The sequence below is a fragment of the Variovorax beijingensis genome (assembly GCF_007828835.1).
Classification (GTDB): Bacteria; Pseudomonadota; Gammaproteobacteria; order Burkholderiales; family Burkholderiaceae_C; genus Variovorax; species Variovorax beijingensis_A.
Window position 1 is genome coordinate 1 of record NZ_VIVL01000011.1, and the last position, 54990, is coordinate 54990.

Here is a 54990-nt window from a genome sequence, read left to right on the forward strand (position 1 = left end):
GCAAGATCATGCGGCGCCTGCTGCGCAGCATCGCCAAGGGCGAGGCCATCACGCAGGACATCTCGACGCTGGAAAATCCGGCGATTCTGGAACAGTTGTCACAGACCAACTGATTCGATCTGTAGGACATGGCCGTTAGTGGGAAGCAGGGGCTTTTGCGGCCCGCGGCCTGAGGTAAAACCGGCGCAGTTGCCATGCACCTCGACGTGCATGGCGAGTTCACTGTGTTCGATCTTTACGAAGGAGGCCCCCATGGGCGTGAGATCTGCTTTCCTGTTCGTCATCCTGCTGCTGATCGCGGCGCTCGCCGCGCTCAACTGGGGCACGCTCTCGTCACCGGTGCCGGTGTCGCTGGGCTTCATGACCGTGTCCGCGCCGCTGGGCCTCATGATGCTGGGGCTGACGGTGGCCCTCGGCGTGTTCTTCCTGGTCTATGTTCTGTACCTGCACAGCTCTGTGCTGCTCGACGCCAAGCGCCACAACAGGGAAATGCAGGTGCAGCGCGACCTGGCCGACAAGGCCGAGGCTTCGCGCTTCACCGAACTGCGCAATTTCCTCGAGGCGCAGGAAACCAAGCACATGGCGCAGAACGCCGACCGGCATGCCGCACTGCTGACGCGGCTGGGGCAGGTCGAGAGCGTGATCCGTCAGCGCTCGGAGCAGTCCGACAACACCGTGGCCGCGCACATCGGCCAGCTCGAAGATCGCATCGAGCGCAAGCCGCTGCCCACGGACATCGATCCGCGGATCTGAAGAGCCGCGTCAGCGCGCCAGCAGCACCCAGGCCGCCAGCTTCTTGGCGTCGGCTTCGCTGACCTGGGTGTTGGCCGGCATCGCCAACGGCCCCCACACGCCCGAGCCGCCCTTGATGATCTTTGCCGCCAGCATGTCGACGGCACCGGCGTTGCCCTTGTACTTGGCGGCCACGTCCTTGAAGGCGGGGCCGAGCACCTTGCGGTCCACCGCATGGCAGCTCATGCAGTTCTTCGACGTCGCCAGCGCCAGGTCGGCAAGGGCGGGCGCCGCCAGGCCGAGGCCGAGAACCGCGAATGACAGGAGTCTTTTCATGGGGCTTTGTTCGTAATGGCTGGGTTACATTCGATGCAACGCGATTGTAGGTAGCGCCGTGGACCGGCGTCCGGAAGCGTTGCCAACAAAAACCCGGAAGGATTCGCGATGCTTTTTCTGCTGTTGGGCCTGCTCGGCGTGGGCCTCAAGTACTTCGAGGTGGGCATGGTGGCCGGCTGGAGCTGGTGGATCGTGCTGTCGCCTTTTGCCATGGCCGTGGCGTGGTGGGCCTGGGCCGATTCGTCGGGCTACACCAAGCGCAAGGTCATCGAGCGCGAGGAAGCGCGCAAGCAGGCGCGCATCGACCGCCAGCGCAGCAACATGGGCCTGCCCGGCAGCAAGGGCCAACGCCCCAAGCGCTGACCGGCAGGCCCTGATCGCCCGTCGGCCTCAGAACTTGTCGAGCACCGCGCCCGAGCTGGCGCTCGAGGCATTGAACGCGAACTTGGCCTGCACGCCGCGCGTGTAGCGCGGCGCCGGCGGCATCCAGCCTTCGCGGCGCTTGGCCAGCTCGGCTTCGGGCACGTTGAGCTCGAGCACCAGCTTGTGCGCGTCGATGGTGATCGAGTCGCCCTCGTTCACGAAGGCGATGGTGCCGCCCGCCGCCGCTTCGGGCGCGACGTGGCCCACCACCATGCCCCAGGTGCCGCCCGAGAAGCGGCCGTCGGTGATCAGGCCCACGCTTTCGCCGAGGCCCGCACCGATCAGCGCGCCCGTGGGCGCCAGCATCTCGGGCATGCCCGGGCCGCCCTTGGGGCCGAGGTAGCGCAGCACCATCACGTCGCCGGCCTTGATCTTGCCGTCGAGGATGGCCTTGAGCGCCGACTGCTCGTCGTCGAACACGCGCGCCGGTCCGGTGATGACCGGGTTCTTGAGGCCGGTGATCTTGGCGACCGCGCCTTCGGGCGACAGGTTGCCCTTGAGGATGGCCAGGTGGCCTTCTTCGTACATCGGCTTGTCGATCGGGCGGATCACGTCCTGGTCGGCACGCGGCACGTCGGGCACGTCCTTCAGCACTTCGGCGATCGTCTGGCCGGTGATGGTGATGCAGTCGCCGTGCAGCAGGCCCGCGTTCAGCAGCACCTTCATGACCTGCGGGATGCCGCCGGCCTGGTGCAGGTCGACCGCGAGGTACTTGCCCGAGGGCTTCAGGTCGCAGATCACCGGCACCTTCTTGCGCATGCGCTCGAAATCGTCGATGGACCACTCGACCCCGGCCGCGTGCGCAATGGCCAGGAAGTGCAGCACCGCGTTGGTGGAGCCGCCCGTGGCCATGATCACGGCCACCGCGTTCTCGATGGCCTTCCTGGTCACGATGTCGCGCGGCTTGATGTCTTTCTTGATGGCCTCGATCAGCACCTTGGCCGATTCCTTGGCCGAGTTGGCCTTCTCGTCGTGCGGGTTCGCCATGGTCGACGAGTAGGGCAGCGAGATGCCGAGCGCCTCGAAGGCGCTGGACATGGTGTTGGCCGTGTACATGCCGCCGCAGGAGCCGGTGCCGGGAATCGCGCGCTTCTCGATCTCGTGCAGGTCTTCGTCGCTCATGTTGCCGGCGGCATTCTGGCCCACGGCCTCGAACACGCTCACGATGTTGAGGTCCTGTCCCTTGTAGCGGCCCGGCAGGATGGTGCCGCCGTAGACGTAGATGGCCGGCACGTTGGCGCGCAGCATGCCCATGAGGCCGCCCGGCATGTTCTTGTCGCAGCCGCCGACCACCAGCACGCCGTCCATCCACTGGCCGCCCACGCAGGTCTCGATGCAGTCGGAGATGACCTCGCGGCTCACCAGCGAGTACTTCATGCCTTCGGTGCCCATGGCCATGCCGTCGGAGATGGTGGGGGTGCCGAACACCTGCGCGTTGCCGCCGGCTTCCTCGATGCCCGCGATGGCCGCGTCGGCCAGCTTCTGCAGGCCCGAGTTGCAGGGCGTGATGGTGCTGTGACCATTGGCGACGCCGACCATCGGCTTCTTGAAGTCGGCCTCTTCGTAACCCATGGCGTAGAACATCGAACGGTTGGGCGCGCGGCTCTTGCCTTCGACGATGTTGGCGCTGCGGCGGTTGATCTGGATGGGTTTGGTGTCCATGGTGTCTCTTGTGTCGTGGGGGAGATCGAGGGGAATTCCAAGTATCGGACTTCTCATTGATTCATTCCAATCCATTTTTTCGCGCCGATTGATATGCTTGGCATATGAAAGATGCCTTGATCGACCTGCGCGCATGGCGCCAGTTCGTGGCCGTGGCCGAGGAGCTGCACTTCGGCCGCGCCGCGCTGCGGCTGCACATGACCCAGCCGCCGGTGACGCAGGCCATCGCCCAGCTCGAGAAAACGCTGGGCGTCGTGCTGTTCGACCGCACGCGCCGGCGCGTCGCGCTCACGCCGGCCGCGGAGGCGCTGCTGCCCGACGTGCGCGAGCTGCTGGCGCGCGCCCAGGCGCTGCCGGCGCGGGCCCGCGCGGCGGCAGCGGGGCAGGTGGGGCGCGTGCGCATCGCCTTCGTCTCGACCGTCGGTTTCGAGCAGCTGCCGGCCTGGGTGCGCGAATTCCGCGTGCGCTGCCCGGAAGTGGCGCTCGAACTGGTCGAAGCCACGGGCGACGTGCAGCTCGAGGCCCTTGCGCGCGGGGAGATCGACGCCGGCCTGATGCTGCATTCGCCGGGCGCCGCGCCGCCCGGTCTGGCGCGCCTGCCGGTGGAGGAGGAGGCGCTGGTGCTGGCGCTGCCGTCGCAGCACCGGCTCGCGCGTGCGCGGCCCGTGCCGCTGGCCGAGGTGCTGGACGAACCGCTCGTGATCTTTCCGCGCCGCATCGTGCCGTCGCTGCACGATGCGGTCTTCGACCTCTATCACGCGGCGGGGCGCACGCCGCAGGTGGCGCAGGAGGCGATCCAGATGCAGACCATCGTCAACCTGGTGTCGGGCGGCATCGGCGTGGCCTGGGTGCCGCACAGCGTGATGCAGTTCCGGCGCGCCGGGGTGGTCTATCGGGAGGCCGGCGAGTTCAAGGGCGCGGGCCGGCGCCGCGTGGCGCTGCCGGCCTGCGAAACCAGCCTCGTGTGGCCTGCGCAGGCCGCGCATCCGGCGCTGGCGCGCTTCGTGGAATTCGTGCGCGAGCGCACGGGGCGGGCGCGGGCGGCGTAGGGCCGGCCCGGCTTACCTGCGCGGCGTTCGTGCGCCGGCCGGCCGCGGTGCTTCGGGCGCATCGAGCGACGCGGCGAGCAGCGTCTCGAGCCAGCCCGCGAAGGCCTGCATGCGGCGCGAGAGGTTGCGCCGGTGCGGATAGACCAGGTGCACCGGCAGCGGCTGGGCGCGCGCCTCGGGCAGTACCTCGGCCAGCTCGCCGGCCGCGAGGTGTTCGCGCACGTCGTAGGCCGGGATCTGGATCAGCCCCAGCCCCGCCAGCGCGCAGGCGATGTAGGTCTCGGCGTTGTTTGCGCTCACCTGGCTGCGCATGCGCAGCGCCGCGGTCTCGCCGTCGCGCTGCCACTCCCACGGCGCCGCGCGGCCGCTGGTCGGCGAGGCGTAGTTGACCGCGGTGTGCTCCGGCAGGTCCGCCGGCGTGCGCGGCGTGCCATGGCGCGCAAGGTAGGCCGGGCTCGCGCAATTGATCAGCGTGAAATGCCCCAGCGGCCGTGCCACCAGGCTGCTGCTCGCCAACGGGCCCACGCGCAGCGCGCAGTCGACACCTTCGAGCACCAGGTCCACGGCACGGTCGCTGGAGCCGAGTTCGAGTTCGATCGCCGGGTAGCGCTCGAAGAAATCCGGCAGCGCCGGCGCAATGAGCCGCCGCGCGATGCGGCTCGGCACGTCGACCTTAAGCCGTCCGCTCACCTGGCTGCGCGACGGCAGGAACTGCTGCTCGATGTCTTCCATGTCGGCCACCAGCGTGCGGGCCCGTTCCAGCAGCACTTCGCCGTCGGGTGTGAGGCCGACGCGCCGCGTGGTCCGGTGCAGGAGGCGCGAGCCCAGCTTCGCCTCGAGCTGCTGCACCGCCGTGGAGATGGTGGCGCGCGGCAGTGCGAGCCGATCGGCCGCACGCGTGAAGCTGCCGGTTTCGGCCACGCGCAGGAACACCTTGAGAAGGTCGATGCGGTCCATGCGTGCTGTCTGTATTGTTTGTGATTATCAGAACAGTCTAGCGACGGATTGTTGATTTATTCAGGAACTTGCCATCAATAGACTGAAGCTTCCCGATTCACATCAACGCTCTTCAGCAGGAGGTCATTCCATGTCCGCACGCACTCTCAAGAACAAGGTCGCCGTCGTCGCCGGCGGTGGCAAGAACCTCGGCGCGCTCATCGGCCATCAACTGGTCGACGGCGGTGCCCGCGGCATCGCGATCCACTACAACAGCGACGCCTCGCGCAAGGAGGCCGAGAAGACCGCCGCCGAACTCGAGGCCAAGGGCGCCGGCACGCTGCTGGTGCAGGGCGACCTTGCCGTGGTGGAGAACAACGCGAGGCTGTTCGACCAGGCCGTGCAGCACTTCGGGCAGGTCGACATCGCCATCAACACCGCGGGCGTGGTGATCAAGAAGCCGATCCTCGATGTCACCGAAGCCGACTACGACCGCAGCTTCGACGCCAACGCCAAGGCCGCGTTCTTCTTCATCCAGCAGGCCGGCCGCACGCTGGCCGACGGCGGCAGCATCGTGTCGCTGGTGAGCTCGCTGCTCGCGGCCTACACGCCGTTCTACGCGATCTATCCGGCCTCGAAGGCGGCGGTGGAGCACTACACGCGCGCAGCTTCCAAGGAGTTCGGCGAGCGCGGCATCTCGGTCAATGCCATCGGCCCCGGACCGATGGACACGCCGTTCTTCTACGGCCAGGAAAGCAAAGAGGCCGTCGAGTACCACAGCAGCGCGGCGGCGCTCAGCAAGTTCTCCAGGAAGGGCCTGACCGACATCGAGGACATCGCACCCATCGTGCGCTTCCTGGTCACCGAAGGCTGGTGGATCACCGGCCAGACGATCTTTGCCAACGGTGGCTACACCACGCGGTGACGTGGATCTGCCCCAAGCTTCGCGCACTTTCGCGTCGCCTCGCGAAACCCCGCGCCGGCCGCGACATTTGGGCCGGGCACAATCTGCGCCATGCTCATGTATCCGCAGATCAATCCCGTCGCCCTGCAGCTCGGGCCCGTGGCCATCCACTGGTACGGCCTGACCTATCTGGCCGCGTTCGCGCTGTTCTATTTTCTCGGCACGCGCCGGCTGCACCACGAACCGTACCGCTCGCTGGTCGGCCAGGGCGCCTGGCAGCGCAAGGACATCGAGGACATTCTCTTTCTGGGCGTGATGGGCGTCATCGTGGGCGGGCGGCTCGGCTATTGCCTTTTCTACAAGCCCGAGTTCTACCTCTCGCATCCGCTCGAGATCCTCTATGTATGGCAGGGCGGCATGAGCTTCCATGGCGGCCTCCTCGGCGTGATCGGCGCGATGGTCTGGTTCGCGCATTCGCGCGCGCGGCCGTTCTGGCAGGTGATGGACTTCGTGGCGCCCTGCGTGCCCACGGGCCTGGCGGCGGGCCGTGTCGGCAACTTCATCAACGGCGAGCTCTGGGGGCGCTTCAGCAGCCCCGACCTGCCCTGGGGCATGGTGTTTCCGCAGAGCGGCTCGATGCTGCCGCGCCATCCTTCGCAGGTGTACCAGTTCCTGCTCGAGGGGCTTCTGCTGTTCGTCATCATGTGGCTCTACGCCCGCAAGGAACGCAGGCAGGGGCAGGTGGCCGCGGTGTTCCTGATCGGCTACGGCGTGCTGCGCTTCGTTGCCGAGTACTTCCGCGAGCCCGACGATTTCCTGGGCCTGCGCGCGCTGAACCTGAGCCAGGGGCAGTGGCTCAGCGTGCCGATGGTGGTCTTCGGCATCGGCCTGTGGATCTGGGCCGCGCAGCGCCGCCAGCCGGCGAGCGCCTGAGCATCGGGCCCTCAGGGTAAGCACGGGCCGCGCATGGGGTGCGCGACCCTTGCGGCTCCCGTAAGGGCGCCTCACAATTACGCGTAATTACAGAAAATTACGCCAGCCGATTTTTCCTTCAGCCGCCATGCGCCTGGTCCCCAACTCCCTGCACGACGAAGTCGCTGCCACGCTGCGCGAGCAGATCTTCGCGGGCGCGCTGGTGCCGGGCAGTTTCCTGGACGAGGCCGCGCTGTGCGAGCGGCTGTCGATTTCGCGCACACCCTTGCGCGAGGCGCTCAAGGTGCTCACGGCCGAAGGCCTGCTGCGCCACGAGCCGCGGCGCGGCTGCTTCGTGCGCGAGGTGACGGAGCGCGATCTGGACGAGATATTCCCGGTCATCGCGCTGCTGGAAGGCCGCTGCGCCTACGAGGCGGCCCGCAACGCCAGCGATGCGGAGCTGAGCGAACTCGACGTGCTGCACGAACGGCTGGTGCGCCACGCCAAGGCCAAGCGCATCAACGACTACTACGCCACCAACCACCTGATCCACGAGGCCATCATCCAGCTGGCCGATAACAAGTGGCTGGCACAGGTGATTGGCGATCTGCGCAAAATTCTCAAGCTGGCGCGGCTTCAGCAACTGCATGCGCCGGGCCGGCTCGAGCAGAGCCTGTCGGAGCACCTGGCGGTGTTCGCGGCGCTCAAGGCGCGCGACAGCGAGGGCGCGGACGCGGCCATGCGCACGCACCTGACACGGCAGCGCGAGGCGCTGCGCGCGGTGGCGCGGCAACAGAAATCCAGGGTGATGTCGTGAACGGCCTGAAAGAAGAAGGCATCCCCGCAGCACACAGCATTGGAGTTTGTCGATGAGTGCGACCGAGTGGTTCCAGGCGCGATTGCGCTCTGGCGAGAAGTCCGGCGAAAAGGCCGCCGCCAAGGTGCCCGTGGCATCCGATGGCGCGGCCCGCGGCGCACCCAGGACGGCCGCAAAACCCAGCATGCGCTCGACCGCCGAGCGGCTGCAGGCCACGCTGCGCAAGGCCGACGAAGCCTTGTCGCCGCGCGCGCTGCGCCGCGTGCTCACGGCCCTGCAGGCCGTGATCGATCCGCGCGTGAGCGAGGTCGAGGGCGGACGCCGGGCCCATGCCATTGCACGCGAATATGCCGCCGCCACGCCCGAGGAGCGGCGCGACTACTGGGCGCTCATGAGCGAGCATTTCGCTGCCGACCCGCACAAGCTCAAGTCCGCGCGCGACCAGCACCAGGCCGCCGTCGGAACACCCGACGAAGGCCAGGCCGAGCTGCGGCTGCGGCGCGCGCTGGTGTCGCCGCGCATGCGCCTGCTGCAGCGCTTTGCGGTGGAGCCCGAGGGGATGCGCTTCCTCGTCGATCTGCGCGCCGAACTGCTGCCTTTCCTCAAGTCGGACAAGCGGCTGATCGCGCTCGACGCCGAGCTGGAGCATCTGTTCTCCACCTGGTTCGACGTCGCGTTCCTCGAACTGCGCCGCATCGACTGGCATTCGCCGGCCTCGCTGATCGAGAAGCTGATCCGCTACGAGGCCGTGCACGACATCAAGAGCTGGACCGACGTGAAGAACCGGCTCGACGACAGCGACCGGCGCTGCTACGGCTTCTTCCATCCGCGCCTGCCCAACGAGCCGCTGATCTTCGTCGAGGTGGCGCTGGTCGACCGCATCAGCGACGGCATCACGCCGCTGCTCGATGAAGCCGCCGTGCCGATCCAGCCGGCCAAGGCCACCACGGCCATCTTCTATTCGATCAGCAACACCCAGAACGGGCTGCGCGGCGTGAGCTTTGGCGATTCGCTCATCAAGCGCGTGGTCGAGACGCTGCAGGAAGAGCTGCCGCGCCTGAAGACCTTTGCCACGCTGTCGCCGATCCCGGGGTTTCGCGCCTGGCTTGCCAGGAATGCCGCCGAGCTGCTGCCGCGGCTGGACGAAAAGCGCGAGGCCGAGCTCGGCCGCCTCGTCGGCTCGCTGCCGCCGACCGCCGAGCGGCTGCTTGCCGCGGTGGAGGCGCCGGCCACGCTCGATGCCAGGTCGCCTTTGCGCCAGTGGCTCCTGCAGGCCGCGGCCGAATACCTGGGCCGCACGCTGATCGACGGCACGCCGGCCGATCCCGTGGCGCGCTTTCACCTGGGCAACGGGGCGCGCGTGGAGCGCCTCAACTGGGCCGGCGACCCGTCGCCCAAGGGCCTGAAGCAGTCCTACGGCCTGATGGTCAACTACCTCTACGATCTCAAGCGCCTCGACAAGCATCGCGCATGGATCTCCGAGGGCAAGGTGGCGGTTTCGGGGGATGTGGAAAGCCTGTTCTTCAAAAAAGGCTGAGTTCTGCAAAGAAGTCCGGCGCCTGATGCGCCGGCCCGCATGGTGCGGCAATCTACAACGACAGGAGATGACAGATGACTCAGAGTTTTCAGCGACGCGAGGTGCTGCGCCTGGCAGCAGCCGGTGCAGCCGTTCTGTGCGGCGGGGCAGGGGCGCAGGGAGGTAATTGGCCGACGCGGCCGGTCAACATGGTCGTGCCGTTCCCGGCCGGCGGCGGCACCGACGCCTTTGCGCGCCCGCTGTCGGCCCAGTTCGCCAAGGTCACGGGCCAGACGCTGGTCATCGACAACCGCGGCGGCGCGGGCGGCACCGTGGGGGCCAGCATCGCCGCCAAGGCCCAGCCCGATGGCTACACGCTCTTCATGGGCGCCGTGCACCACGCGATCGCGCCGTCGATCTACCCCAAGCTCGACTACGACCTCGAGAAAGACTTCGTGCCGCTGATGCTGCTGGCCAACGTGCCGCAGGTGGTGGTGGTCAATCCGCGCCGCGTCACGGCCAATACGCTGCAGGAACTGGTTGCCGCCGCCAAGCGCAGCCCCGGCAAGCTCAACTACGGCTCGGCCGGCGCGGGCACCTCGCACCACCTGGCGGGCGAGCTGTTCAAGCTGCAGACCGGCACCTTCATCACGCACATTCCCTACCGCGGCGCGGGACCGGCGCTGTCCGACCTGATCGCCGGCAACGTCGACCTGATGTTCGACGGCCTCGGCTCTTCGGCCCAGCACATCAAGGGCGGGCGCATCAAGGCGCTGATGGTTGCCGGCAGCAAGCGCAACCCCGCGTTCCCCGACGTGCCCTGCGCGGCAGAGGTCGGCCTGCCCGACTACACCGTCACCACCTGGTACGGCCTGTGGGCGCCCAAGGGCACGCCGGCCGACCTGCAGGCACGCATCGTCGACAGCATGAAGAAGGCCCTGGCGAGCGATGAGCTCAAGGCCATCTGGACCCAGAATGGCTCCGAGATCCCGAACCTCACCATGGCCCCGTACGGCGGCTTCGTGAATTCCGAGATCAAGCGCTGGGCCGCGGTGGTGAAGGCCTCGGGCGCCAAGCTGGAGTAACGCGCCGCCGCAAGCTTGCACGCCCAGCGCACACCGAATTTCCGAAGTACCTGCCAGATGAAGACGAAAGCCAATTCCAACCTGTTTGCCGCCCTGCGCGCGGCCTTTCCCGCCGACCTCGGCCGCACGGCCGTGGAAACCGACAACGGCCTGTTCTATTCGTGGCAAGACCTCGACCGCGCCAGCGCAATGATGGCCAACCTGTTCGGCGCGCTGGGACTGGAGGAGGGCGCCCGCATCGCGGTGCAGGTCGAGAAATCGGTCGAGGCAATGATCCTCTACCTCGCCACGCTGCGCGCCGGTTACGTCTTCTTGCCGCTCAACACCGCCTACCAGAGCGCCGAGATCGAATACTTCATCGGCAACGCGGAGCCGGCCGTGGTGGTGTGCACCAGCCGCAATGCCGCGTGGGTCGGACCCATCGCGAGTGCGGCGGGCACCCGGCACGTGTTCACGCTGGACGACGACCGCACCGGCACGCTGCTGGAGCTTGCCGCGCAATGCAGCGATCGGCATGAGATGGCGCGCAAGAACGCAAACGACCTGGCCGCCATCCTCTACACCAGCGGCACCACCGGCCGCAGCAAGGGCGCGATGCTCACGCATGGCAACCTGCTGTCGAACGCCGGGGTGCTCAAGGACTACTGGGGCTGGACGGAGGGCGACGTACTGATCCATGCGCTGCCGATCTTCCACGTGCACGGCCTCTTCGTTGCGCTCCATGGTGCGCTGCTCAACGGCAGCAAGATGATCTGGTTTTCCAGGTTCGACCCGAAGCGCGTGGTCGAGAAGCTGCCCGAGGCCACCGTGTTCATGGGCGTGCCCACGCTCTACGTGCGCTTGCTGGCCGAGCCCGGCCTCACGCGCGAGGCGGTTCGCAGCATGCGGCTCTTCATCGCCGGTTCCGCGCCGCTGCTCATCGAGACCTTCGATGAATGGCGCGAACGCACCGGCCACACCATCCTGGAGCGCTACGGCATGAGCGAGACCATCATGCTCACCTCCAACCCCTACAGCCCCGCCCAGGGCGAGCGTCGCGGCGGCACGGTCGGCTTTCCGCTGCCGGGCGTGCGGCTGCGCGTGCGCGACGACGCCGGCCGCGACTGCACCACCGACGAGATCGGCAACATCGAGGTCAGCGGCCCCAACGTGTTCGCGGGCTACTGGCGCATGCCGGGGAAAACGAAGGAAGAGTTCACCGCCGATGGCTTCTTCAAGACCGGCGACGTCGGCAAGATCGACGGCCGAGGCTACGTCACCATCGTCGGACGCAGCAAGGACCTGATCATCAGCGGCGGCTACAACGTCTATCCCGCCGAGATCGAGGGCTACATCAACGAGCTGCCCGGCGTGGCCGAAAGCGCGGTGGTCGGCGTGCCGCACCCTGACTTCGGCGAGGTGGGCGTGGCCATCGTGATCGCCAAGGCGGGCGGGGTGCTCGAGCCCGATGCCATCGTGGCGGAACTCAAGTCGAAGCTCGCGAACTTCAAGATTCCCAAGCGCTGCTTCGTCGTGCCCGAGCTGCCGCGCAACACCATGGGCAAGGTGCAGAAGGCGTTGCTGCGGGAGCAGCACAAGGGGCTGTTCGCCTAGGGCCCTGCCACCCTCGGTGCGAGCGCGGTGACGCGGGGTTCGTGGAAGATGAGCGCGTCCACCGCGTCGGGCGAAGGCCGGCGGAATTCCACGCCGAAGCCCTCGAGCGTGTCGACGCGGAAGCTGCGTCCATCGGCCGGCAGCAGGCGATAGGTCGGCTGACCCGGAATCGTCATGGCAAGCTCGCCGCGCGCGTCGAGCCTGATCTCGATCACACGGCCGCTGTGCAGGTAGTCGCCGGCGCACAGTTGCCGGAACGCCGGGTCCAGCACGTCGCCGGCCGGAGCGCGAAGGAACACGATGTCGTCCACCATCTCCTCGAATGGAATCTCGATGCGATCGATGCGGCCTTGCCGGTCGTAGCGGAAGGTGAGCGTCCGGTTGCTGGGGTGCAGCACCGTCGGACGGTCGGGGGTGATGAACACGTCGTAGTGGCGGTGCTCGAGCTTTTCCTCGATGCCGCGCCAGCGCCATGCGAGCCCGTCCGCCTCCCTGTTGATGCGCAGGCGCCCGTAGGCCGGGTGCTCGTAGTCGCCGGCATAGTCATCGAGCGGATGGCTCGGGTGGGTTCCGCTCCTGCGGACTTCCGCGCCCGCCTTCCGGTCGAGCGCCTGCTGTTCGATGGCCTGCCTGCGCTTGGGGGCCAGGCGCTCGAACCAGTCGACCGGCTCGCGGCCGCAGATGCGGTCGAGCACGGCGTAGGTGAGGATTGCCTGGACGCTCCCCGGTGTGCGGTTCGTCAGCACCACGATGCCTGCGCGACGCTCGGGCTGCATCGTCATGAGCGTGCTCCAGCCGGTCCACGAGCCCGAGTGCGCGACGGTGCGCTCGCCGCGGTACTGCTCGCAGAAGAGCCCGAGGCCGTAGTGCGAGTCGCCGATCTCGGCGTAAGGGGAGCGCCCCATGTGCACGCGCGGGGTCGTCATTTCGCGCAGCGCCTGAGGCGAAAGCAGTTGCCGTCCATGCGCCTTGCCGTCGAGGAGAAAGCGTGCCCATTTCGCAAGATCGGCCACCGAGGCGTTGATGCCGCCGGCCGGCGTCGCGCGGATCGGCGACAGCGGCGTGCGGTAGCGCTCATCGCCGTCCATCGCATGGGGACGGGCGGCGTCTTCGGCGGCCGCGAGGGCCTCGATGGAGAAGCCGAAGCGGCTGAAGCCCAGCGGCTTCATCAGGCGCTCGGTGGTGAAGTCCTGGTAGCTCTGGCCGCTGATCCGCTCGGTGACCATGCCGGCGACCAGGTAGCCGAGGTTCGAGTACTGGAAGGTGTCGCGCAGGTCCTTGCTGGGTGCAAGGTGCCTGAGCGCGGCCAGCATCTGCGCATTGCCCAGGTCGCCGGGCATGTGGATCCAGTCATGCCGCGGCAGCCCGCTGTGATGGCACAGCAGATCGCGCACGGTCAGCCGCTCGGTCGCCACCGGATCGTGCAGGCGGAATTCGGGAATCACCTCGCGCACCGGCCGATCCCAGTCGAGCTTGCGTTCGTCCACCAGCAGGCCGAGCCCGGCCGCGGTGAACGACTTGGTGATCGAGCACAGCAGGAATTGCGTGTCGATGGTCACGGGCAGGCCCGTGTCGGTGTCGCGCACGCCGTAGCCCTTGAGCACGGCGATGTCGCCGTCCTGGATGACGGCCAGCGCGAGTCCCGGTACTTTCCATTCCTGCATCGAGGCTTCGACGAGGCTGTCGAGATCGCTCCACATGGTCGGGTCCTTGCCTTTGTGTAGGGCCGCGCATCCTACGGCATCCCCGGAGCGAGGGGCCCGCTACGCTGCGCCCGGCCCGTTCATGAGCCCGCTGCCCGCATGGCAGTTGATGTATTCGTCGCTCTGGTCGTCGGCCTTCAGCACCGTGCAGCACGGGAACCACCTCGCGCCGCGCGAATGGCGGCAGCAGCGCGTGCAATAAGAGGGGAAAGAAGAGAAAAGCCCGGCTACTGCACCAGCAGCACCGAGGTGTCGGTCTCGGAGATCACCTTGGTGGCCACCGAGCCCATCAGCGCGCGGCCGATGATGCCGTGGCCATGGGTACCGAGCACGATCAGCTGCGCATGCGCAGCCGCCGCCGACTTGAGGATTTCCTCGGCCGCATGGCCATGGCGCTTGTCGATCGTGTAGTTGCTCACGCTGTTCTGCGCAAGCAAGGCCGCCACGGGGTCGAGCACCTTGGCGTTTTCCTCGGCGTAGTAATCGGCGATCACCTCCTTGCTGAGGTGGCGCGCCACATGGCCCGAGATACCGGTGCAGACATGCACGATGACCAGCTCATGGCCATCCACGAACATCGCGCGGTTGGCCAGCAGGTAATTGAGCGCCTTCTGCGTATAGGCGCTGCCGTCGACAGCAATGAGGATTTTCATGCGCCCGTTATACGGCCGGGGCCGCGGCCTCGCAACGGATCCCACCCGGCCGCCGAGGGGCTTTCAAGGCGCGCGGCGACTCAGCCCTGCAGGCCCTTCCAGAGCATGTAGGCCGCCAGCAGGTACAGGATGCTCGCGAACACGCGCTTGAGCTTCTTCACCGGCAGGTTGTGCGCTGCCTTCGCACCCAGCGGCGCGGTGAGCACGCTGCACACCGCAATGACCGCGAGCGCGGGCAGCCAGATGTAGCCGAACGAACCTGCCGGAAGGCCTTGCACCGACTGTCCGCTCACCACGTAGCCCAGCACGTTGGCCACCGCAATCGGAAAGCCGAGCGCGGCGCTGGTCGCCACGGCGTTGTGGATGGAGATGTTGCACCAGGTCATGAAAGGCACGCTGACGAAGCCCCCGCCCGCGCCGACCAGGCCCGAGATGAAGCCGATGGCGCCGCCCGCCGACAGCTGCCCCGCGGTGCCCGGCATCTGGCGCGTGGGCTTGGGCTTGCGGTCGAGGAACATCTGCGTGGCCGAGAAGCCCACGAACAGCGCAAAGACGATGGCCAGCACCGTGCCCTTGAGCAGCGCGAACACGCCCAGGCTGCCCAGCAGGCTGCCGATGACGATGCCGGGCGCCAGGCGCCGCACGATGTCCCAGCGCACCGCGCCGCGCTTGTGGTGTGCGCGCACGCTGGACACCGAGGTGAAGATGATCGTGGCCATCGAGGTGGCGATCGCCATCTTCACCGCGAGATCGGAGGCCACCCCGCGGTGCCCCATGATGATCGTGATGAACGGCACCATGAGCATCCCGCCGCCGATGCCCAGCAGGCCCGCCAGGAAACCGGTGCCCAGGCCGAGTGCGGCCAGTTCGGCGATCAGGAGGGGGTCGAGCAGGGAAGTCACGCAGCGAAGCCTTGAAAAAAAGCAACGGCCCCGTGCAGCGCATGCAGGGGCCGTATGAACGGAAAAAGGTGTCTGCAAGTGGGCGCCGAACCCGCATCCTGAACCAGGGTTCAGGTGGGCGAGGGCAGCAAGACTTCGGGTTCATCTGACGCGAGATGATCACACCCGTCAAGCGATGTACCAAGCCCGGCTCCGGAGAGCATTGGAACAAGGAAATATTAAGCCCGACGCGCACCGCAGACAGTTCGGATTTTACGCCCCGGACGGGCCGGGTGCTTCCGCTCAGAGTAAATGGTCATCGCCCGCGAGGGCTTGATCGAGTTTCTGAATGAGCTGGGCGGCCTTGGCGTCGGCGTCCCCGCCATCTGCCGAGGGGGCCGAGGACGCCGCGGCCACGGGAAGCGGCGCGGCCGCGGCGGCCGCTTGCTGTGCCGCCAGGTCGAAAGCCAGGTTCAGCGAGGCGAGCACCGCGATGCGGTCGCGCGCCTTCACCTTGCCGGCATCGCGGATCTTGCACATGGCCGCGTCCACGCGCTCGACGGCTTCGCGCAGCTGCGCCTCGCCGCCGTCGGGGCAGCCGAGCAGATAGCTCTGGCCCATGATCTGAACTTCAATCTGCTTCATGCGGGGGAATCTTGGGAAGGGGGTTCAGCCGGCAGCCGCTCGAGCAATGCATCGAGGCGCGTGCGGGCCGCGGCCAGCCGCGACTTCAGCGCATCGCGCTCGCGCGTGAGCGCTTCGACCTGCTCCTGCAGCAGCGCATTGGTGCGCTGCACCTCTTCATGACGCACGAGCAGGCGGTCCACACGCTCGGCGATCTGGTCGATGGGGCTGGAGGCGGGCATGGTTGGCGATTGTAGTTTCCCGGCGAAGCACAGGCTGCGCAACTTTTGGCTTACTGTGCCGGCACAGGCCCTAGAATCCTGCGCGTTGGTGCCTGCGGCGTGGTTCACGCGCCGCGGTTCAACGGGAAGCAGGAGTGAACGCCCTCCGGAAACGGAACAAGGCCGAAGCCGCCTGCGCTGCCCCCGCAACGGTCAAGCAGTCGACGCCGCAAGCGTCAACCTCATCCATCAAGCCACTGGGTGCCCTGAAACAGGCACCTGGGAAGGCGGTGGGGTCGCACTGCCAGCCCGGATACCGGCCAACGAGGCGGCTGCCGCATGCGCGATCGATTGTCGGTTCGGCGCGCAAGGCAGCCATTGCGTCCAAGCGCCGGCGGGGAAGCCGGCGACGGGCATAGACGTTCGTTCGCTCCATTCATGACTTCCTGTGGTTTTCTTTCCCTCGGCCGTTCGCCTGCGCGCCGCCGCCTTGCCTGCCTGCCGCTCGCGCTGGCCTCCGCCTTCGGCGGCATGGCGCTGCTTCAACTGCCGGCCGTCGCGCATGCCCAGCAGGATGCGCCGGCACTCGGCGAAACCGTGGTCACAGCCAACCGCACGCCGCAGCCGCTGTCGGACCTGGTGGGCGACGTGTCCGTGGTCGACCGCCAGACCATCGAGCGCAGCGGCGCGGTCGGCGTGGCCGACGTGCTGGCGCGCCTGCCGGGCATCGAGATCACGCGCAACGGCAGCGTGGGCAACACCACCAGCCTGTTCATCCGCGGCGCCGAGACGCGCTTCACGGCCGTCTACATCGACGGCGTGCGCGTCGATTCGCAATCGACCGGCGGTGCCGGCTGGGAAAGCATTCCGCTCTCGCAGATCGACCGCATCGAAGTGCTGCGCGGTCCGGCCGCCGCGGTGTACGGCTCCGATGCCGTGGGCGGCGTGATCCAGCTCTTCACGAAGCGCGGCGAAGAGGGCGTGGCGCCCTACGCGGGCATCGGCTTCGGAAGCCATGGCTTGCGCAAGGCGGAGGCGGGCGTGAGCGGGAAATCGGGTGCCTTCGACTACTCGCTGGGCGCGGCCCACGAGGAAAGCCGGGGCTTCAACGTGCTGCCGATGGACAAGCGCACGCCCTCGAAGGACGGCTTCACCAGCCCCGACCGCGATGGCTATCGCAGCAATGCCGGCAACTTGCGCCTGGGCTACCAGCTCACGCCGAACCAGCGGCTGGAAGCCACGCTGCTGTACAGCGACATGGAAGCCGGCTACGACCCGCCGGTGAGCTTCAGGACCAAGCCGCCGATCCTCTTCAGGAACGACATCTCGAACAACACGCTGCGTACGGCCGGGCTCTCGTGGTCGGCCAAGTGGAACGACATCTACAGCACGCGCGTGCAGGTCACCGATTCGCAGTCGGTCTACAAGACCCAGCCATCGTTCTACCGCACCGAGACGAACCTGCGCGGCTACCTGTTCCAGAACGAGTTCCGCTTCGGCCCGCACCTGGTGACGGCCACGCTCGAGCGCCGCGAAGACGCGCTCGAGAATGCACCCACCACCAGCAGCGGCCTGTTCTCGAGCAAGCGTTCGCAGGATGCGGTCTCGCTCGGCTACGGCTTCGTGCAGGGCGCGCATTCGCTCCAGCTGCATGTGCGCCATGATGACGACAGCGAGTTCGGCGGCAAGGCCACCGGCAGCGCCGCCTACGGCTACGCGATCACGCCCAGGCTGCGCGCCACCGTCTCGGCCGGCACGGCGTTCCGCGCACCCACGCTGTACCAGCGCTTCAGCGAATACGGCGTGGCCAGCCTCAAGCCCGAGTCGAGCCGCAACGTGGAGCTGGGCCTGCAGTACACCGACGGCGGCACGCATGCGGGCATCGTCGTCTACCAGAACCGCGTCGAGAATCTGATCGTGTTCGACGGCTCGGCCACCAACTGCCGCTCCGGCTTCGGCTGCTATGCCAGCACGGCGCGGGCCCGCTACCAGGGCGTGACGCTGTCGGGCGGCCACCGCATCGGCGACGTGACATTGCGCGCATCGCTCGACTTCCAGGACCCGCGCGACCTGGACACCGACCACCTGCTGGCGCGCCGCGCGCGCCGCCACGGCACGCTCGGCGCCGACTGGCGCGTTGCCGGCTGGACGCTGGGCGCCGAGCTGCAATCGTCGAGCAAGCGCTTCGACGACGCCGCCAACACGCGCACGCTGGGCGGCTATACCGTGCTGAACCTGGTGGCCAGCACGCAGATCACGCGCGACATCGGCCTGGTGGCCCGCGTCGACAATGTGGGCGACAAGGACTACACGCTTGCACGCGGCTACGCCACCGGCGGCCGCAACGCTTACATCGGCCTGAAGTGGACACCGCAATAAGCCAGTACGACGCGAACAGCGAACCGGTCGCTGCGCACGCCTGCGCCGCCGTGCTGGTGGCGGCCCCGGCTTCGGGGCAGGGCAAGACCACGGTCGCGGCCGCCCTGGCGCGGCTGCATGCGCGCCAGGGCCGGCGCGTGCGGGTCTTCAAGTGCGGGCCCGACTTTCTCGACCCCTGCTGGCTGGCGCTTGCCAGCGGCGCGCCGGTGCATTCGCTCGACCTCTGGATGACCGGCGAGGCCGACTGCCGCCGGCGGCTGCATGCGGCGGCGGCCGAGGCCGACCTGCTGATCGTCGAAGGCGTCATGGGCCTGTTCGATGGCAGTCCCAGCGCGGCGGACCTGGCCGAGCGCTTCGGCCTGCCGGTGCTGGCCGTGATCGATGCACAGGCCATGGCCGGCACCTTCGGCGCGCTGGCCTACGGCCTGCAGAACTTCCGGCCCGCGCTGCCCTGGGCCGGCGTGCTGGCCAACCGCGTGGCCGGTGAACGCCATGCCGGCATGCTGAAGGGGGCCTTGCGCGAACCGGCGCAGTGGCTCGGCAGCCTGCCGCGCGGTGCCGGCTTCGAGCTGCCCGAGCGGCACCTGGGCCTGGTCGCCGCGCATGAACTCGGCGACGCGATGGCGCGGCTCGATGCGGCGGCCGACGCGATGGCCGCCACGCCTCTGGGCAAGCGGCCGCTTGCCGAATGGCCGCTGGTACGCTTCGAGGCTGCCCCGGCCGAGCCGCCGGCGCGCATCGATCCGCTGCTGCAGGGCCGCACCATCGCGGTCGCGCGCGACGCGGCCTTTGCCTTCATCTATCCGGCCAACCTCGACGTGCTGGCGGCGCTGGGCGCGCGGGTCGTGTTCTTCTCACCGCTCGCCGGCGATGCGCTGCCCGCATGCGATGCGCTCTGGCTGCCCGGCGGCTACCCCGAGCTGCATGCCAAGGCGCTGTCCGCCAGCGATTCCCTGCGCGCGGCGCTGGCCGCGCATGTTGCCGCGGGCAGGCCGGTCTGGGCCGAGTGCGGCGGCATGATGTCGCTGTTCGAGCAACTGGAGACGGCCGATGGCGCATCGCACGCGCTCTGGGGCCTGCTGCCCGGCCGGGTGGCGATGCACAAGCGGCTCGCCGGCCTGGGTCCTCAGCAGCTCAGGCTTGGCGACCACACCGTGCGCGGCCACACCTTTCATTATTCGAGCTGCGAGACGCCGCTGGTGCCGGCGGCCTTCACCGGCAGGCCGGGCGCGGACGCCCGCGCCGGAGAGGCCTTCTATGTGCACGGCCCGGTGCGGGCGAGCTATTTTCATGCGTGGTTCGCGTCCAGCCCCGAAGCCACGGCCAGCCTGTTCGGCGCGATGCCGATCGAGCTCGAACGCGAAACCCCGGAGGCCGATGCGCATGCGCGTTGAACACGAATTCATCCTCGGTGGCCAGAAAAGCGGCAAGTCGCGCCGCGCCGAGCAGCGCGCCGCCGACTGGCTGGCCGAGGCGCCCGGAATGCGGCGCGCCGTGCTGATTGCCACCGCCCAGGCCCACGACGACGAGATGCAGGAGCGCATCGTGCGCCACCAGGCCGACCGCGCCCGCCGCGTGCCCGCCCTGCGGACCGTGGAAGAACCGGTCGAGCTGGCGCGCGCCATCGTCACCCAGAGCTCGCCCGAGACGCTGGTGGTGGTCGACTGCCTCACGCTCTGGCTCACCAACCTGCTGATGCCGCTGCGCTGCGAGACCGCGCAGCCGGTCACGCGCACGCCGGCGGCGCATGCCGCGATGCTGCTCGTGGCGCTACGCGAGGCGCGCGGACCGGTGGTGCTGGTGGGCAACGAGATCGGCCTGGGCGTGATTCCGCTCGGCCGCGAAACCCGCGCTTTCGTCGACGCGCTGGGCCGCATGAACCAGGACGTGGCGACCGCCTGCGATCGCGTCACGCTGATGGCGGCCGGCTTGCCGCTGACCCTGAAGGCACCTGCATGACCGCCCGCTGGATTCGATGCTTGTCCGCGGCCATTGGGCTTGGCCTCTTCGCGCTGGCCGCGCATGCCATCGAGGTGGTCGACGAGCGCGGCGTGGCGGTGAGCCTGCCGCAGCCGCCGCAGCGCATCGTCACGCTGCTGCCGTCGCTGACCGAAGGGGTCTGCGCACTCGGTGCCTGTTCCCGGCTGGTGGGCGTCGACAATTACTCCAACTCGCCGAGCGCGGTGCGCGCCTTGCCGCAGCTGGGCGGCGGGCTCGACCCGAACGTCGAGGCGATCGTGGCGCTGCGGCCCGATGCGGTGCTGCTCGCCAAGTCGTCGCGCGTGACGCAGCGGCTCGAGGCGCTGGGCCTCAAGGTGCTGGTGCTCGAACCCAAGAGCCATGCCGACGTGCGGCGCGTGCTCGACAAGCTCGACCAGGTGCTGGGCACCCATGAGGCGCCGAACATCTGGCGCGTGATCGATGCCAGCGTGTCGGCTGCGGCGCAATCGCTGCCGGCCCGTGCGAGGGGCCAGCGCGTCTACTTCGAGGTCAACAGCGCGCCCTATGCGGCCGGCGAATCGTCCTTCATCGGCGAGACGCTTGCGCGGCTGGGCATGAAGAACATCGTGCCGGCTTCGCTCGGGCCTTTTCCCAAGCTCAACCCCGAATATGTGGTGCGCGCCAATCCCGATCTCATCATGGTCAGCGTGCGCAGCGCGGCGGGCATGGAACAGCGCCCGGGCTGGAGCGGCATCCGCGCGGTGCGCGAAGGGCGCATCTGCCGCTTCGACGCCGCGCAGTCGGACGTGCTCGTGCGCCCCGGCCCGCGCATGGACGAGGCCGCACGGCTGATGGCGCGCTGCATCGCGGAGAAGGCCGGCTGAGCCCGGGTGGACTTCATGCACACACGCCATCAGCGCCGCGTCTGGCTCTTCGGCATCGCCTTGCTGGTGCTGGGCGGTGCGCTGGCGTTGCTCGGCCTGGGCATCGGCAGCACCGGCTTCGAAAGCCTGCTGGCGGCGTGGCGCGATCCGGTGGCGCTGCGCATCGTCTGGGACATCCGGCTGCCGCGCACGCTCGGCGCCTGGCTCGCGGGTGCGCTGCTCGGGCTCGCGGGCTCGGTGGCACAGGGCCTGTTCCGCAACCCGCTGGCCGACCCTTATCTGCTGGGCAGCGCCTCGGGCGCCTCGCTCGGCGTGGCGGTGGCGCTGCTGCTGTTCGGCGGCTCGGCCGCCAGCACGCAATGGGCGATGCGCCTGGGGCTCACGGGCGCGGCCTTCGTGGGGGCGGTGCTCGCGGTGATGCTCACGCTGGTGCTCGCGCGCGGCGTGCAGCAGACGCTGCGGCTGCTGCTCGCGGGCGTGATCGTCGGCGTGGTGCTCGGCGCCGCCAAGGACCTGATCACCATCGCCTCGGCCGACATCCTGCAGGCCATCCAGGGCTTCATCCTCGGCAGCACCGGCCTGGTCGGCTGGAGCGCCTGCGCGGTGATGGCCGCGGTCGGCGCGGTGTGCCTGCTGCTGGGCTGGGCGCTTGCGCCGGTGCTCGACGGCCTGGCGCTCGGCGAAGCGACGGCCCGCAGCCTCGGCTTGCCGCTGGGCGCGATGCGCGCCACGCTGGTGGTGGTGCTCGCACTGGCCACCGGCGCGGCCGTGGCGCAGACCGGCCTGATCGCCTTCGTGGGGCTGGCCGCGCCGCACCTCGTGCGCTCCGTGGTCAAGACCACGCACGCGGGGCTGATCGTGCTGTCGGCCGCGATGGGCGGGCTGCTGCTGATGGCCGCCGACCTGCTGGCGCGCTGGCTCATCGCGCCGCAGGAACTGCCCGTGGGCGTGCTCACGGCCGTGCTCGGCGGCAGCTACCTGCTGTGGCTGATGCACAGGCGCGGTGCGCGGGGCGGTGTGGCATGAGTCGGATTCCCGCACTCGAAGCCCGCGGCCTGAGCGCCACGCTGGGCAACACCGAGGTGCTGCACGGCATCGACCTGAAGCTCGGCGCCGCGCGCTGGACCAGCGTGGTCGGGCCGAACGGGGCGGGCAAGTCGACCTTGCTCAAGGCGCTGGCGGGCCTGCTCGCGCACCGCGGCGAAGTCTTTCTTTTCGGCGACGCATCGGCCAGGGTGCCGGGCCGCATCCGCGCGCAGCGCCTTTCGTGGCTGGGCCAGAGCGGCGCGGCGGGCGAGGGCAGCGCCGACGACCTGATGGTCTACGACGTCGCCATGCTCGGCCGCCTGCCGCACCAGCGCTGGCTCGCGGCGCCGAGCACGGCCGATCGCGCGGCGGTGGAGCGCGCATTGCGCAGCACCCAGGCCTGGGAGTGGCGCGAACGGCCGCTCGGCCAGCTCTCGGGCGGCGAACGCCAGCGCGTGCTGCTGGCGCGCGCGCTCGCGGTCGAGGCCGAGCTGCTGCTGATGGACGAGCCGCTCGCCAACCTCGACCCGCCGCACCAGGCCGACTGGATGCAGACCACGCGCGCGCTGGTGGCCCAGGGCCGCACCGTGGTCAGCGTGCTGCACGAACTGCCGATGGCGCTGGCCGCCGACGAGCTTGTGGTGATGAACCATGGGCGCGTGGTGCACCACGGCGGCAGCAGCGACCCGGCCACCCACGCGGCGCTTGAACAGGTGTTCGACCACCGCATCCGCGTGCACCGCGTGGCCGACCAGTGGATCGCGCTGCCGAACTGACCCACATCAACACGGAGCCCGCCTCATGCAAATCGAAACACCCCCCAGCGAGAAGCCGTACGACAAGGCCGAAGGCGAACGCCGCGGCATCGTCATCGTCAACACCGGTGACGGCAAGGGCAAGAGCACCGCGGCCTTCGGCCTGGCGCTGCGCGCGCACGGCCGCGGCAAGGCGGTGAAGATCTACCAGTTCATGAAAGTGCCCTCGGCGCGCTTTGGCGAGCACCGCATGTTCGAGCAGATCGGCATTCCGATCGAGGGGCTGGGCGACGGCTTCAGCTGGAAGAGCCAGGACCTCGAACGCTCGGCCCAGCTCGCGCGCGACGGCTGGGAAAAAGCCAGGGCGGCCATTCTTTCGGGCGAGTTCTTCCTGGTGGTGCTCGACGAGATCACCTACCCGCTGATCTACGGCTGGCTGCCGCTCGAAGGCGTGCTCGAAACGCTGCGCGCGCGGCCGAGCCACGTGCATGTGGTGCTCACCGGACGGCGCTGCCCGCCCGAGATCGTCGAGCTGGCCGACACCGTGACCGAGATGGCCATGGTCAAGCACGCATTCAAGGCCGGCATCCCGGCGCAGCGCGGCATCGAGGATTGAGCGGTGCTCGCCGTCGCAGCGCTGTGGCTCGCACTGGCCATCGACCGCTGGCTGAGCGAACCTGCTGCGCGCTGGCATCCCGTGGTGTGGATGGGGCGCTACCTCGGCTCGATCGGCGCCCGCATGGCGCCGCGGCCGGCCGATGCAAAGCCGCGCGACCTGCCGCTGTTCCTGGCCGGCGCGCTGGCCTGGGGCGTGGGCGCGATGCTGGTCGGCGCGCTGGCGCTGGCACTGCAGGCAAGCGCCGCGCAATGGCTGCTCGGCTGGGCAGAAGCCCTGGTGCTGGCCCTGGCGCTGAAACCGCTCTTCGCATGGCGCATGCTGCGCGCCGAAGTACTTGCCGTGGAGGCGGCGCTGTCCGTGTCACTGGAGGCGGGCCGCGCGCAACTCGCCCGGCTGGTGAGCCGCGACGTCTCGGCACTCAGCGAGTGCGAGGTGCGCGAAAGCGCCATCGAATCGCTGGCCGAGAACCTCAACGATTCGCTCGTGGCGCCGCTGTTCTGGTTCGTGCTGCTGGGCCTGCCGGGCGCGGCGGTCTACCGCTTCGCCAACACGGCCGATGCGATGTGGGGCTATCGCGGCGAGCGCAATGGCCGCGACTGGACCTGGTTCGGCAAATGGGCCGCGCGTGCCGACGACGTGCTCTCGTGGCTGCCGGCACGGCTCACGGTGCTGCTGCTTGCGCTTGCGGCATGGCGTTGGCCGCGCGGCGTGGCGCGCGAGGCGCAGCGCACGCCCTCGCCCAACAGCGGCTGGCCGATGGCGGCAATGGCGCTGCTGCTCGGCGTGCGGCTCGCCAAGCCCGGCGTCTATGCATTGAATGCCGAAGGGCGGCCCGCCGATGCGGCCGATACGCAGCAGGCCGCGCAGTGGGGCGGCAGGGCAGTGCTGGCAACGGCCGCTTGTGCATCATTGGCGATCTTCTTCGCGGCAATCCCCAGGGCATGACACCGGAACACACGACATCCACCGGCCTGCTGCACGGCGGCCCCGACGCGGCCGGCGCCGCCTGGCACGATTTCTCGACCAATGGCAACGCCACGGGCTCATGCCCCGCGGTGCTTGCCGCGCTGCGTGCGGCCGATGCTGCGCACTATCCGGACCCGGGCTACACGGCGCTGCGCCGCGCCTTGGCAAGCTTTCACGGCGTGGCCGCCGAACGCATCGTGATCGCGGCCAGTGCCAGCGAATTCATCCACCGCATCGGCGCCGCCTTTGCGCAGGGCGGCGGCCGTCAGGTCTTGCTGCCGGCGCACAGCTACGGCGACTACGAGCGTGCGGCATCGGCCTGGGGCCTTCAGGTGCTGCGGCCGCCGGCGCCGTGCGGCGAAGCGGCGCTGCGCTGGTGCTGCGAGCCTTCGAGCCCGCTGGGCCAGGCACAGCCCGATCTCGCGCAGCACGCCGCGGCCGGTGGCACCTGCGTGCTCGACCTGGCCTACGAAGCGCTGCGCGTCGAAGGCGTGGCATCGCTCGACGCAGCGCAGCGCAACCGCGTCTGGCAGCTGTGGACGCCGAACAAGGCGATGGGCCTGACGGGCGTCCGTGCCGCCTATGCCATCGCGCCCGAAGGCGATGCCGCCGCGCCGCTCAAGCAGCGCCTCGAGCGGCTTGCGCCCTCGTGGCCGGTGGGCGCGCACGGCGTGGCGCTGCTCGAGACCTGGATCGGCGACGCCGCCCAAGCCTGGCTCGCCCGAAGCCTGCGCACCCTGCGCGAATGGAAAGCGCAGCAGCGCGCCCTCTGCGAATCGCTGGGATGGCAGTGCCTGCCGAGCGAAGCCAACTTCTTCTGCGCGCGCACCGACGCGCCTTACCCGCGGCTGGCCGCCCGGCTGCGCGCCGAAGGCATCAAGCTGCGAGACTGTGCATCATTCGGCCTGCCGGGCCATGTGCGGCTCGGCGTGCTGCCGCCGCAGAGCCAGCAGGCGCTCAAAGAGGCCTGGAGGCGCGCCGCGGCTTCGGCCGAACCTTGAACGCCAGGACATCCGCATGCTCTACGCCATCACGACGCTCTTTCTTTGCCAGCTGGCCGGTGAACTGCTCGTGCAGTGGCTGGGCCTGCCGATCCCCGGTCCGCTGATCGGCATGCTGCTGCTCTTCATCGCGCTGCTCGTGCGCGGCGGCGTGCCCGAGGCATTGAGCGAGACCTCGGGCCACCTGCTGCGCAACCTCATGCTGCTGTTCGTTCCCGCAGTGACCGGCGTCATGCTGCATTTCGAACGCGTCGGGCGCGAATGGCTGCCGTTCCTTGCGGCCGGCATCGTGGGCGCGGCCTTCACCATGGCCGTGACCGCGCTCACCTTGCGCTGGATGATCCGCATCACCGGCAAGGATGCCGAATGACTCCGCCTGCAAAGCTGTCCGAGATCTGGGTTTTTCTTGCGCAGTCGCCGCTGCTGTGGCTGTCGCTCACGCTGCTGGCCTACCTGGGCGCGCTGTGGCTGCACAGGCGCAGCGGTGCCAACCCGGCGGTCAATCCGGTGCTGGTCTCGGTGATCGCCATCGTGAGCGTGCTGCTCGTCACGCGCACGCCCTACGACACGTATTTCGAAGGCGCCAAGTTCGTGCATTTCCTGATCGGCCCGGCCACCGTGGCGCTGGCCGTGCCGCTGTATGGCCAGCTCGGGCGGCTGCGGCGCCTGTGGCTGCCGATCGGCGTGGCGCTGCTGGTGGGTTCGGTGGCGGCCATCGTGTCGGCCATCGGCATTGCCTGGGCGTTGGGCGGATCGCACGAACTGCTGATGTCGCTCGCACCCAAGTCGGCCACCATGCCGATCGCGATGGGCGTGGCCGAGAAGATCGGCGGGCTGCCCTCGCTGGCCGCGGTGGCTGCCGCCGTGGCAGGCATCTCCGGCGCCATCATGGCGACCGGCCTGCTGAACCTGCTGCGCATCAGGGAGCCCGCGGTGCGCGGCTTTGCAGTGGGCATGGCGGCACACGGCATCGGCACCGCGCGGGCCATCCAGGTGAACGAAACGGCGGGTGCGTTCTCCGCGCTGGCGCTGGGGCTGAACGGCATCGCGACGGCACTGCTGGTGCCATTGCTGATCAAGCTGTCGGGTTTCTTCTGACGCAGAATGGCGCCTCCTCTTTTGGCTCTGGAGAGCAAGGCATGGCCCAGTACACCGCAGAAATCCTCTGGCAGCGAGGCGAGCAGGACTTCCTCGGCAACACCTACAGCAGGAGGCATTTGCTGCGCTTCGACGGCGGCGCGGAAGTGGCGGGCTCTTCGTCGCCGCACGTGGTGCCGCTGCCGTTCTCCGATGCAGCGGCGGTTGATCCCGAGGAAGCTTTCGTCGCCTCGCTGTCGAGCTGCCACATGCTGTGGTTCCTCACCATGGCAATGAAGCGCAAGTTCAACGTCGACCGCTACTTCGACGCGGCGAGCGGCCTCATGGAAAAGAATGCCGAAGGCAGGCTGGCGATGACGGTGGTCACGCTCCGGCCCGAGGTCACGTTCTCGGGCGCGAACCTGCCCACGCGCGAGCAGATCGAGCACATGCACCACCGGGCGCATGAAGAATGCTTCATTGCCAACTCGGTGAAGACCGAGATGCGTTGCGAGCCGGTGTTCGCTCCGGCCGGTTGAGGAGCGTCAGGCGGAGCTCAGCGCCGCTGCAGCCGCGGGTTCTTCGCGAACAGCTCCGCCGCCCAGTCCACGAAGGCCCGCACCTTCGCGCTCAGGTGGCGGTTGGGCGGATAGACCACGTGGATCGGCAGCGGATCGCGCTGCCAGTCGGGCAGCAGCTCGATCAGCTCGCCGCTTGCGAGCAGCGGCTCGGCCATGAAGGTGATGCACTGCGAGATGCCGAAGCCGCCGAGCACCGCCGCCATGTGGGCGTTGCTCTCGTTGACCGACACGCGGTAGGGCCCGTTGAGCTCGATGTATTCGTCGCCCTTCCTGAACTCGTGCGGATAGATGCGCCGCGTGCTGCCCGAAAAGTAGCTCACCACGTGGTGGCGCTTCTCGATGTCGTTCGGATGCTGCGGAATGCCGTAGCGCTTGACGTAGGCGGGCGAGGCCACGGTCACGAAATGCAGCGTGCCGATGCGCCGGGCCACCAGCGACTGGTCGCTCAGCTCGCCGGCGCGGATCACGCAGTCGACGTTGTCGCTGATGAGGTCGACCGTGCGGTCGCTCACGCCCAGGTCGAGCTGGATCTCGGGATAGCGGTCGCAGAAGGTGGCCAGCGCGGGCAGGATGACCAGCCGCGCCACCGAGGTGCCGACGTCGATGCGCAGCCGCCCCGTGGGGTTGGCCTGCGCGTTGGTCATGCTGGCTTCGATGTCGTCGAAGTCGTTCAACAGGCGTGCCGCGCGCTCGTAGTAGGCCGCGCCGTCCGGCGTGACCGTGACGCGCCGCGTGGTGCGGTTGAGCAGCTTCACCCGCAGGCGCGATTCCAGCGCCTGGATCTGCTTGGTGACCGTTCCCTTGGGCAGGGCGAGCGAGTCCGCGGCCCGGGTGAACGTGCCCGCTTCCACCACGCGGACGAAGATCCGCATTGCCTGGATTTGATCCATTGATGACTGTTCCTGGGAGCCCGGCCATTGCCGAGAGGACGCGGATTCTCACACAAGGTGACAATCCCCCGGCGTTTCCTGGATTGTTAGCCGTTTGGAAACAGAGTAGGGGCAGCTTGCCTGTTTAACGCCACACTGGCCGCCTTATATTTCGACTATCGCCAATCCTTCTGAGGTTGCCCCCATGTCACCGCGCCCATCGTCCCGCTCTGCCGAAGCCGCTGCTCTCGCCGCGGCGCAAGGCGTGGAAGCCGATCTGTCGATCGAGCTGCCCGGCCGCGAGCCCGTGGGCGCCCGGGTCTATGGGCAGCGCCCGCGCGGCGAGACGGTGCCGCTGGTGCTGCACTTCCATGGCGGCACCTTCATCTGCGGCAACCTGGACAACGGCCGCAACGTGGCCCGGCTGCTGGCCGGTGCGGGTGCGGTGGTGGTGTCGGTGGACTATCCGCTGGCGCCAGAGTCGCCGTTCCCCGAGCCCATCGAAGTGGGCTATGCCGCGCTCGAATGGCTCTACAAGCAGCGCGTGAAGCTCGGCGGCAAGGGTGCCCAGGTGTACCTGGCCGGCGAAGAGGCCGGCGGCAACCTGGCCGCCGGGGTGGCGCTGATCGCCCGCGACCGGGCGCATCCGCCGCTGGCCGGGCAGATCCTGTTGTCGCCCATGCTCGACCCGTGCGCGGGCACGGCATCGCTGCGCAAGGCCACGAACGACGAGGCCGAGTGCCGCTGGGCCAAGGGTTGGGAGAAATACCTGAGCTGCCCGTCGAACGCCACCCATCCCTACGCCGTGCCGAGCGGATCGCTCCGGCTCGGTGCCCTGGCACCGGCGCTGGTGCTGGTGGGGGCCGACGACGCCATGCGCGACGAGGCCATGACCTTTGCCGGGCGCCTGCGCGCGGCCGGCATCGACGTCACGAGCAGCGTGCTGCCAGGCGCTGCCAACTGGCCCAAGGCGCTCTACGACCCCGAGCCCTCGGGCTGCAAGGCCTGCGAAGCCAGCGTGCAGCAGCACTTCCGCGAATTTTTCAGTGCCACCACGCCGCCCCCGGTAGCACCCAAGCCCAGCTAGGCGGGCCGGTCGCGGCAGCCCTGCTGACGACGCGACGCCGCCCCTCGGCCCGCCGGTAACCCCGGTCATTTTCGAGTTCCGCCTCCTGGCGCCAAAAGCGCCGGGATGGCCTGTTGCATCCCAAGAAGTCATCGAGAAGGACGAACCATCATGTCGAACAACAAGCAAAACCTTTCTTCCGCCGCCCGCAAGGGCCTGTGGCCCGCAGTGACCGGCCTCACCGCGCTGCTGGCGGTGGCCGCCGCGGTGCTCGGCATGCACAGCTTCAAGGCCGAGGCCACGGCACCCTCCGCGGCGCAGCAGGGCACGCCGGTGTCGGTGGCCACCGTGGCTGCGAGCGAGATCAATGCCTGGGACGAGTTCTCGGGCCGGCTCGAGGCGGTGCAACGGGTGGATGTGCGCTCCCGCGTGGCGGGCGCCGTGCAGTCGGTGCACTTCCGCGAAGGCGCACTGGTGAAGCAGGGCGACCTGCTGATCACCATCGACCCCGCACCGTACGCGGCCGAAGTGGAGCGCGCCGAAGCGCAGGTGGCCTCGGCCCAGGCCCGCCAGGCCTTCAGCCGCAGCGAGCAGGAGCGCGCCAAGCGCCTGTGGGACCAGCAGGCCATCGCCCAGCGCGAATACGACGAGCGCGTGAACGCTGCGCGCGAAGCCGAAGCCAACCTGCGCGCCGCCCAGGCGTCGCTGCAGTCGGCGCGGCTGAACCTGGGCTACACCCAGGTGCGTGCGCCGGTCGCGGGCCGCATCGGCAAGCTCGAAGTGACGATGGGCAACCTGGTGGCCGCCGGCCCCGGCGCGCCGGTGCTGACCACGCTGGTCTCGGTGAGCCCGATCTACGCGAGCTTCGACGCCGATGAGCAGGTGATCACGCGCGCCCTGAAGGACCTGCCGAGCGGCGCCAGCGCCCGCGGCCAGATCGAGAGCATTCCCGTGCAGATGGGCACCGCCGGCCTGGAGGGCACGCCCTTCACCGGCAAGCTGCAGCTGATCGACAACCAGGTCGACGCGCGCAGCGGCACGGTGCGCGTGCGGGCCTCGTTCGACAACAAGGACGGCAGTCTCATTCCGGGCCAGTTCGCCCGCATCCGCATGGGCCAGGCGCGCAGCGACTCGGCCCTGCTGGTGAGCGAGCGCGCCATCGGCACCGACCAGAACAAGAAGTTCGTGATGGTGGTGGGCGAGGACAACAAGGCGGTCTACCGCGAAGTCACGCTCGGCGCATCGGTCAACGGGCTGCGCGTCGTGAGCAAGGGCCTGAAGGCCGGCGACCGCGTGGTGGTCAACGGCCTGCAGCACATCCGCCCCGGTGCGCTGGTGGTGCCGCAGAACGTGACGATGGACGCCAAGGCCGACACCAAGCAACAACAACCGGAACGCGTCGCGGAAGCCGCGAAGTCCTGAACTCGGAGGGGAGCGCTGTTGCGCTCGCCGGAGAAACAACATGAATCTCTCTAAATTCTTCATCGACCGGCCGATCTTTGCCGGCGTGCTGTCGCTATTGATACTGATAGCCGGCCTGATCGCGCTGCGCGGGCTGCCGATCTCGGAGTACCCGGAAGTCGCGCCGCCCTCGGTGGTGGTGCGCGCCCAGTACCCGGGCGCCAACCCGAAGGTGATCGCCGAAACCGTCGCCACGCCGCTCGAGGAGCAGATCAACGGCGTCGAGGGCATGCTCTACATGGGCAGCCAGGCCACCACCGACGGCGTGATGACGCTCACCGTCACCTTCCGCCTCGGCACCGATCCCGACAAGGCCCAGCAACTCGTGCAGAACCGCGTCTCGCAAGCCGAGCCGCGCCTGCCGGAGGAAGTGCGCCGCCTCGGCATCACGACCGTCAAGAGCGCGCCCGACCTGACGATGGTGGTCCACCTCGTTTCGCCGAACAACCGCTACGACATCAACTACCTGCGCAACTACGCGGTGCTGAACGTGAAGGACCCGCTCGCGCGCATCGAAGGCGTGGGCCAGGTCCAGATCTTCGGCGGCGGCGACTATTCCATGCGCGTCTGGCTCGACCCGCAGAAGGTCGCGCAGCGCGGCCTCTCGGCGAGCGACGTGGTGGCTGCGATCCGTGGCCAGAACGTGCAGGCCGCGGCCGGCGTGGTCGGCGCGTCGCCGGGCCTTTCGGGCGTGGACATGCAGCTGTCCATCAATGCGCAAGGGCGCCTGCAGAGCGAGGAAGAGTTCGGCGACATCATCGTCAAGAGCGGCACCGACGGCGCCGTGACCCGCCTGCGCGACATCGGCCGCCTCGAAATGGGCGCCGCCGACTACTCGCTGCGGTCGCTGCTGAACAACGACCCGGCCGTCGGCATGGGCGTGTTCCAGGCACCGGGCTCCAACGCGCTCGACATCTCGTCGAACGTGCGCAAGACGATGGCCGAGCTCAACAAGAACATGCCCGAGGGCCTGGAGTACCGCATCGCCTACGACCCCACGCAGTTCGTGCGTGCGTCGATCGAATCGGTCATCCACACGCTGCTCGAAGCCATCCTGCTGGTGGTGCTGGTCGTGATCCTGTTCCTGCAGACCTGGCGCGCGTCGATCATTCCGCTCTTGGCCGTGCCGGTGTCGGTGATCGGTACCTTCGCGGTGCTGCACGTCCTGGGTTTCTCGATCAATGCGCTGAGCCTGTTCGGGCTGGTGCTGGCAATCGGCATCGTGGTGGACGACGCCATCGTGGTGGTGGAGAACGTCGAGCGCAACATCGAGGCGGGGCTCACGCCGCGTGAGGCCACGTACCGCGCGATGCGCGAAGTGTCCGGGCCCATCATCGCGATCGCGCTGGTGCTGGTGGCGGTGTTCGTGCCGCTGGCCTTCATCAGCGGCCTCACGGGCCAGTTCTACCGCCAGTTCGCGGTGACCATCGCGATCTCGACGGTGATCTCGGCGATCAACTCGCTCACGCTGTCGCCCGCGCTCGCCGCCTTGCTGCTGCGCGGCCACGACCAGCCCAAGGATGCGCTGACGCGCGGCATGGACCGTGTCTTCGGCTGGCTGTTCCGCGGCTTCAACAAGCTCTTCAGCCGCGGCTCGGAAGCCTACAGCGGGGGCGTCAAGAGCGTGATCTCGCGCAAGACGCTGATGCTGGTGATCTACCTCGCGCTGATCGGCGTGACCTTCGGCCTGTTCAAGGCCGTGCCCAGCGGCTTCGTGCCGGCGCAGGACAAGCAGTACCTGATCGGCTTTGCCCAGCTGCCCGACGGCGCCACGCTCGACCGCACCGACGAAGTGATCCAGCGCATGGGCGAGATCATGAAGAAGAACCCGAACGTGGAAGACGCCATCGCCTTCCCGGGCCTGTCGATCAACGGCTTCACCAACAGCTCGAACTCGGGCATCGTGTTTGCCACGCTCAAGCCCTTCGACCAGCGCAAGCGCCCCGACCAGAGCGGCGGTGCGGTGGCCGGGCAGCTCAATGGCGCCTTCGCCAGCATCCAGGACGCCTTCATCGTGATGTTCCCGCCGCCGCCGGTGGCGGGCCTGGGCACCACGGGCGGCTTCAAGCTGCAGATCGAAGACCGCGCCTCGGTCGGCTACGACCAGATGGACGCGGCGGTGAAGGCCTTCATGGCCAAGGCCTATGCCGCGCCCGAGCTCACGGGCATGTTCACGAGCTGGCAGGTCAACGTGCCGCAGCTCTATGCCGACATCGACCGCACCAAGGCGCGCCAGCTCGGCGTGCCGGTGACGGACATCTTCGACACCATGCAGATCTACCTGGGTAGCCTGTATGCCAACGACTTCAACAAGTTCGGCCGTACGTACTCCGTGCGCGTCCAGGCCGATGCGCCGTACCGCGCCCGCGCCGAAGACGTGGGAATGCTGAAGGTGCGCTCGACCACGGGCGAGATGGTGCCGCTGTCGGCGCTGATGAAGGTGAATTCGACCTTCGGGCCGGAACGCGCCATGCGCTACAACGGCTACCTGGCAGCCGACATCAACGGCGGCCCGGCGCCGGGCTACTCGTCGGGCCAGGCGCAGGACGCGATCACCAAGATTGCGGCCGAGACGCTGCCCAAGGGCGTGAGCTTCGAGTGGACCGAGCTGACCTACCAGGAAATCCTGGCCGGCAACTCCGCCTTCCTGGTGTTCCCGCTGGCCATCCTGCTGGTGTTCCTGGTGCTGGCCGCGCAGTACGAAAGCCTGACGCTGCCGATCGCCATCATCCTGATCGTGCCCATGGGCATCCTGGCCGCGATGACCGGGGTATGGATATCGGGGGGTGACAACAACGTCTTCACGCAGATCGGCTTGATCGTGCTGGTGGGGCTGAGTGCGAAGAACGCGATCCTGATCGTGGAGTTTGCGCGCGAGCTCGAGTTTGCCGGACGCACGCCGATCCAGGCCGCGATCGAAGCCAGCCGCCTGCGCCTGCGCCCGATTCTCATGACATCGCTGGCCTTCGTGATGGGCGTGCTGCCCCTGGTGCTGTCGACCGGCGCAGGCTCGGAGATGCGCAAGGCCATGGGCGTGGCGGTGTTCGCCGGGATGATCGGCGTGACGGCCTTCGGCCTGTTCCTGACGCCGGTGTTCTATGTGCTGCTGCGCCGCCTGGCGGGCAACCGCGCGCTCAAGCTGCATGGCGAAGTGCCGCATGGCGAGGAGTTTGTCTCTGCGGGCCATCCGGTCGCCCCGGCACCTTCGTCGCACGGTGGTTCGGGCGGTGGCGGGCTGCACCCGGTGCCGGCCTCGCCGCGCCCTTCGCACGACTGATTGCCTGGCCGACCAAGAAGAAAGTTCATCATCATGAAATTCGCATTTCAACCCTGGGCCCGCAACGCTTTGCTGCCGCTGGTGGCGGCCCTGGCGCTGGCCGGCTGCGCGACCGTGCCCTCCGGCGTGCCGGAGATCCAGACCACCGCCCAGTTCAAGGAGCAGGGCGCTGCTCCGCCGGCCGGATGGACGCGTGCCGTGCCCTCCGAGGCGCAGGCGCGCGGCGCCTGGTGGCTGGCGTTCAACGACCCGGTGCTCAATGCGCTGGTCGAGAAGGCCGACGTCAACAACAACAACATCCAGGCCGCCGCGGCCCGGCTCGCGGAAGCTCGCGCCCTCGCGCGCAGCGCCAACGCCGACCGCATGCCGCAGATCGGCCTGGGCGCGGGCGCCAACCGCGGCGCGGGCCTCGACAAGGCCTCGGCCAGCACGAGGCCGGGCACGATGACCAACATCGGCGCCACGTTCTCGTACGAGGTCGACCTGTTCGGCCGCCTCTCGGGCGCGAGCAACGCGGCCAAGCTCGATGCGCAGAGCCGCGAGGCCCTGCTGCAGAGCACGCGCCTTGCGGTGCAGGCCGAGGTGGCCCAGACCTACCTGCAGCTGCGCGCGCTCGACGCCGAGCGTGCACTGGTGCGCGAGCAGGTCGAGGCCTACCGCGACACGCTGCGCCTCTCGCAGCGCCGCCAGCAGGCCGGCGACATCGCCGAGCTCGACGTGGCGCGCGTGCAGACCGAGGTGTCGTCCACCGAGTCGGACGCGCTCGCGCTCGACCGGCAACGCGCCCAGGTCGAGCATGCGCTCGCGGTGCTGGTGGGCGATTCGGCATCGAGCTTCGGGCTGCGCACCGACGACTGGGCCACCGCGCTGCCGTCCGTGCCGCCCGGCGTGCCGGCCACGGTGCTCACGCGCCGCCCCGACGTCTCGGCCGCGCAGAACGCCGTGCTCGCGGCGCAGGCCCGCGTGGGCGTGGCGCAGGCCGCCTGGTTCCCGGACATCTCGCTGACCGGCGCCGCCGGCTACGCATCGCCCGAGATCGGCGACCTGTTCAAGTGGTCGGCCCGCTCGTGGGGCGTGGGTGCGCTGCTTTCGCTGCCGATCTTCGACGGCGGCCGCCGCGAAGCCGGCGTGCAGGGCGCCAACGCCCAGCTCGACGGCGCGCTCGCGAACTACCGCAACCAGGTGCTGGTGGCGTTCCAGGAGGTCGAGGACCAGCTGTCTGCCATCCGCATCCTGCAGGAGCAGTCGGCGGTGCAGGCGCAGGCCGTCACTTCGGCGCAGCGCGCGACCAGCCTGTCGGACACGCGCTACCGCAACGGCTACATCAGCCAGCTCGACCTGCTCGACGCCCGCCGCAGCGAACTGCGCAACCGGCGCCAGGCGCTGCAGGTGAAGTCGGCGCAGTACCAGGCGGCCGTGGGGCTGATCCGCGCCATCGGCGGCGGCTGGGAGGTGCCGGCGGCCACCGCAGGGGCGCAGCCCCAGGGCGGGGCAGGCGCGGTACAGACCGCGGCACGCTGAAAGAAACACAAGGGGCGCAAGCCCCTTTTTCTTTGCCTCTTCGCGGCTGCTGCAAGAGGGCTGCGGCGACAACGGACAATAGCCGCATGACAACCCGATGCGTGATGGTTCTCGGCACGACCAGTGGCGCCGGCAAGAGCTGGCTGACCGCCGCGCTGTGCCGCTGGTACGCGCGCCAGGGACTCAGGGTGGCGCCCTTCAAGGCGCAGAACATGAGCAACAACGCCCGCGTGGTCGACGGCGGCGAGATCGGCAGCGCGCAGTACTTCCAGGCACTGGCGGCGCGCGCCGTGCCCGACGTGCGCATGAACCCGCTGCTGCTCAAGCCCGAGCGCGACACCCACAGCCAGGTGGTGCTGATGGGGCAGGTGAGCGCGGAGCTCACGGCCATGCCCTGGCGCGGGCGCAGCGAGCGCGTCTGGCCGCAGATTGCACAGGCGCTCGACGCGCTGCGTGCCGAGAACGACGTGGTGGTGATCGAAGGCGCGGGCTCCCCGGCCGAGATCAACCTGATGGCGAGCGACATCGTCAACCTGCGCGTCGCCCGCCATGCGCAGGCCCGCTGCCTGCTGGTGACCGACATCGACCGCGGCGGCGCCTTCGCGCATCTGTACGGCACCTGGGCACTGATGCCCGAGAGCGATCGCGCATTGCTGCGCGGCTTCGTGCTCAACAAGTTCCGCGGCGATGCCTCGTTGCTGGCGCCGGCGCCGCAGCAGCTGCAGGCGCTGACCGGCATCGCCACCGTCGCGACACTGCCGATGTGGTGGCAGCACGGCTTGCCCGAGGAAGACGGCGTATTCGACGACCGCAGCCGTGCGAGCGGCCCGGTGACCCGTACCGTGGCTGTGGTGGTGTACCCGCGCATCAGCAACCTCGACGAGTTCCAGCCGCTCAAGAATGTGCCCGGCGTTCGCCTGGTCTGGGCGCGCACGCCGGCGGACGTGGCCGGTGCCGACTGGATCGTGCTGCCCGGCTCCAAGCACACCAGCGGCGATCTCGCATGGCTGCGCGCGCAGGGGCTGGACCGCGCCATCGCCGCGCACGCGGCCGGCGGCGGTGCCGTGCTGGGCGTCTGCGGCGGCCTGCAGATGCTCGGCGAGGCGCTGGTCGATCCGCACGGCATCGACGGCAATGCGCCCGGCCTGGGCCTGCTGCCGTTGGTGACCGTGTTCGAGCGCGAAAAGACGGTGCGCCACCGGGCCGCCGCCTTCGGCCAACTGAGCGGTGCATGGGCTTCTCTCTCGAACGTGCCGGTGGCCGGCTACGAGATTCATCACGGCCAGACTGCGATCCACCCGCAGATGGCGCAGGATGGCCGTGCCGTGATGCCCGAGGGCCTGGCCTGGCAGAACGCGCGCGGCAACGTGCTGGGCCTCTACCTGCACGGCCTGTTCGAGGACGCAGCCGCACTGCACGCACTCTTCGGCGCCGCGGCACCCACGCTCGACGCCACCTTCGACGGCCTGGCCGATTTCATAGACACCCACTTCGAGGCCGGCGTATTGCAAGGCCTGATCGCATGACCGACAACAACCAGATTCCTTCCATCTCCGACATCCACGATGACGCCCTCGCGGCGCGTCTGCAAGCGGCGCTCGACAACAAGACCAAGCCGCTCGGCGCGCTCGGCCGCCTCGAGAGCCTGGCCTTGCGCATCGGCCTCGTACTGGGCAGCGAAATGCCGGTGCTCGAAGCACCGCAGATGCTGGTGTGCGCGGCCGACCATGGCCTGGCGGCGCGCGGCGTCTCGGCCTTTCCGAGCGACGTGACCTGGCAGATGGTCGAGAACTTCCTGGCCGGCGGCGCGGCCGTGAGTGTGCTGGCGCGCCAGCACGGGCTGGCGCTTACCGTGGTCGACTGCGGCGTGCGGCGCGACTTCCAGGCCCGACCGGGGCTGGTGTCGCGACGGATTGCTGCCGGAACGGCCGATGCATCGGCCGGCCCCGCGATGACGGCGGCGCAGTGCGCCCAAGCCATCGCCAACGGCCGCGAGGTGGTGCGCGCACTGCCCGGCAACGCCTTGCTGCTCGGCGAAATGGGCATCGGCAACAGCTCGGCCGCGGCGCTGCTGCTTGCGCGGCTCGCCGGGCTGGATATCGACGGCTGCACCGGCTCCGGCACCGGGCTCGATGCCGCGGGGCTTGCGCGCAAGCGGCAGGTGCTGCGCGACGTGCTGGCGCTGCATGCGGCTGCGAGCGAGCCGCTCGATGCACTCGCGGCGTTCGGCGGTTTCGAGATCGCCACGCTGGTCGGCGCGGTGCTGCAGGCGGCGCAGGAGCGGCGCGTGATCGTGGTCGATGGCTTCATCGCGAGCGCCGCGGTGCTCGTCGCGCAGGCGCTGCAGCCGCATGTGGCGCAGCGCTGCGTGGCCGCGCACAGCTCGGCGGAACCCGGGCATGCGCTGTTGCTGAAGCACCTGGGGCTCGAGCCTTTGCTGAACCTGGACCTGCGCCTCGGTGAAGGCTCGGGCGGCGCGCTGGCCTGGCCGCTGCTCGAGTCGGCCTGCCGCATCCTGCGCGAGATGGCCAGCTTCGAAGCTGCCGGCGTGTCGCGCAAGGACAGTTGAACCCATGAACGGTGTCCGCCACTACCTGCTGGCGCTGCAGTTCTTCACGCGCGTGCCGGTGACCGGCCGGCTCGCCGAATGGATCGGCTTCAGCCCGCAGATGCTGCGTGCAAGCGCGGCGCATTTTCCGGGCGTGGGATGGCTCGTGGGTGGCGTGGGCGCGGCCGTTTTCGTGCTCGCGCTGCAGGGCTTGCCGGGTGTGGCCGGTGCACTGGCCGCGGCGCTGCTGAGCATGGCCGCCACGGTGCTGCTGACCGGTGCCTTTCATGAAGACGGGCTCGCCGATGTGGCCGACGGCCTGGGCGGATCGGCCGACCGCAGTCGCGCGCTTGAGATCATGAAGGACTCGCGCATCGGTGCCTTCGGCGCCATTGCGCTGGTGCTGGCGCTCGGGCTCAAGGCCGCGCTGCTCGCGTCGATGGCGGGGCAGGGCGCGCAGGCGGTGGCCGGTGCCATCGTGGGCGCGCATGTGCTGTCGCGCCTGGCGCCGCTGTTCCTGATCCGCTGGCTGCCGTACGTGGGCGACAGCGGCGCAAGCAAGGCCAAGCCACTGGCCGATGCGATCGGCGGCGGCGCGCTGCTGGTGGGGATGCTCTGGTCGGTGCCTGCCGCCGCGCTGGTGCTGCTGACGCAGGGCCCTGCAAGAACGATCGCCATGGCAGTCGCATGCGCTCTGGCGGCGCTGCTCATGGCGCGCGTGTTCCGGCGCCGGCTGCAGGGATTCACCGGCGACGGGCTCGGCGCGACGCAGCAGCTGTGCGAGCTCGCGATCTACCTGGCGCTGGCCTGGCAGGCATGAAGCAGCTGTGGCTGGTGCGCCATGCGCAGACCGAGGCCGCGCCGGGTCTTTGCTACGGCAGCGCGGACGTGGGCGTGCCGGCCGAGGCGACGCTGGCGGTGGCGCATGCGGTGGCTTCGCGCCTGCCCGCGGACCTTGTGCTGGCGCACTCGCCCCTGAGGCGCTGCGCCGAACTCGCGCAAGCCATCGGCAGGCTGCGCCCGGACCTTGCCACACGCGCCGACCCGCGCCTCGCCGAGATGGATTTCGGCAGCTGGGAAGGCCGGCCCTGGTCGTCGATCGCGCGTGTCGAGTTCGAGGCGTGGACCTGCAATTTCGCCGAAGGGATTCCGGGCGGGCATGGCGAAAGCACGGCCCGCTTCATGCAGCGCATCGGCACGGCCTTCGACGACTGGCGCGCGTCGGGGCAGGACGCGGTGTGGGTCACGCATGCGGGCGTGATGCGGGCCGTGGAACTGCTGCACCGCGGCGTGCGGCGCGTCGACGATGCCGCGCAGTGGCCGTCGGCGCCCATTGACTATGGGGCGTGCCGGCTGATCGAATGCAGCTGATGCACGGCGGCACCCGCTGCCGCGCGCCACGGTCTGCCAGCGCGATGCCGACACTGCCCAAGAACGAACGCCTGTACCTGCGCCTCGACGACGACCCCTTGCACGGGCCGGAGGCCGGCATGCCCGCGGGCACGCTGCGCGCCTTTCCGGTCGCCGGGCCGCTGCGGATGCACGTTGCGCACATTCTCCTCTACAGGGAAACGCTGCCCGAGGGCCGCGAGGTCCTGGAGCGCGTGCTGCCCGACGGCGCGGTTCGGCTGGTGTTCAACCTGGGCGATGCACCCTCGGCAGGCGAGAGTGCCGGGCATGCGGTCGAGGCGATCGGCGCGTCGGCGGCGCCGGCCCTCGTGCGCCTGCGCCGGAAGATGGAAGGGCTGTCGGTGACCCTGCACCCCGGCGCGGCCGCGGCGCTGCTCGGAAGGCCGGCCAGCGAGATCGCGGGCACCGCCGTGCACCTGGACGAACTGTGGCGCGGCCGTGGTGCCGAACTGCTGGAGCGCATCGCCCTGCAGCCGGACGACGCATCGCGCGTTTCGGTGCTGTGTGCGGCCCTGCAGCGCCGGCTGGCCGATGGCGACGGCGCCGTCCACGCGGCGGCGATGCGCGCGGCGCAGCTCATCGCCATGTCGGGCGGGCGGCGTCCGCTGCGCGAGGTGGCGGCTGCCGTCGGCCTTGGCGAGCGGCGGCTGCAGCAGGTCTTTCGGCAGCACGTGGGCCTGTCGCCACGAGCCTGGAGCCGGCTTGCGCGGCTGCATGCCTGCCTGCGCGCCTTGCGCCTGCAGCGCGAGCCTGCCTGGGCAAGCCTTGCGCTGGATGGCGGCTTCTATGACCAATCGCACCTCATCAACGAGTTCCAGGCGCTTTGCGGCCTCACGCCGACGGAGTTTTCGGACCGCGCGATTTCGGGTTCTTCCAAGACGGCGGATTGACGCCGCCTTACCGTCGCTTCCCACTCGCAACAAAAGGACAGGACGATGCAAGAAGCCGAAAGCAGGAACCAGCCGCTGAAGGGCCGCGTGGCCGTGGTGACCGGCGCCAGCCGCGGTGCGGGGCGCGGCATTGCGCTGGAACTGGGCGCCGCGGGCGCCACCGTGTACGTCACCGGGCGAAGCACGCGCGAGCGGCCGGCCAACACCTATGGCCAGCTGCTCGCGCTCTCGGAGCTCGAAGCCCTGCCGGGCAGCATCGACGAAACGGCCGGCGAGGCTACGCGCCTGGGCGGCCGCGGCATCGCGGTGCGCTGCGACCACACGCAGGAAGATGAGGTGAAGCAGCTCTTTGCGCGCGTGCAGAGCGAGCAAGGCCGTGTGGACCTGCTCGTCAACAACGCCTGGGGCGGCCACGAGACTTTCACCGGCGTGTTCGAGGCGCCGTTCTGGGAGCATCCGCTTGCCAACTGGGATTCGATGTTCGACCGCGGCGTGCGCAACCACCTGCTCGCCAGCCGATTCGCCGCGCCGGTGATGGTTGCGCAAAAGAGCGGACTGATCGTGACCACCACCTTCTGGGACCGCGGCAACTACCTGCGCGGGAACCTGTTCTACGACCTCGCCAAATCGGCCATGAACCGGCTGGCCTTCGGCATGGCACAGGAGCTTCGCCCGCACGGCGTCGCTTCGCTGGCCGTGTCGCCGGGCTGGATGCGGACCGAGTTCGTGCTGGCCGGCCACAAGACCGACGAGGCGCATTGGCACGAGCGCCCGGCACTGGCACGGACCGAGTCGCCGCGCTATCTCGGCCGCGCGGTGGCCGCGCTGGCGGGCGACGCGCGGGTGCTGGAGAAGAGCGGCGGCGTGCACCGTGTGGCCGACCTGGCGCGCGAATACGGCTTCACCGACGTGGACGGCCGCCAGCCTGAAGTATTCGAGATCTAGCGGGTGAAAAGGCCGAATCAGGCCGACTTTGGCCGTGGCGTCTTCGGCTTGTAGTCGCAATACGCCGCCACTGCGCATTCCCAGCACTTCGGCGTGCGCGCCACGCAGATGTAGCGACCGTGCAGGATCAGCCAGTGGTGCGCATGCAGCCGGAATTCGAACGGAACGCGTTTTTCGAGCTTGAGCTCCACTTCGAGCGGCGTCTTGCCCGGTGCAAGCCCGGTCCGGTTGCCGACGCGGAAGATGTGCGTATCGACCGCGATCGTCGCCTCGCCGAACGCCACGTTGAGCACCACGTTGGCGGTCTTGCGGCCGACGCCCGGCAGCGCCTCGAGTTCGGCGCGCGTGCGCGGCACTTCGCCGCCGTGCTTTTCCACGAGGATGCGGCAGGTCTCGATCAGGTGTTTGGCCTTGCTGCGGTAGAGCCCGATGGTCTTGATGTAATCCTCCAGGCCCTCCACGCCCAGCCGGAGCATCGCCTGCGGCGTGTTCGCCACCGGAAACAGCTTGCGCGTGGCCTTGTTCACGCCCACGTCGGTCGCCTGCGCCGAGAGCAGCACGGCGGCAAGAAGCTCGAACGGCGTGGCGTACTCGAGCTCGGTTTCGGGCGTGGGATTGGCCGCCTGCAAGGTGGCAAAGAAGAGGGGAATGTTGTCTTTTTTCATGGGGCTGGAAGCGCGGCGCCCGTCTTGCCATGGAAGGCGAGCACCGACGGACGCAATATATCGTTGAAAGGCGATAGCCTTACGCAGCTTTGTTGCCCGCGGCTTTCGCCACAATAGCGCCCAGAAAGTGAGACCTCCCATGCAATTCGCTTCCCGCCTCGACAACGTCGAAACCTCCGCCATCCGCGAGCTTTTCAAGCTGCTGGGCAAGCCCGGCATCATCAGCTTTGCGGGCGGCTTCCCCGACAGCGCCATGTTCGACGTCGAGGGCCTGAAGGAGGCAAGCCAGAAGGCGCTCACCGAGGAACCCGGCGGCGCGCTGCAATACGGCGCCACCGAAGGCTACGAGCCGCTGCGCACGCAGCTCGGCGCCTTCATGAAGACCAAGGGTGTCGACGTCGACCCGAGCGGCCTGATCGTCACCACCGGCAGCCAGCAGGCGCTCGACCTGCTCGGCAAGACCATGATCTCGCCCGGCGACAAGGTGATCGTCGAAGGCCCGACCTTCCTGGCCACCATCCAGTGCTTTCGCCTGTACGGCGCGCAGCTCATCAGCGCGCCCATCGACGCCAACGGCGTGAAGACCGACGAGCTCGAAAAACTCATCGCCGAGCACAAGCCCAAGTTCGTCTACCTGATTCCCACCTTCGGCAACCCGAGCGGCGCCATGCTGAGCCTGGAGCGCCGCAGGAAGGTGCTCGAACTGGCGGTCAAGTACCAGACGCTGATCGTCGAGGACGATCCCTACGGCGACCTCTACTTCGGCGAAGCGCCGCCGCCCTCGATCCTCGCGTTGAGCAAGGACGTGCCCGGCAGCCGTGAGTTGCTCGCGCATTGCGGCAGCCTCAGCAAGGTGCTGAGCCCGGGCCTGCGCATCGGCTGGATGATCGCGCCCGCCGAGCTGCTGGCCAAGGCCACGATGTGCAAGCAGTTCAGCGATGCCCACACCAGCACCTTCTCGCAGGCCACTGCCGCGCAGTACCTCAAGAGCGGCCGCATGCCGGCCACGCTGGCGCATGTGCGCGAGGTGTACGGCCAGCGCGCGCAGGCCATGGGCGCGGCGCTCAAGCGCGAGCTGGGCGATGCGGTGAGCTTCACGCAGCCGCAGGGCGGCCTGTTCTTCTGGGCCCGTCTCACGGGCGCCAACGGCAAGCTGGCCGATGCCAACGAGCTGGCCAAGCGCGCCATCGAGAAGCTCGTGGCCTTCGTGCCCGGGGCGCCGTTCTATGCCGAGAAGCCCGACCTGGCGACGCTGCGGCTGAGCTTTGCGACGGCCGACGTGGCCAAGATCGAAGAGGGCGTGAAGCGCCTGGGCCAGGCCCTGTAGGCCCTCGGTTCAGGGCGAGCGGTGCAGGCGCGGCGCCGCCAGCAGCGCCAGGTTGTCCGCAATGGCCGCATCCACGTTCGGATGGCGGCCTTTCATTTTCGATAGCGTCATGATGGTCTGCAGCGCCTTCAGGTCCTTGACCGAGGGTGCGACCTTGATCTGCGCGATGGCCGCCGATGCGTTGCCGCCGTTGACCAATGCCATCACCTTGCTTGCCCAGTCGTTTGCGCGCGCCATGTCTTCACCTGCTTTCGTTTGAACCACCGCCGACTGTACACAGGCCGCGGGTTAGGATCGACCATGAGAAAAACCTTTCAGCTTCAGGTCGAGGGCAAGCACCCCGACCGCCTCCTCGAAGCCATCAAGCACGAGATCCGCAAGTACATCAAGCGCGAGCGGCGCCGCGAGCTGCCCGAAGGCGCGGACTTCTGGGATTTCGATTGCAGGTTCGGCGCCTCGGCGGAGACCGCCGAAGTCGTGCACCTGTCGGCCATCACGGGCCTGATCGACGGCATCGTCAAGGATGCCGGCAAGCAGTTCTACGTCGAGATTCTGGCCAAGCCCGGCAAACGCAAGCCGCGCGCGGCCGGCGAGCCGGCGGCGGAAGAACCGCCCGAAGAAATCTAGCCCGCCCTCAGAGCAGCGCCTGCGAGAGCCGCAGCCCGTGGCGCTGCTCCGCATCCTGCAGCGAACGCGCAATCGACGGGTGCAGGCGCACCCCGTTCTTCGATTGCGCATCGCGGCGCTTCAGGCCGCCTTCGCCCGGCAGCCGCACGGGCTTGGCCGAATCGATGGGCGTGTTGTTGCGGCACTGCGCGGCCACATGGTCCATCTGGCGCAGGAAAGCGGCCTTGCCGCCGAACGCGTGCAGATCGTGCAGCGTGACGTGCACCGTCGCGCCCCAGCCCTCGGGCGGGTCGGCCCGGCCATGGCCCGCGAGGCCGGCCGTCAGCGTCTCGACCAGCAGCGCCATGCCATAGCCCTTGTGGCCATGGCTCAAGCCCCCCACGGGCAGCAGCGTGCCGGGCGGCTGGTCGAACAGCACCTGCGGGTTGTTCGACGGTTTGCCGGCGGCGTCGATCAGCCATTCCTCCTCGAACGTCTCGCCGGCCGCACGCTTGCGGTTGCTCATGCCGTTGGTGGTGATGGAGGCCGAGATATCGACCATCACGCCGCCTTGCGAGAGCGGAAAGCCCATGGCCAGCGGATTCGGCGTGAACACCGCCTGCGTGCCGCCGAAAGGCGCGACGCTGGCGGTGTTGGGGTCGGAGCAGGCGAGCAGCATCAGCATGTCTTCCTCGAGCGCGCGCAGCATGTAGACGGCGAGGCAGGCGATGTGGTGGCTGCGGCGGATCACGAGCGAGGCGGTGCCGAGTTCGCGGGCGCGCGGAACCAGCAGGTCCAGGCCCTGGTCCACGAGCCAGGGGCCGGGCAGGCGCTTGCCGTCCCAGAGTACGGCGGCGGGGCGGTCCGACAGCACCTCGGGCGCGCCGTCCGGCGTCATGCCGCCCGACTCAATCTCTTTCACATAGCCGGCCAGCAGCGCGAGCCCGTGCGTGTCGTGGCCCAGCAGGTCGCCTTCGACCAGCGTGCGGGCGACGCTGTCGGCCATCGGCGCGGCGAGGCCGGCCTTCTGCAGCAGGGCGCTGGCGTAATCCTTGAGCGCCTCGGCGCGGTAGAGCGGGATGTTGCCGTCAGTCATTTCAGGATCTCCAGCAGGCGGTCGAGCCCGCCTTCGTTGATCGCCACCATGGCCTGCTCGCGCACCTTTGGCTTGGCGTGATAGGCCACCGAAAGGCCGGCTTCGCCCATCATCGGCAGGTCGTTCGCGCCGTCGCCCACGGCAATGGCTTCCTGCGGCGAAATGCCCAGCAGGGACGCGACCTCGAGCAGCGTGCGGCGCTTCTCGGCGCCGTCGCAGATGTCGCCCCAGCTTTGCTGCACCACCTGGCCGGTGAGCTTGCCGCCGGCTTCGTCGAGCAGGTTGGAACGCGCAAAGTCGATGCCCAGGCGGTCCTTCACGCGGTTTGCGAAGAAGGTGAAGCCGCCCGACACCAGCAGCACCTTGAGGCCGGCCGCCTTGCAGGCCGCAACCAGTTCCGCCGCGCCCGGATTGAGCTTCAGCCGCTCGTCGTAGACCTGCTGCAGCGCCTCGACCGGCACGCCCTTGAGCAGCGCCACGCGCCGCCGCAGGCTCTCCTTGAAGTCCTTGATCTCGCCGCGCATCGTGGCTTCGGTGATCGCGGCCACTTCGGCCTTCTTGCCGACGGCATCGGCGATCTCGTCGATGCATTCGATGTTGATCAGCGTCGAGTCCATGTCGAACGCGATCAGCTTGAAGTCGGCCAGCTTCAGCGGCGGCTTCAGGCGCTGGATGGCGAGGCCGGGAGAAATTTCTGTAGCGCTCATGCGGGGGCGGTTTCCTTGACGAGGGGTTGTCCGAGGCTGCGCAGCACGTCGCGCACCATTTGCGCGCGCTCCTTGGGCTCTTTCAGCTCGCGCTCGATGCGCAGCTTCTCGTTGCCCGCGAGCTTGATGTGCTTGTTCTTCTGGATCAGGTGGATGATGGCCATCGAGTCGACCGGCGGGTCCTTCTTGAACGTGATGTGGATGATGCCCGGCGCCGCATCCACCTTCACCACGCCATAGGGCCTCGCGAGCACGCGCAGCCGGTGCGTGTCGATCAGCGTCTGCGCCTGCGGCGGCAGCTTGCCGAAGCGGTCGACGATTTCTTCCAGCAGCGTGTCGATCTGCTCGGGCGTCTTTGCGGTGGCCAGCTTCTTGTAGAACGACAGGCGCAGGTGCACGTCGCCGCAGTAGTCGTCGGGCAGCAGGGCGGGGGCGTGCAGGTTGATCTCGGTCGTGACCGACAGCGGCGCCAGCAGGTCGGGCTCCTGCCCGGCCTTGAGCGCGCGCACGGCCTCGCCCAGCATCTCGTTGTAGAGTTGGAAGCCGATCTCCATCATGTTGCCGCTCTGGTTCTCGCCCAGCACTTCGCCGGTGCCGCGGATTTCCAGGTCGTGCATCGCAAGATAGAAGCCCGAGCCCAGCTCTTCCATCTGCTGGATGGCGTCGAGCCGCTGCGCCGCCTGCTTGGTCAGGCCCTCGGTGTCCGGCACCATCAGGTAGGCATAGGCCTGGTGGTGCGAGCGCCCGACGCGCCCGCGCAGCTGGTGCAGCTGCGCGAGGCCGAACTTGTCGGCGCGGCTCATCACGATGGTGTTGGCGGTCGGCACGTCGATGCCGGTCTCGATGATGGTCGAGCACAGCAGGAGGTTGTAGCGCTGCGCCACGAAGTCGCGCATCACGCGCTCCAGCTCGCGCTCGGGCATCTGGCCGTGGGCCACGGCGATGCGGGCCTCGGGCAAGATTTCTTCGAGCTTCTGGCGGCGGTTCTCGATGGTCTCGACCTCGTTGTGCAGGAAGTACACCTGCCCGCCGCGCTTCAGTTCGCGCAGCACGGCTTCGCGGATCACGCCCGTGCCTTCGTTGCGCACGAAGGTCTTGATGGCGAGGCGGCGCTGCGGCGCGGTCGCGATCACGCTCAGGTCGCGCAGGCCTTCGAGCGCCATGCCCAGGGTGCGCGGAATCGGCGTGGCGGTGAGCGTGAGCACGTCGACCTCGGCGCGCATCGCTTTCATGGCTTCCTTGTGGCGCACGCCGAAGCGGTGCTCCTCGTCGATGATGAGCAGGCCCAGGTTCTTGAACTTGACTGACTGCGAGAGCAGCTTGTGCGTGCCGACCACGATGTCGACCGTGCCCTCGGCCAGGCCCTTGGCCGCCGTGGTGATCTCCTTGGCCGAGCGGAAGCGGCTCATCTCGGCCACCTTGACCGGCCACTTGGCGAAGCGGTCGACCAGCGTCTGGTAGTGCTGCTCGGCCAGGAGCGTGGTGGGCGCAAGGAAGGCCACCTGCTTGCCGCCGGTGATTGCGATGAACGCTGCGCGCAGCGCCACCTCGGTCTTGCCGAAGCCCACGTCGCCGCAGACCAGGCGGTCCATCGGCTGCGGCGAGATCATGTCCTGCACCACGGCGTGGATCGCGGCCTTCTGGTCCGCCGTTTCCTGGAAGCCGAAGTCGTTGGCGAACACCTCGTAGTCGGCGGCGGAGTAGCGGAAGGCATGGCCCTGGCGCGCGGCGCGGCGGGCATAGATGTTGAGCAGTTCGGCGGCCGAGTCGCGCACCTGCTCGGCGGCCTTGCGCTTGGCCTTTTCCCACTGGCCCGAGCCCAGCTTGTGCAGCGGCGCCTCGTCGGCGCTGACGCCGGTGTAACGGCTGATCTGGTGCAGCTGGGAGACGGGCACATAGAGGGTGGCCTTGTCGGCGTACTCCAGGTGCAGCATTTCCTGTAGCAGCGGCTTGCCCTCGGCATCGGTGCCCTGGCCCAGGTCCATGTGGATCAGGCCGCGGTAGCGGCCGATGCCGTGCGCGGTGTGGACCACCGGATCGCCGACGTTGAGTTCCGAAAGGTCCTTGATCAGCGCCTCGACGTCGCTGACCTGTTCCTGCTTCTTGTTGCGCCGGCGTGTGGTGGGCGCAGTGGCGAAGAGCTCGGTCTCGGTGACGAAGTCGATGCCCTGTTCGCGCCACGCAAAGCCCGAGGCCAGCGCGGCGGTGGCGATGCCGGTCTTCTCGTCGGCGGAGGCTTCGAACTCGGCCAGCGAATCGAAGGCCGGCGGGCTCACGCCGCTGGCGCGCAGGAAGTCGAGCAGGCTTTCGCGCCGGCCTTCGCTTTCGGCGATCAGCAGCACGCGGTGCGGCGTCTTCGCGATGTGGGCCTTCAGGCCGACCAGCGGGTCCTCGGCGCCGCGCACCACGGCAAAGGGCGGCAGCGTGTCGAACTCGGCGTAGGGCGTCTCGGCGGCCTCGCCGCTGCCGGCGTTTCCGCGGATGGCGAGCTGCGCATGCGGCTTGGCGCGCTGGTAGAACTGCTCGGCGCTCAGGAACAGCGCCTCGGGCGGCAGCGCCGGGCGTTCGGGGTCGCCGCGCACCAGGCGGTAGCGTTCGCTGGCGTCCTGCCAGAAATGCTGGAATGCGGGCTCGAGATCGCCGTGCAGCACCACGGTGGCATCGGCGCCCAGGTAGTCGAACACCGTGGCCGTCTCGTCGAAGAACAGCGGCAGGTAGTACTCGATGCCGGCGGTGGCCACGCCGTTGCCCATGTCCTTGTAGATGCGGCTCTTGGTCGGATCGCCCTCGAGCAGTTCGCGCCAGCGGCTGCGAAAGCGCGCGCGGGCGTCGTCGTCCATCGGGAATTCGCGGCCCGGCAGCAGCCGTACCTCGGGCACCGGGTAGAGGCTGCGCTGGGTGTCGGGGTCGAAGGTGCGGATCGAATCGATCTCGTCATCGAACAGGTCGACGCGGAAGGGCACGGGCGAGCCCATCGGAAAGAGGTCGATCAGGCCGCCGCGCACCGCGTACTCGCCCGGGCTCACCACCTGCGTCACATGGCTGTAGCCCGCCAGCGTGAGCTGGGCCTTGAGCTTGGACTCCTCGAGCTTCTGCTTGGCCTTGAAGTGGAAGGTGTAGCCGGCCAGGAAGGCCGGCGGCGCGAGCCGGTAGAGCGCGGTGGTGGCGGGCACCAGCACCACGTCGGCCTCTTTCTGGCTGATGCGCCAGAGCGTGGCGAGCCGCTCGCTGATCAGGTCCTGGTGCGGCGAGAAGCTGTCGTAGGGCAGCGTTTCCCAGTCGGGGAACAGGGCGCAGCGCAATTCGGGCGCGAAGAAGGCGATCTCGTCGATCAGGCGCTGCGCGTCGTTGGCGTCGGCCGTGAACATCGCGGTGGCGCGGCCCGCGGCCTTCTCGCGCATGCCCAGCTGCGCCAGCAGCAGCGCATCGGCCGACAAAGGAGGACGCGGCAGCGTGAATCGCTTGCCCGCCGTGAGGTGGGGGAGGTCCATGGAACGCTTTGAAAATGCAGAACACCCCGCGCCGCTGGCGAGGGGTGTGAGATGGTCGATTCTAGAATGGCGGCCCCTTATCCGCTTGCCGGCCCTTGGCCCGTGCCGTACCCGATGTCTTCCTCCCGACTTTTCGTGCTGATTCCTTGTGCCGGTTTCGGCCACCGTGCGGGTGGCGCCCAGCCCAAGCAATACCAGCGGCTGGCGGGATCGTCCATGGTGGCCCACACGGTGGCCGCGTTCCGCTCGCTGGCGGGCCGCTTCGCCGGGCTGGCGGTGGTGGTGTCGCCGGACGACCGCGAGGTGCAGACGGCGCTGCCGCGCTTTCCGGCCGACAACGAATTCTTGCTGCGCGTGGGCGGCGTCACGCGCGCCGCCACGGTGCGCAACGGCCTCGCGGCGCTGCGGCAGAAGGGCGCCGGGGCGCATGACTGGGTGCTGGTGCACGACGCGGCGCGCTGCCTGGTCACCTCGAGCCAGATCGAGGCGCTGATCGCGGCCTGCGAGCACGACGCCGTCGGCGGGCTGCTGGCCCAGCGGCTGGCCGACACGCTGAAGGCGTCCTCGGCCGACAGCCGCGTCTCGCAGACGCTTTCGCGGGCCGACAAGTGGCTGGCCCAGACGCCGCAGATGTTCCGCGTCGGCATGCTGCTCGATGCGCTGGAGCGGGCGGGCGACGCGGTGACCGACGAGGCCGGGGCCATCGAGGCCATCGGCCTTTCGCCCTTGCTGGTGCCGGGCAGCGCGCAGAACTTCAAGGTCACCTTTCCCGAGGACTTCGCACTGGCCGAGGCGGTGCTGCTCGGCCGCAGGAAGGCCATCGCATGAGGTCTGCGTTCAACATCCGCGTGGGCGAGGGCTGGGACGTTCACCAGCTGGTGGCGGGTCGCAAGCTCATCCTCGGCGGCGTGGTGGTTCCGCACACCACCGGCCTGCTGGGGCATTCGGATGCCGACGTGCTGCTGCATGCCATCACCGATGCATTGTTCGGCGCGGCGGGCCTGGGCGACATCGGCCGGCATTTTCCCGACACCGACGCGCAGTTTCGCGGCGCCGATTCGGCGGTGCTGCTCGGCGAAGCGGCACGCCGCGTGCGCGCCGCGGGCTGGGAGATCGGCAACGTCGACAGCACCGTGATCGCGCAGGCGCCCAAGCTGGCGCCGCACATCCCGGCCATGTGCCAGCGCATCGCCCAGGTGCTGGGCCTCGCACCCGAGCAGGTCAACGTGAAGGCCAAGACGGCCGAGAAGCTCGGCCCGGTCGGCGAAGGCCGCGCGATGGAAGCCCGCGCGGTGGCGCTGCTGCACCGCCAGGGCTGATTCAGGCCCGCCGGCCGGGGGCTTCCGCCGGCCTCGGCTCGGGCATGGCGCGCGGCATGCGGATGTGCGCCGCCAGGCCGCGCCCCGGCGTGCTGGTGAGCGCGAAGGTGCCGCCCATGCGCTCGATGTTCTTTGCCACGATCGACAGGCCGAGCCCGGCGCCGGCCGCCGAGGTGCGCGCCACGTCGCCCCGGAAGAAGGGCTTGGTCAGCTGCGAGAGCAGGGCCGGCTCGACGCCCGCACCGTGGTCGCGCACCTTGATCAGCACCGCGTCGTTGTTCGACTGGGCCTGGATCACCACGTCGGCAATGCCGGTGGAGGGCGTCTTGCCGTAGCGCCGGGCGTTCTCCACCAGGTTGGAGATCACGCGCGTGAGCTCGACCTCGTCGCCCAGCACGCGCAGGTCAGGCGGCACGTCGACGCGGATGTTCATCTCTTCGTAGTCCTGCACGGCGTAGGTGCAGGCATCGACCACATCGCGCAGCAGCACGGGCTTGGGGTCGACATGGTCGGGGCGCGCGTAGTCGAGGAACTTGTCGATGATGGCGTCGAGCTGGGCGATGTCGGCCGCCATGTGGTCGCGCGCGTCCTCGTCGGACACGCTCATCTCGGTTTCGAGCCGCAGCCGCGCGAGCGGCGTGCGCAGGTCGTGCGAGATGCCGGCCAGCATGATGGCACGGTCCTGCTCGATCTTGGCGAGCTGGTCGGCCATGCGGTTGAAGCCGATGTTGACCGCGCGGATCTCGTTGGTGCGGGCGCTCTCGTCGAGCCGGTGCGCCTCGTACTCGCCTTCGCGCACCTGCATGGTGGCGCGCGAGAGCTGCTTGAGCGGCAGGTTGATGAGCCGCGTGATCAGCGCCGCGCCGGCCAGGGACAGCGCCATGGCGGTGCTGAGCCAGACCAGCCAGGTGCGCCCGCCCACGCGGCTGAAGCGGGTCGGGTCGAGCAGCAGCCAGTAGGTGTCGCTCTCGATGGTGAAGCCGATCCACAGGCCCGGCTCGTCGTTGACGCGGCTGGCCACCGTGGTGCCTTCGCCGAGCTGGTCGATCAGCTCCTCGGTCACGCGCTGGTCGAGCGCGCCGCTGGTGTAGGGCTGGAAGCGGTCGTTGGGCTCGCGCGGCAGGATGCGCACGCCCTCCTGGTCGGCCAGCGTCTTGATCAGCGAGACCCGCGTGATCGCATCCGAATACACCAGCGCCGCGCGCGTGAGGTTCACGAGCGAGGCGATCTGGTGTGCGGTCTGGATGGCGCGCGGCTCGTATTCGAGCGAGCGGAAGGTCTGCAGCCAGGCGACCGTACAGCCGATCAGCAGCAGCGCGAGCAGGAAGAATGTGCGCCAGAAAAGGCTGAAGCCGAGCTTCAGGCCCGGTCGCCGGTCACGCTGGCCGCTGCCCTCCAGGGGGCTTGGCATGGTGACCTGCGCGCCGTCCTCCTGGGCTGGGCTGGGTCTGGCGGATTGCAGGCCGATGGCCACCTCAGGGTGTCGTTCAGGCCGTGCCGTCCGGCACGAACACGTAGCCCACGCCCCACACGGTCTGGATGTAGCGGGGCGCTGCGGCATCGGCCTCGACCAGCTTGCGCAGGCGCGAGATCTGCACGTCGAGGCTGCGGTCGAAGGGCTCGAACTCGCGGCCGCGGGCCAACTGGGCCAGCTTCTCGCGCGACAGCGGCTGGCGCGGATGGCGCACCAGCGCCTTGAGCATCGCGAATTCGCCGGTGGTCAGGGAGAGTTCCTCGCCGTCCTTCTTCAGCGTGCGCGAACCCAGGTCGAAGGCAAAGGGGCCGAAGGTGACGGTCTCGTTCTCGGTGGAAGGGGCGCCGGGCGCCTCGAGCGGCGGACGGCGGCGCAGCACCGCGTGCACGCGCGCCAGCAGTTCGCGGGGGTTGAACGGCTTGCCGAGGTAGTCGTCCGCGCCGACCTCCAGGCCGACGATGCGGTCGACGTCCTCGCCCTTGGCGGTGAGCATGATGATCGGCGTGCGGTCGTTGGCGGCACGCAGGCGGCGGCAGACCGACAGGCCGTCTTCGCCGGGCATCATCAGGTCGAGCACGATCAGGTCGACCGTGTCGCGCAACAGGATGCGATTGAGCGCCTTGCCGTCCTCGGCCACGATCACTTCGAAACCTTCCTGGGTCAGGTAGCGGCGAAGCAGGTCGCGGATGCGGGCGTCGTCGTCGACGATCACGATCTTGTCAGTGCGGGCGGGAACTTGAGTCATTTCTACAACGTTGAATTTGTAACAGCGCCGATTCTGAAGGCGTTGAGCCCCCGTTGAGCCGGTTTTACTTATGGTTTGACACTAAGTTACAAAACTTGCGGTCGCTCGCTGTCTAGTCATCCGACGTTCGCCCGGCGGTGGCAAAGTCCGCCCAGTGCTATGACTTTTGTTCAATGAGAACCCTTCTTCCCGTCCTGCCGATCCTTGTTGCCTGCAGCTGCGGCCCTGCCTTGGCAAACGCTGGCGAGTTTCTCAGGGTCGGCGATTCGCGGCGCAACGAGGTCCGTGAGGCGGTAGCGGCCCACCGTGCCGCGCAGCGCGACGAAATCCGGCGGGAGGAGGCCGTGGCCGGCAGGCGCCTCACGGCGGCCGAACTCTTCGAACTGCGCCAGCAGGTGCGAAGGCAATGGACGCCGCCCGGCACACCCCAGGTGCTGAATTCGGCAGAATCGCAGCCGGCCGAGCGAATGGTGCCGGAGCCGATGTCGGCCGCGCGCGCCCTGACCTTGCCGCGCAGCCAGCGCCGCTGAAGCGGCGAGGGCGGCGTGCTCTCACGTTCTCGAATACCAACCCCAGGGGAGTTAGCTCGTCTTGAAAAAAATCAGTTTGATCGCGGCCTTTGCCGCACTGGCTGCGGCAGGCGCCGCCGGCACCGCCATGGCCCAGAACATGGTCCCGCCGCCGCAGAATGTGCTGCAACTCACGGCCTCGGGCACGGTGGAAGTGCAGCAGGACATGCTCAGCATGACGCTCACCACCACGCACGACGCAGCCGATGCCGCCACGGTCCAGTCGCAGCTCAAGGCCGCGGTGGACGCGGCCCTGGCCGAGGCGAAGAAGAACGCCCAGCCCGGCCAGCTCGACGTGCGCACCGGCAATTTCAGCCTGTCGCCGCGCTACACCCGAGAAGGCAAGATCAACGGCTGGCAGGGCTCCGCCGAAATGGTGCTCGAGGGCCGCGACTTCGCGCGCATCACGCAGACCGCAGGACGGATCACCACGCTGAACGTCGGCAATGTGGGCTTCGCGCTGAGCCGCGAGCAGCGCGCCAAAAGCGAGACCGAGGCCCAGACCATCGCCATCGAGAACTTCAAGCAGAAGGCCACCGAACTGGCCAAGGGCTTCGGCTTCGGTGGCTACACGCTGCGCGAAGTCTCGGTGAACGCGAATGACAGCGGCCCGATCCGGCCGCGCGTCATGGCGGCGGCCGCCAAGTCCTTTTCGGCCGATGCGCCGGTGCCGGTGGAGGCCGGCAAGGCGAGCGTGGTCGTGAGCGTCTCGGGATCGGTGCAGCTCAAGTAGCTTCTATTGAGCGGTCCAGCCGCCGTCCATTTGCCAAGCCACGCCGCGCACCTGGTCGGCGGCCGGCGAGCACAGGAACACCGCAAGGCCGCCGAGCTGCTCGACCGTGGTGAACTGCAGCGAAGGCTGCTTTTCTCCCAGCAGCTCGTTCTGCGCCTGCGTGGCCGAAACGCCTTCCCGTGCCGCGCGGTCGTCGATCTGCTTTTGCACCAGCGGGGTCAGCACCCAGCCCGGGCAGATCGCATTGCTCGTGATGCCGGTGGTCGCGGTTTCGAGCGCCACCGACTTGGTGAAGCCGACGATGCCGTGCTTGGCCGCCACGTAGGCCGACTTCTGCGCCGAGGCCACCAGCCCGTGGGCCGACGCCACGTTGATGATGCGGCCCCAGTTGGCCTCGCGCATCGCGGGAATGGCGAGCCGGGTCGTGTGGAACGCGCTCGTGAGATTGATGGCGATGATGGCATCCCAGCGTTCAGGCGGGAAGTCCTCGACCTTTGCCACGTGCTGGATTCCGGCGTTGTTCACGAGGATGTCGACGCGGCCGAACCTGGACGCGGCGAACTTCATCATGTCCTCGATCTGAGCGGGCTGGCTCATGTCGGCGCCGTGATATTCGGTGCGCACGCCGAGCACCTCGATCTGGGCCTTGGCGGTTTCGGCGTCGCCGAAGCCGTTGAGCACGATGTTTGCGCCTTGTTGTGCAAGCGCCTTGGCAATGGCAAGGCCAATGCCGCTGGTGGACCCCGTGACAAGCGCGGTTTTGCCTTTGAGCATGAAGATCAATCTCCGGATGAATTAGGATGCGACGAGACCATTATCCGCACCAGGACGACTTCGTTTTCATGACAGAACCGACGCTTCATTACGTGGCGTGCGATGACGCCCAGGGCGGTCACCGCATGGCCTACTGGCAATGGGGCGACGCGCGCAGCGCGCGCGTGGTGATCTGCGTGCACGGCCTCACGCGGCAGGGGCGCGACTTCGACGTGCTCGCG

General features: G+C 68.7%; 55 protein-coding genes and 1 riboswitch (1 of these 56 only partly in view). Of the genes, 38 read left to right on the forward strand and 17 right to left on the reverse strand.

Annotation, left to right across the window (positions count from 1 at the left end):
* The first annotated feature begins 252 nt into the window (after positions 1-252).
* Positions 253-753, forward strand: coding sequence for a LapA family protein (locus FB547_RS25860; RefSeq protein ID WP_145746520.1), 501 nt, complete (start codon positions 253-255; stop codon positions 751-753).
* Positions 754-762: 9 nt separating this feature from the next.
* Here the strand turns inward: FB547_RS25860 and FB547_RS25865 are convergent, their stop codons facing one another.
* Positions 763-1068: a c-type cytochrome gene (locus FB547_RS25865; RefSeq protein WP_145746521.1), complete on the reverse strand. Its 306-nt coding sequence runs from the start codon at positions 1066-1068 to the stop codon at positions 763-765.
* A gap of 108 nt (positions 1069-1176) precedes the next feature.
* On the opposite strand from FB547_RS25865, the gene FB547_RS25870 reads away from it, so the two are divergent.
* Positions 1177-1431 carry a TIGR04438 family Trp-rich protein gene (locus FB547_RS25870; protein WP_145746522.1) on the forward strand — a complete coding sequence of 85 codons (255 nt, stop codon included), beginning with the start codon at positions 1177-1179 and terminating at the stop codon, positions 1429-1431.
* A 27-nt stretch (positions 1432-1458) separates the two neighbouring features.
* On the opposite strand, the gene ilvD is transcribed toward FB547_RS25870, so the two are convergent.
* The gene (gene ilvD, locus FB547_RS25875) at positions 1459-3153 is read right to left on the reverse strand and encodes a dihydroxy-acid dehydratase (RefSeq protein WP_145746523.1); all 1695 of its coding nucleotides are present in this window, start codon (positions 3151-3153) and stop codon (positions 1459-1461) included.
* A gap of 104 nt (positions 3154-3257) precedes the next feature.
* Between ilvD and FB547_RS25880 the strand changes: the two genes are divergently transcribed.
* Complete coding sequence (locus FB547_RS25880; protein ID WP_145746524.1) at positions 3258-4202, forward strand: LysR family transcriptional regulator; 945 nt, start codon at positions 3258-3260, stop codon at positions 4200-4202.
* Positions 4203-4214: 12 nt separating this feature from the next.
* Here FB547_RS25880 and FB547_RS25885 read toward each other — a convergent pair whose 3' ends face one another.
* Positions 4215-5159 (reverse strand): LysR family transcriptional regulator, encoded by a 945-nt coding sequence (locus tag FB547_RS25885; protein ID WP_145746525.1) that lies wholly within the window; start codon positions 5157-5159, stop codon positions 4215-4217.
* Between the two features lie 130 nt (positions 5160-5289).
* On the opposite strand from FB547_RS25885, the gene FB547_RS25890 reads away from it, so the two are divergent.
* The 6 genes from FB547_RS25890 to FB547_RS25915 all read left to right on the forward strand — a co-directional run bounded on the left by FB547_RS25890 (position 5290) and on the right by FB547_RS25915 (position 11965).
* The gene (locus FB547_RS25890) at positions 5290-6063 is read left to right on the forward strand and encodes an SDR family oxidoreductase (RefSeq protein ID WP_145746526.1); all 774 of its coding nucleotides are present in this window, start codon (positions 5290-5292) and stop codon (positions 6061-6063) included.
* 90 nt (positions 6064-6153) lie between these two features.
* A complete protein-coding gene (lgt, locus tag FB547_RS25895) occupies positions 6154-6975 on the forward strand; it encodes a prolipoprotein diacylglyceryl transferase (protein WP_145746527.1) in 822 nt (273 codons plus the stop codon).
* A gap of 127 nt (positions 6976-7102) precedes the next feature.
* Positions 7103-7771 (forward strand): GntR family transcriptional regulator, encoded by a 669-nt coding sequence (locus FB547_RS25900; RefSeq protein WP_145746528.1) that lies wholly within the window; start codon positions 7103-7105, stop codon positions 7769-7771.
* Between the two features lie 52 nt (positions 7772-7823).
* Positions 7824-9308: a malonyl-CoA decarboxylase gene (locus FB547_RS25905; RefSeq protein WP_145746529.1), complete on the forward strand. Its 1485-nt coding sequence runs from the start codon at positions 7824-7826 to the stop codon at positions 9306-9308.
* Positions 9309-9382: 74 nt separating this feature from the next.
* The gene (locus FB547_RS25910; RefSeq protein ID WP_145746530.1) at positions 9383-10372 is read left to right on the forward strand and encodes a Bug family tripartite tricarboxylate transporter substrate binding protein; all 990 of its coding nucleotides are present in this window, start codon (positions 9383-9385) and stop codon (positions 10370-10372) included.
* Between the two features lie 57 nt (positions 10373-10429).
* On the forward strand, positions 10430-11965 hold the full coding sequence (locus FB547_RS25915; RefSeq protein ID WP_145746531.1) for a malonate--CoA ligase: 1536 nt from the start codon (positions 10430-10432) through the stop codon (positions 11963-11965).
* Here the strand turns inward: FB547_RS25915 and FB547_RS25920 are convergent.
* The 5 genes from FB547_RS25920 to FB547_RS25945 form a co-directional block, all read right to left on the reverse strand.
* The gene (locus tag FB547_RS25920; RefSeq protein ID WP_145746532.1) at positions 11962-13665 is read right to left on the reverse strand and encodes a serine hydrolase; all 1704 of its coding nucleotides are present in this window, start codon (positions 13663-13665) and stop codon (positions 11962-11964) included. The two genes, FB547_RS25915 and FB547_RS25920, sit on opposite strands and share 4 nt — an antisense overlap.
* Before the next feature lie 230 nt (positions 13666-13895).
* Positions 13896-14321 (reverse strand): universal stress protein, encoded by a 426-nt coding sequence (locus FB547_RS25930; protein ID WP_145746533.1) that lies wholly within the window; start codon positions 14319-14321, stop codon positions 13896-13898.
* Positions 14322-14401: 80 nt separating this feature from the next.
* Complete coding sequence (locus tag FB547_RS25935; protein WP_145746534.1) at positions 14402-15223, reverse strand: sulfite exporter TauE/SafE family protein; 822 nt, start codon at positions 15221-15223, stop codon at positions 14402-14404.
* Between the two features lie 282 nt (positions 15224-15505).
* Complete coding sequence (locus FB547_RS25940) at positions 15506-15847, reverse strand: cell division protein ZapA (RefSeq protein WP_145746535.1); 342 nt, start codon at positions 15845-15847, stop codon at positions 15506-15508.
* Positions 15844-16068 (reverse strand): DUF904 domain-containing protein, encoded by a 225-nt coding sequence (locus FB547_RS25945; RefSeq protein ID WP_145746536.1) that lies wholly within the window; start codon positions 16066-16068, stop codon positions 15844-15846. The genes FB547_RS25940 and FB547_RS25945 overlap by 4 nt, the downstream gene beginning before the upstream one ends.
* Positions 16069-16137: 69 nt before the next feature.
* A riboswitch (cobalamin riboswitch) is annotated at positions 16138-16387 on the forward strand.
* A gap of 98 nt (positions 16388-16485) precedes the next feature.
* Here FB547_RS25945 and FB547_RS25950 point away from each other — a divergent pair.
* From FB547_RS25950 to FB547_RS26005, 12 genes are read left to right on the forward strand one after another with little or no spacing between them, the layout of a single operon-like run.
* A complete protein-coding gene (locus FB547_RS25950) occupies positions 16486-18426 on the forward strand; it encodes a TonB-dependent receptor domain-containing protein (protein ID WP_145746537.1) in 1941 nt (646 codons plus the stop codon).
* Positions 18411-19820, forward strand: a complete 1410-nt coding sequence (locus FB547_RS25955) for a cobyrinate a,c-diamide synthase (RefSeq protein ID WP_145746538.1) — start codon at positions 18411-18413, stop codon at positions 19818-19820. The genes FB547_RS25950 and FB547_RS25955 overlap by 16 nt, the downstream gene beginning before the upstream one ends.
* Entirely contained in the window at positions 19810-20385 is a 576-nt protein-coding gene (locus FB547_RS25960) for a bifunctional adenosylcobinamide kinase/adenosylcobinamide-phosphate guanylyltransferase (protein ID WP_186454253.1), read from the forward strand. Before FB547_RS25955 ends, FB547_RS25960 begins: the two co-directional genes overlap by 11 nt.
* Positions 20382-21251, forward strand: a complete 870-nt coding sequence (locus tag FB547_RS25965) for an ABC transporter substrate-binding protein (protein WP_145746540.1) — start codon at positions 20382-20384, stop codon at positions 21249-21251. Before FB547_RS25960 ends, FB547_RS25965 begins: the two co-directional genes overlap by 4 nt.
* 15 nt (positions 21252-21266) lie before the next feature.
* Positions 21267-22277 (forward strand): FecCD family ABC transporter permease, encoded by a 1011-nt coding sequence (locus FB547_RS25970; protein ID WP_145746541.1) that lies wholly within the window; start codon positions 21267-21269, stop codon positions 22275-22277.
* Positions 22274-23053, forward strand: a complete 780-nt coding sequence (locus FB547_RS25975; RefSeq protein ID WP_145746542.1) for an ABC transporter ATP-binding protein — start codon at positions 22274-22276, stop codon at positions 23051-23053. The genes FB547_RS25970 and FB547_RS25975 overlap by 4 nt, the downstream gene beginning before the upstream one ends.
* Before the next feature lie 25 nt (positions 23054-23078).
* Positions 23079-23648, forward strand: a complete 570-nt coding sequence (gene cobO / locus FB547_RS25980) for a cob(I)yrinic acid a,c-diamide adenosyltransferase (protein WP_145746543.1) — start codon at positions 23079-23081, stop codon at positions 23646-23648.
* A gap of 3 nt (positions 23649-23651) precedes the next feature.
* A complete protein-coding gene (gene cbiB, locus FB547_RS25985; RefSeq protein ID WP_145746544.1) occupies positions 23652-24596 on the forward strand; it encodes an adenosylcobinamide-phosphate synthase CbiB in 945 nt (314 codons plus the stop codon).
* Positions 24593-25618 carry an aminotransferase class I/II-fold pyridoxal phosphate-dependent enzyme gene (locus tag FB547_RS25990; protein ID WP_145746545.1) on the forward strand — a complete coding sequence of 342 codons (1026 nt, stop codon included), beginning with the start codon at positions 24593-24595 and terminating at the stop codon, positions 25616-25618. Before cbiB ends, FB547_RS25990 begins: the two co-directional genes overlap by 4 nt.
* Before the next feature lie 16 nt (positions 25619-25634).
* Positions 25635-25988: a CidA/LrgA family protein gene (locus FB547_RS25995; protein WP_145746546.1), complete on the forward strand. Its 354-nt coding sequence runs from the start codon at positions 25635-25637 to the stop codon at positions 25986-25988.
* Positions 25985-26716 carry an LrgB family protein gene (locus tag FB547_RS26000; protein WP_145746547.1) on the forward strand — a complete coding sequence of 244 codons (732 nt, stop codon included), beginning with the start codon at positions 25985-25987 and terminating at the stop codon, positions 26714-26716. The genes FB547_RS25995 and FB547_RS26000 overlap by 4 nt, the downstream gene beginning before the upstream one ends.
* A 41-nt stretch (positions 26717-26757) precedes the next feature.
* Complete coding sequence (locus FB547_RS26005; protein WP_145746548.1) at positions 26758-27234, forward strand: OsmC family protein; 477 nt, start codon at positions 26758-26760, stop codon at positions 27232-27234.
* 17 nt (positions 27235-27251) lie between these two features.
* Here FB547_RS26005 and FB547_RS26010 read toward each other — a convergent pair whose 3' ends face one another.
* Positions 27252-28166, reverse strand: a complete 915-nt coding sequence (locus tag FB547_RS26010) for a LysR family transcriptional regulator (RefSeq protein WP_145746549.1) — start codon at positions 28164-28166, stop codon at positions 27252-27254.
* Positions 28167-28350: 184 nt separating this feature from the next.
* Here FB547_RS26010 and FB547_RS26015 point away from each other — a divergent pair, with 184 nt between their 5' ends.
* The 10 genes from FB547_RS26015 (at position 28351) to FB547_RS26060 (ending at position 41263) form a co-directional block, all read left to right on the forward strand.
* Positions 28351-29232, forward strand: a complete 882-nt coding sequence (locus FB547_RS26015; RefSeq protein WP_145746550.1) for an alpha/beta hydrolase — start codon at positions 28351-28353, stop codon at positions 29230-29232.
* A 150-nt stretch (positions 29233-29382) separates the two neighbouring features.
* Complete coding sequence (locus tag FB547_RS26020) at positions 29383-30633, forward strand: efflux RND transporter periplasmic adaptor subunit (RefSeq protein ID WP_145746551.1); 1251 nt, start codon at positions 29383-29385, stop codon at positions 30631-30633.
* A 40-nt stretch (positions 30634-30673) separates the two neighbouring features.
* Positions 30674-33949 carry an efflux RND transporter permease subunit gene (locus FB547_RS26025; protein WP_145746552.1) on the forward strand — a complete coding sequence of 1092 codons (3276 nt, stop codon included), beginning with the start codon at positions 30674-30676 and terminating at the stop codon, positions 33947-33949.
* 33 nt (positions 33950-33982) lie between these two features.
* Positions 33983-35470, forward strand: coding sequence for an efflux transporter outer membrane subunit (locus FB547_RS26030; RefSeq protein WP_145746553.1), 1488 nt, complete (start codon positions 33983-33985; stop codon positions 35468-35470).
* 86 nt (positions 35471-35556) lie between these two features.
* On the forward strand, positions 35557-36996 hold the full coding sequence (locus tag FB547_RS26035) for a cobyric acid synthase (protein WP_145746554.1): 1440 nt from the start codon (positions 35557-35559) through the stop codon (positions 36994-36996).
* A complete protein-coding gene (gene cobT / locus FB547_RS26040) occupies positions 36993-38039 on the forward strand; it encodes a nicotinate-nucleotide--dimethylbenzimidazole phosphoribosyltransferase (protein ID WP_145746555.1) in 1047 nt (348 codons plus the stop codon). Before FB547_RS26035 ends, cobT begins: the two co-directional genes overlap by 4 nt.
* A 4-nt stretch (positions 38040-38043) precedes the next feature.
* Positions 38044-38838, forward strand: coding sequence for an adenosylcobinamide-GDP ribazoletransferase (locus tag FB547_RS26045; protein ID WP_145746556.1), 795 nt, complete (start codon positions 38044-38046; stop codon positions 38836-38838).
* A complete protein-coding gene (locus tag FB547_RS26050; protein ID WP_145746557.1) occupies positions 38835-39389 on the forward strand; it encodes a histidine phosphatase family protein in 555 nt (184 codons plus the stop codon). Before FB547_RS26045 ends, FB547_RS26050 begins: the two co-directional genes overlap by 4 nt.
* A 44-nt stretch (positions 39390-39433) precedes the next feature.
* Positions 39434-40318: a helix-turn-helix domain-containing protein gene (locus FB547_RS26055; RefSeq protein WP_261380405.1), complete on the forward strand. Its 885-nt coding sequence runs from the start codon at positions 39434-39436 to the stop codon at positions 40316-40318.
* A 45-nt stretch (positions 40319-40363) separates the two neighbouring features.
* The gene (locus tag FB547_RS26060; protein ID WP_145746558.1) at positions 40364-41263 is read left to right on the forward strand and encodes an SDR family NAD(P)-dependent oxidoreductase; all 900 of its coding nucleotides are present in this window, start codon (positions 40364-40366) and stop codon (positions 41261-41263) included.
* Positions 41264-41280: 17 nt separating this feature from the next.
* Here the strand turns inward: FB547_RS26060 and nth are convergent, their stop codons facing one another.
* On the reverse strand, positions 41281-41928 hold the full coding sequence (gene nth / locus FB547_RS26065; protein WP_145746559.1) for an endonuclease III: 648 nt from the start codon (positions 41926-41928) through the stop codon (positions 41281-41283).
* 139 nt (positions 41929-42067) lie between these two features.
* Between nth and FB547_RS26070 the strand changes: the two genes are divergently transcribed.
* Positions 42068-43255, forward strand: coding sequence for a PLP-dependent aminotransferase family protein (locus FB547_RS26070; RefSeq protein ID WP_047787037.1), 1188 nt, complete (start codon positions 42068-42070; stop codon positions 43253-43255).
* Between the two features lie 9 nt (positions 43256-43264).
* Here FB547_RS26070 and FB547_RS26075 read toward each other — a convergent pair whose 3' ends face one another.
* Complete coding sequence (locus FB547_RS26075; protein WP_047787036.1) at positions 43265-43492, reverse strand: hypothetical protein; 228 nt, start codon at positions 43490-43492, stop codon at positions 43265-43267.
* A 63-nt stretch (positions 43493-43555) separates the two neighbouring features.
* Here FB547_RS26075 and FB547_RS26080 point away from each other — a divergent pair, with 63 nt between their 5' ends.
* The gene (locus FB547_RS26080) at positions 43556-43882 is read left to right on the forward strand and encodes a DUF6172 family protein (protein WP_145746560.1); all 327 of its coding nucleotides are present in this window, start codon (positions 43556-43558) and stop codon (positions 43880-43882) included.
* Between the two features lie 7 nt (positions 43883-43889).
* Here FB547_RS26080 and FB547_RS26085 read toward each other — a convergent pair whose 3' ends face one another.
* From FB547_RS26085 to mfd, 3 genes are read right to left on the reverse strand one after another with little or no spacing between them, the layout of a single operon-like run.
* On the reverse strand, positions 43890-44957 hold the full coding sequence (locus FB547_RS26085) for an Ldh family oxidoreductase (RefSeq protein ID WP_145746561.1): 1068 nt from the start codon (positions 44955-44957) through the stop codon (positions 43890-43892).
* A complete protein-coding gene (gene serB, locus FB547_RS26090) occupies positions 44954-45664 on the reverse strand; it encodes a phosphoserine phosphatase SerB (protein WP_145746562.1) in 711 nt (236 codons plus the stop codon). The genes FB547_RS26085 and serB overlap by 4 nt, the downstream gene beginning before the upstream one ends.
* Positions 45661-49155, reverse strand: coding sequence for a transcription-repair coupling factor (gene mfd / locus FB547_RS26095; RefSeq protein ID WP_145746563.1), 3495 nt, complete (start codon positions 49153-49155; stop codon positions 45661-45663). The genes serB and mfd overlap by 4 nt, the downstream gene beginning before the upstream one ends.
* Before the next feature lie 114 nt (positions 49156-49269).
* Between mfd and ispD the strand changes: the two genes are divergently transcribed.
* Complete coding sequence (ispD, locus tag FB547_RS26100) at positions 49270-49983, forward strand: 2-C-methyl-D-erythritol 4-phosphate cytidylyltransferase (RefSeq protein WP_145746564.1); 714 nt, start codon at positions 49270-49272, stop codon at positions 49981-49983.
* A complete protein-coding gene (ispF, locus tag FB547_RS26105; RefSeq protein ID WP_145746565.1) occupies positions 49980-50474 on the forward strand; it encodes a 2-C-methyl-D-erythritol 2,4-cyclodiphosphate synthase in 495 nt (164 codons plus the stop codon). Before ispD ends, ispF begins: the two co-directional genes overlap by 4 nt.
* Position 50475: 1 nt before the next feature.
* Here ispF and FB547_RS26110 read toward each other — a convergent pair whose 3' ends face one another.
* A complete protein-coding gene (locus FB547_RS26110; RefSeq protein ID WP_145746566.1) occupies positions 50476-51885 on the reverse strand; it encodes a sensor histidine kinase in 1410 nt (469 codons plus the stop codon).
* Between the two features lie 76 nt (positions 51886-51961).
* Complete coding sequence (ompR, locus tag FB547_RS26115) at positions 51962-52693, reverse strand: two-component system response regulator OmpR (protein WP_012747691.1); 732 nt, start codon at positions 52691-52693, stop codon at positions 51962-51964.
* A gap of 230 nt (positions 52694-52923) precedes the next feature.
* On the opposite strand from ompR, the gene FB547_RS26120 reads away from it, so the two are divergent.
* Both FB547_RS26120 and FB547_RS26125 read left to right on the forward strand, forming a co-directional pair.
* Entirely contained in the window at positions 52924-53223 is a 300-nt protein-coding gene (locus FB547_RS26120; RefSeq protein ID WP_225612900.1) for a hypothetical protein, read from the forward strand.
* Between the two features lie 61 nt (positions 53224-53284).
* Positions 53285-53995: an SIMPL domain-containing protein gene (locus FB547_RS26125; protein WP_145746567.1), complete on the forward strand. Its 711-nt coding sequence runs from the start codon at positions 53285-53287 to the stop codon at positions 53993-53995.
* A gap of 3 nt (positions 53996-53998) precedes the next feature.
* On the opposite strand, the gene FB547_RS26130 is transcribed toward FB547_RS26125, so the two are convergent.
* Positions 53999-54769 carry a 3-hydroxybutyrate dehydrogenase gene (locus tag FB547_RS26130; RefSeq protein ID WP_145746568.1) on the reverse strand — a complete coding sequence of 257 codons (771 nt, stop codon included), beginning with the start codon at positions 54767-54769 and terminating at the stop codon, positions 53999-54001.
* A gap of 68 nt (positions 54770-54837) precedes the next feature.
* On the opposite strand from FB547_RS26130, the gene FB547_RS26135 reads away from it, so the two are divergent.
* Positions 54838-54990, forward strand: the 5' end (the start) of a protein-coding gene (locus tag FB547_RS26135) for an alpha/beta fold hydrolase (protein ID WP_261380406.1). Its footprint extends 807 nt past the window's final position; only the first 153 of its 960 coding nucleotides appear in the window; the start codon lies at positions 54838-54840; the stop codon falls past the right edge of the window.

Coding starts and splice junctions, on each gene's coding strand:
- ompR (WP_012747691.1), bottom strand. CDS start 52,693: ATGACTCAAGTTCCCGCCCGCACTGACAAGATCGTGATCGTCGACGAC.
- serB (WP_145746562.1), bottom strand. CDS start 45,664: ATGAGCGCTACAGAAATTTCTCCCGGCCTCGCCATCCAGCGCCTGAAG.
- FB547_RS25930 (WP_145746533.1), bottom strand. CDS start 14,321: ATGAAAATCCTCATTGCTGTCGACGGCAGCGCCTATACGCAGAAGGCG.
- FB547_RS26130 (WP_145746568.1), bottom strand. CDS start 54,769: ATGCTCAAAGGCAAAACCGCGCTTGTCACGGGGTCCACCAGCGGCATT.
- FB547_RS26085 (WP_145746561.1), bottom strand. CDS start 44,957: ATGACTGACGGCAACATCCCGCTCTACCGCGCCGAGGCGCTCAAGGAT.
- FB547_RS25975 (WP_145746542.1), top strand. CDS start 22,274: ATGAGTCGGATTCCCGCACTCGAAGCCCGCGGCCTGAGCGCCACGCTG.
- FB547_RS25990 (WP_145746545.1), top strand. CDS start 24,593: ATGACACCGGAACACACGACATCCACCGGCCTGCTGCACGGCGGCCCC.
- FB547_RS25915 (WP_145746531.1), top strand. CDS start 10,430: ATGAAGACGAAAGCCAATTCCAACCTGTTTGCCGCCCTGCGCGCGGCC.
- ilvD (WP_145746523.1), bottom strand. CDS start 3,153: ATGGACACCAAACCCATCCAGATCAACCGCCGCAGCGCCAACATCGTC.
- FB547_RS25865 (WP_145746521.1), bottom strand. CDS start 1,068: ATGAAAAGACTCCTGTCATTCGCGGTTCTCGGCCTCGGCCTGGCGGCG.
- lgt (WP_145746527.1), top strand. CDS start 6,154: ATGCTCATGTATCCGCAGATCAATCCCGTCGCCCTGCAGCTCGGGCCC.
- FB547_RS26070 (WP_047787037.1), top strand. CDS start 42,068: ATGCAATTCGCTTCCCGCCTCGACAACGTCGAAACCTCCGCCATCCGC.
- FB547_RS26045 (WP_145746556.1), top strand. CDS start 38,044: ATGAACGGTGTCCGCCACTACCTGCTGGCGCTGCAGTTCTTCACGCGC.
- FB547_RS25890 (WP_145746526.1), top strand. CDS start 5,290: ATGTCCGCACGCACTCTCAAGAACAAGGTCGCCGTCGTCGCCGGCGGT.
- ispD (WP_145746564.1), top strand. CDS start 49,270: ATGTCTTCCTCCCGACTTTTCGTGCTGATTCCTTGTGCCGGTTTCGGC.
- FB547_RS26005 (WP_145746548.1), top strand. CDS start 26,758: ATGGCCCAGTACACCGCAGAAATCCTCTGGCAGCGAGGCGAGCAGGAC.
- cobT (WP_145746555.1), top strand. CDS start 36,993: ATGACCGACAACAACCAGATTCCTTCCATCTCCGACATCCACGATGAC.
- FB547_RS25885 (WP_145746525.1), bottom strand. CDS start 5,159: ATGGACCGCATCGACCTTCTCAAGGTGTTCCTGCGCGTGGCCGAAACC.
- FB547_RS26025 (WP_145746552.1), top strand. CDS start 30,674: ATGAATCTCTCTAAATTCTTCATCGACCGGCCGATCTTTGCCGGCGTG.
- FB547_RS26000 (WP_145746547.1), top strand. CDS start 25,985: ATGACTCCGCCTGCAAAGCTGTCCGAGATCTGGGTTTTTCTTGCGCAG.
- FB547_RS26050 (WP_145746557.1), top strand. CDS start 38,835: ATGAAGCAGCTGTGGCTGGTGCGCCATGCGCAGACCGAGGCCGCGCCG.
- FB547_RS26035 (WP_145746554.1), top strand. CDS start 35,557: ATGACAACCCGATGCGTGATGGTTCTCGGCACGACCAGTGGCGCCGGC.
- cobO (WP_145746543.1), top strand. CDS start 23,079: ATGCAAATCGAAACACCCCCCAGCGAGAAGCCGTACGACAAGGCCGAA.
- FB547_RS25960 (WP_186454253.1), top strand. CDS start 19,810: ATGCGCGTTGAACACGAATTCATCCTCGGTGGCCAGAAAAGCGGCAAG.
- FB547_RS25900 (WP_145746528.1), top strand. CDS start 7,103: ATGCGCCTGGTCCCCAACTCCCTGCACGACGAAGTCGCTGCCACGCTG.
- FB547_RS26020 (WP_145746551.1), top strand. CDS start 29,383: ATGTCGAACAACAAGCAAAACCTTTCTTCCGCCGCCCGCAAGGGCCTG.
- FB547_RS25945 (WP_145746536.1), bottom strand. CDS start 16,068: ATGCCCGCCTCCAGCCCCATCGACCAGATCGCCGAGCGTGTGGACCGC.
- FB547_RS26075 (WP_047787036.1), bottom strand. CDS start 43,492: ATGGCGCGCGCAAACGACTGGGCAAGCAAGGTGATGGCATTGGTCAAC.
- FB547_RS25995 (WP_145746546.1), top strand. CDS start 25,635: ATGCTCTACGCCATCACGACGCTCTTTCTTTGCCAGCTGGCCGGTGAA.
- ispF (WP_145746565.1), top strand. CDS start 49,980: ATGAGGTCTGCGTTCAACATCCGCGTGGGCGAGGGCTGGGACGTTCAC.
- FB547_RS26080 (WP_145746560.1), top strand. CDS start 43,556: ATGAGAAAAACCTTTCAGCTTCAGGTCGAGGGCAAGCACCCCGACCGC.
- FB547_RS25950 (WP_145746537.1), top strand. CDS start 16,486: ATGACTTCCTGTGGTTTTCTTTCCCTCGGCCGTTCGCCTGCGCGCCGC.
- FB547_RS25880 (WP_145746524.1), top strand. CDS start 3,258: ATGAAAGATGCCTTGATCGACCTGCGCGCATGGCGCCAGTTCGTGGCC.
- FB547_RS25920 (WP_145746532.1), bottom strand. CDS start 13,665: ATGTGGAGCGATCTCGACAGCCTCGTCGAAGCCTCGATGCAGGAATGG.
- FB547_RS26055 (WP_261380405.1), top strand. CDS start 39,434: ATGCCGACACTGCCCAAGAACGAACGCCTGTACCTGCGCCTCGACGAC.
- FB547_RS25905 (WP_145746529.1), top strand. CDS start 7,824: ATGAGTGCGACCGAGTGGTTCCAGGCGCGATTGCGCTCTGGCGAGAAG.
- nth (WP_145746559.1), bottom strand. CDS start 41,928: ATGAAAAAAGACAACATTCCCCTCTTCTTTGCCACCTTGCAGGCGGCC.
- FB547_RS26060 (WP_145746558.1), top strand. CDS start 40,364: ATGCAAGAAGCCGAAAGCAGGAACCAGCCGCTGAAGGGCCGCGTGGCC.
- FB547_RS26030 (WP_145746553.1), top strand. CDS start 33,983: ATGAAATTCGCATTTCAACCCTGGGCCCGCAACGCTTTGCTGCCGCTG.
- FB547_RS26015 (WP_145746550.1), top strand. CDS start 28,351: ATGTCACCGCGCCCATCGTCCCGCTCTGCCGAAGCCGCTGCTCTCGCC.
- FB547_RS26110 (WP_145746566.1), bottom strand. CDS start 51,885: ATGCCAAGCCCCCTGGAGGGCAGCGGCCAGCGTGACCGGCGACCGGGC.
- mfd (WP_145746563.1), bottom strand. CDS start 49,155: ATGGACCTCCCCCACCTCACGGCGGGCAAGCGATTCACGCTGCCGCGT.
- FB547_RS25970 (WP_145746541.1), top strand. CDS start 21,267: ATGCACACACGCCATCAGCGCCGCGTCTGGCTCTTCGGCATCGCCTTG.
- FB547_RS26010 (WP_145746549.1), bottom strand. CDS start 28,166: ATGGATCAAATCCAGGCAATGCGGATCTTCGTCCGCGTGGTGGAAGCG.
- FB547_RS25910 (WP_145746530.1), top strand. CDS start 9,383: ATGACTCAGAGTTTTCAGCGACGCGAGGTGCTGCGCCTGGCAGCAGCC.
- FB547_RS25870 (WP_145746522.1), top strand. CDS start 1,177: ATGCTTTTTCTGCTGTTGGGCCTGCTCGGCGTGGGCCTCAAGTACTTC.
- FB547_RS25860 (WP_145746520.1), top strand. CDS start 253: ATGGGCGTGAGATCTGCTTTCCTGTTCGTCATCCTGCTGCTGATCGCG.
- FB547_RS25940 (WP_145746535.1), bottom strand. CDS start 15,847: ATGAAGCAGATTGAAGTTCAGATCATGGGCCAGAGCTATCTGCTCGGC.
- FB547_RS25965 (WP_145746540.1), top strand. CDS start 20,382: ATGACCGCCCGCTGGATTCGATGCTTGTCCGCGGCCATTGGGCTTGGC.